50 protein-coding genes and 2 tRNA genes are annotated in these 52,242 nt (G+C 70.4%); 24 read left to right on the top strand and 28 right to left on the bottom strand.

All coding sequences use genetic code 11. The annotated features are described in order from the left end of the window. The 4 genes from ABD169_RS09220 to ABD169_RS09205 all read left to right on the top strand — a co-directional run. Positions 1-1,125, top strand: a 1,125-nt coding sequence (locus tag ABD169_RS09220; protein WP_344031596.1) for an ERAP1-like C-terminal domain-containing protein, incomplete at its 5' end; no start/stop codon positions are given. Then, positions 1,126-2,034 (top strand): mechanosensitive ion channel family protein, encoded by a 909-nt coding sequence (locus ABD169_RS09215; RefSeq protein ID WP_046455986.1) that lies wholly within the window; start codon positions 1,126-1,128, stop codon positions 2,032-2,034. It begins immediately after the preceding gene. Then, positions 2,031-2,492, top strand: coding sequence for a globin (locus tag ABD169_RS09210; RefSeq protein ID WP_344031594.1), 462 nt, complete (start codon positions 2,031-2,033; stop codon positions 2,490-2,492). The genes ABD169_RS09215 and ABD169_RS09210 overlap by 4 nt, the downstream gene beginning before the upstream one ends. Positions 2,493-2,738: 246 nt before the next feature. Beyond that, positions 2,739-3,227: a DUF1877 family protein gene (locus ABD169_RS09205; RefSeq protein WP_344031592.1), complete on the top strand. Its 489-nt coding sequence runs from the start codon at positions 2,739-2,741 to the stop codon at positions 3,225-3,227. 66 nt (positions 3,228-3,293) lie between these two features. Here ABD169_RS09205 and ABD169_RS09200 read toward each other — a convergent pair whose 3' ends face one another. The 5 genes from ABD169_RS09200 to ABD169_RS09180 form a co-directional block, all read right to left on the bottom strand. Then, positions 3,294-4,010, bottom strand: a complete 717-nt coding sequence (locus ABD169_RS09200; RefSeq protein WP_344031590.1) for a DNA alkylation repair protein — start codon at positions 4,008-4,010, stop codon at positions 3,294-3,296. Between the two features lie 16 nt (positions 4,011-4,026). Next, a complete protein-coding gene (locus ABD169_RS09195) occupies positions 4,027-5,205 on the bottom strand; it encodes a Cmx/CmrA family chloramphenicol efflux MFS transporter (protein ID WP_344031588.1) in 1,179 nt (392 codons plus the stop codon). A gap of 188 nt (positions 5,206-5,393) precedes the next feature. Further along, a complete protein-coding gene (locus ABD169_RS09190; protein WP_344031586.1) occupies positions 5,394-6,389 on the bottom strand; it encodes a proline dehydrogenase family protein in 996 nt (331 codons plus the stop codon). Between the two features lie 56 nt (positions 6,390-6,445). After that, complete coding sequence (locus ABD169_RS09185; RefSeq protein ID WP_344031584.1) at positions 6,446-7,258, bottom strand: helix-turn-helix transcriptional regulator; 813 nt, start codon at positions 7,256-7,258, stop codon at positions 6,446-6,448. After that, complete coding sequence (locus tag ABD169_RS09180; RefSeq protein ID WP_344031582.1) at positions 7,255-7,650, bottom strand: MarR family transcriptional regulator; 396 nt, start codon at positions 7,648-7,650, stop codon at positions 7,255-7,257. Before ABD169_RS09180 ends, ABD169_RS09185 begins: the two co-directional genes overlap by 4 nt. A gap of 200 nt (positions 7,651-7,850) precedes the next feature. Between ABD169_RS09180 and ABD169_RS09175 the strand changes: the two genes are divergently transcribed. Continuing rightward, complete coding sequence (locus tag ABD169_RS09175; protein WP_344031580.1) at positions 7,851-9,071, top strand: FAD-dependent oxidoreductase; 1,221 nt, start codon at positions 7,851-7,853, stop codon at positions 9,069-9,071. Between the two features lie 21 nt (positions 9,072-9,092). On the opposite strand, the gene ABD169_RS09170 is transcribed toward ABD169_RS09175, so the two are convergent. After that, entirely contained in the window at positions 9,093-10,190 is a 1,098-nt protein-coding gene (locus ABD169_RS09170; protein WP_344031578.1) for a serine hydrolase domain-containing protein, read from the bottom strand. Between the two features lie 63 nt (positions 10,191-10,253). Continuing rightward, positions 10,254-10,766 carry a methylated-DNA--[protein]-cysteine S-methyltransferase gene (locus ABD169_RS09165; protein WP_344031576.1) on the bottom strand — a complete coding sequence of 171 codons (513 nt, stop codon included), beginning with the start codon at positions 10,764-10,766 and terminating at the stop codon, positions 10,254-10,256. A 128-nt stretch (positions 10,767-10,894) separates the two neighbouring features. On the opposite strand from ABD169_RS09165, the gene ABD169_RS09160 reads away from it, so the two are divergent. From ABD169_RS09160 to ABD169_RS09145, 4 genes are read left to right on the top strand one after another with little or no spacing between them, the layout of a single operon-like run. Further along, positions 10,895-11,419, top strand: coding sequence for an RNA polymerase sigma factor (locus ABD169_RS09160; RefSeq protein WP_344031574.1), 525 nt, complete (start codon positions 10,895-10,897; stop codon positions 11,417-11,419). Continuing rightward, on the top strand, positions 11,416-12,030 hold the full coding sequence (locus tag ABD169_RS09155; RefSeq protein ID WP_344031572.1) for a methylated-DNA--[protein]-cysteine S-methyltransferase: 615 nt from the start codon (positions 11,416-11,418) through the stop codon (positions 12,028-12,030). Before ABD169_RS09160 ends, ABD169_RS09155 begins: the two co-directional genes overlap by 4 nt. Next, complete coding sequence (locus tag ABD169_RS09150) at positions 12,027-12,716, top strand: alpha-ketoglutarate-dependent dioxygenase AlkB family protein (protein WP_046455995.1); 690 nt, start codon at positions 12,027-12,029, stop codon at positions 12,714-12,716. Before ABD169_RS09155 ends, ABD169_RS09150 begins: the two co-directional genes overlap by 4 nt. Positions 12,717-12,731: 15 nt before the next feature. Beyond that, positions 12,732-13,346, top strand: a complete 615-nt coding sequence (locus ABD169_RS09145; protein ID WP_344031570.1) for a DNA-3-methyladenine glycosylase I — start codon at positions 12,732-12,734, stop codon at positions 13,344-13,346. On the opposite strand, the gene ABD169_RS09140 is transcribed toward ABD169_RS09145, so the two are convergent. The 7 genes from ABD169_RS09140 to ABD169_RS09110 all read right to left on the bottom strand — a co-directional run bounded on the left by ABD169_RS09140 (position 13,340) and on the right by ABD169_RS09110 (position 17,528). Further along, a complete protein-coding gene (locus tag ABD169_RS09140; RefSeq protein ID WP_344031568.1) occupies positions 13,340-13,585 on the bottom strand; it encodes a hypothetical protein in 246 nt (81 codons plus the stop codon). The genes ABD169_RS09145 and ABD169_RS09140 overlap by 7 nt on opposite strands. Beyond that, a complete protein-coding gene (locus ABD169_RS09135; protein WP_425560965.1) occupies positions 13,578-14,708 on the bottom strand; it encodes a fatty acid desaturase family protein in 1,131 nt (376 codons plus the stop codon). Before ABD169_RS09135 ends, ABD169_RS09140 begins: the two co-directional genes overlap by 8 nt. 133 nt (positions 14,709-14,841) lie before the next feature. Then, positions 14,842-15,882, bottom strand: a complete 1,041-nt coding sequence (locus ABD169_RS09130; RefSeq protein WP_344031566.1) for a S41 family peptidase — start codon at positions 15,880-15,882, stop codon at positions 14,842-14,844. Positions 15,883-15,902: 20 nt separating this feature from the next. Then, a complete protein-coding gene (locus ABD169_RS09125; RefSeq protein WP_344031564.1) occupies positions 15,903-16,502 on the bottom strand; it encodes a hypothetical protein in 600 nt (199 codons plus the stop codon). Between the two features lie 190 nt (positions 16,503-16,692). Beyond that, positions 16,693-16,768 (bottom strand) — tRNA-Arg (locus ABD169_RS09120). A 150-nt stretch (positions 16,769-16,918) separates the two neighbouring features. Next, the gene (locus tag ABD169_RS09115) at positions 16,919-17,122 is read right to left on the bottom strand and encodes a cold-shock protein (RefSeq protein ID WP_046456000.1); all 204 of its coding nucleotides are present in this window, start codon (positions 17,120-17,122) and stop codon (positions 16,919-16,921) included. Positions 17,123-17,246: 124 nt separating this feature from the next. After that, positions 17,247-17,528, bottom strand: a complete 282-nt coding sequence (locus ABD169_RS09110; RefSeq protein WP_099725163.1) for a DUF4031 domain-containing protein — start codon at positions 17,526-17,528, stop codon at positions 17,247-17,249. Positions 17,529-17,569: 41 nt separating this feature from the next. Between ABD169_RS09110 and ABD169_RS09105 the strand changes: the two genes are divergently transcribed. Next, positions 17,570-18,787: an MFS transporter gene (locus ABD169_RS09105; RefSeq protein ID WP_344031561.1), complete on the top strand. Its 1,218-nt coding sequence runs from the start codon at positions 17,570-17,572 to the stop codon at positions 18,785-18,787. 9 nt (positions 18,788-18,796) lie between these two features. Continuing rightward, complete coding sequence (locus ABD169_RS09100) at positions 18,797-19,684, top strand: SDR family NAD(P)-dependent oxidoreductase (RefSeq protein ID WP_344031559.1); 888 nt, start codon at positions 18,797-18,799, stop codon at positions 19,682-19,684. Here the strand turns inward: ABD169_RS09100 and def are convergent. Further along, positions 19,681-20,244, bottom strand: a complete 564-nt coding sequence (def, locus tag ABD169_RS09095) for a peptide deformylase (RefSeq protein ID WP_046456003.1) — start codon at positions 20,242-20,244, stop codon at positions 19,681-19,683. The two genes, ABD169_RS09100 and def, sit on opposite strands and share 4 nt — an antisense overlap. 96 nt (positions 20,245-20,340) lie before the next feature. On the opposite strand from def, the gene ABD169_RS09090 reads away from it, so the two are divergent. Genes ABD169_RS09090 through orn form a run of 5 tightly spaced genes read left to right on the top strand, consistent with a single transcriptional unit; the run spans position 20,341 to position 26,084 of the window. Beyond that, positions 20,341-21,996: an ABC transporter substrate-binding protein gene (locus tag ABD169_RS09090; RefSeq protein WP_344031557.1), complete on the top strand. Its 1,656-nt coding sequence runs from the start codon at positions 20,341-20,343 to the stop codon at positions 21,994-21,996. Between the two features lie 18 nt (positions 21,997-22,014). After that, complete coding sequence (locus ABD169_RS09085) at positions 22,015-22,995, top strand: ABC transporter permease (RefSeq protein WP_344031555.1); 981 nt, start codon at positions 22,015-22,017, stop codon at positions 22,993-22,995. Then, positions 22,988-23,818, top strand: a complete 831-nt coding sequence (locus ABD169_RS09080; protein WP_344031553.1) for an ABC transporter permease — start codon at positions 22,988-22,990, stop codon at positions 23,816-23,818. Before ABD169_RS09085 ends, ABD169_RS09080 begins: the two co-directional genes overlap by 8 nt. Then, entirely contained in the window at positions 23,815-25,386 is a 1,572-nt protein-coding gene (locus ABD169_RS09075; protein ID WP_344031551.1) for an ATP-binding cassette domain-containing protein, read from the top strand. The genes ABD169_RS09080 and ABD169_RS09075 overlap by 4 nt, the downstream gene beginning before the upstream one ends. Before the next feature lie 38 nt (positions 25,387-25,424). After that, a complete protein-coding gene (gene orn / locus ABD169_RS09070; protein WP_084820939.1) occupies positions 25,425-26,084 on the top strand; it encodes an oligoribonuclease in 660 nt (219 codons plus the stop codon). 18 nt (positions 26,085-26,102) lie between these two features. Here orn and fepB read toward each other — a convergent pair whose 3' ends face one another. The 4 genes from fepB to ABD169_RS09050 are packed head-to-tail and all read right to left on the bottom strand — an operon-like array spanning position 26,103 to position 30,109. Continuing rightward, positions 26,103-27,143 carry a Fe2+-enterobactin ABC transporter substrate-binding protein gene (fepB, locus tag ABD169_RS09065; protein ID WP_344031549.1) on the bottom strand — a complete coding sequence of 347 codons (1,041 nt, stop codon included), beginning with the start codon at positions 27,141-27,143 and terminating at the stop codon, positions 26,103-26,105. Between the two features lie 4 nt (positions 27,144-27,147). Further along, positions 27,148-28,011 (bottom strand): ABC transporter ATP-binding protein, encoded by an 864-nt coding sequence (locus ABD169_RS09060; RefSeq protein ID WP_344031547.1) that lies wholly within the window; start codon positions 28,009-28,011, stop codon positions 27,148-27,150. Continuing rightward, on the bottom strand, positions 28,008-29,060 hold the full coding sequence (locus tag ABD169_RS09055; RefSeq protein WP_344031545.1) for a FecCD family ABC transporter permease: 1,053 nt from the start codon (positions 29,058-29,060) through the stop codon (positions 28,008-28,010). The genes ABD169_RS09060 and ABD169_RS09055 overlap by 4 nt, the downstream gene beginning before the upstream one ends. After that, a complete protein-coding gene (locus ABD169_RS09050) occupies positions 29,057-30,109 on the bottom strand; it encodes a FecCD family ABC transporter permease (RefSeq protein ID WP_344031543.1) in 1,053 nt (350 codons plus the stop codon). The genes ABD169_RS09055 and ABD169_RS09050 overlap by 4 nt, the downstream gene beginning before the upstream one ends. A gap of 96 nt (positions 30,110-30,205) precedes the next feature. Between ABD169_RS09050 and ABD169_RS09045 the strand changes: the two genes are divergently transcribed. Beyond that, the gene (locus ABD169_RS09045; RefSeq protein WP_344031541.1) at positions 30,206-31,510 is read left to right on the top strand and encodes an alpha/beta hydrolase-fold protein; all 1,305 of its coding nucleotides are present in this window, start codon (positions 30,206-30,208) and stop codon (positions 31,508-31,510) included. 33 nt (positions 31,511-31,543) lie between these two features. Here the strand turns inward: ABD169_RS09045 and ABD169_RS09040 are convergent, their stop codons facing one another. The 3 genes from ABD169_RS09040 to ABD169_RS09030 form a co-directional block, all read right to left on the bottom strand. After that, on the bottom strand, positions 31,544-33,160 hold the full coding sequence (locus tag ABD169_RS09040; protein WP_344031539.1) for an ABC transporter permease: 1,617 nt from the start codon (positions 33,158-33,160) through the stop codon (positions 31,544-31,546). After that, complete coding sequence (locus ABD169_RS09035) at positions 33,160-34,140, bottom strand: ABC transporter ATP-binding protein (protein WP_344031537.1); 981 nt, start codon at positions 34,138-34,140, stop codon at positions 33,160-33,162. The genes ABD169_RS09040 and ABD169_RS09035 overlap by 1 nt, the downstream gene beginning before the upstream one ends. Positions 34,141-34,216: 76 nt before the next feature. Continuing rightward, positions 34,217-34,639: a DUF1801 domain-containing protein gene (locus ABD169_RS09030; RefSeq protein ID WP_344031535.1), complete on the bottom strand. Its 423-nt coding sequence runs from the start codon at positions 34,637-34,639 to the stop codon at positions 34,217-34,219. A 38-nt stretch (positions 34,640-34,677) separates the two neighbouring features. Between ABD169_RS09030 and ABD169_RS09025 the strand changes: the two genes are divergently transcribed. From ABD169_RS09025 to ABD169_RS09015, 3 genes are read left to right on the top strand one after another with little or no spacing between them, the layout of a single operon-like run. Continuing rightward, positions 34,678-36,285 (top strand): glycosyltransferase family 39 protein, encoded by a 1,608-nt coding sequence (locus tag ABD169_RS09025; protein WP_344031533.1) that lies wholly within the window; start codon positions 34,678-34,680, stop codon positions 36,283-36,285. Beyond that, complete coding sequence (locus ABD169_RS09020) at positions 36,282-37,043, top strand: polyprenol monophosphomannose synthase (protein WP_344031531.1); 762 nt, start codon at positions 36,282-36,284, stop codon at positions 37,041-37,043. Before ABD169_RS09025 ends, ABD169_RS09020 begins: the two co-directional genes overlap by 4 nt. Beyond that, positions 37,036-37,515, top strand: coding sequence for a GtrA family protein (locus ABD169_RS09015; RefSeq protein WP_344031529.1), 480 nt, complete (start codon positions 37,036-37,038; stop codon positions 37,513-37,515). Before ABD169_RS09020 ends, ABD169_RS09015 begins: the two co-directional genes overlap by 8 nt. Here the strand turns inward: ABD169_RS09015 and ABD169_RS09010 are convergent. Beyond that, positions 37,509-38,249 carry a response regulator transcription factor gene (locus tag ABD169_RS09010; protein ID WP_344031527.1) on the bottom strand — a complete coding sequence of 247 codons (741 nt, stop codon included), beginning with the start codon at positions 38,247-38,249 and terminating at the stop codon, positions 37,509-37,511. The genes ABD169_RS09015 and ABD169_RS09010 overlap by 7 nt on opposite strands. Next, positions 38,246-39,481, bottom strand: coding sequence for a sensor histidine kinase (locus ABD169_RS09005; RefSeq protein WP_344031525.1), 1,236 nt, complete (start codon positions 39,479-39,481; stop codon positions 38,246-38,248). Before ABD169_RS09005 ends, ABD169_RS09010 begins: the two co-directional genes overlap by 4 nt. A gap of 163 nt (positions 39,482-39,644) precedes the next feature. Between ABD169_RS09005 and ABD169_RS09000 the strand changes: the two genes are divergently transcribed. Beyond that, positions 39,645-40,142 (top strand): hypothetical protein, encoded by a 498-nt coding sequence (locus tag ABD169_RS09000; protein ID WP_344031523.1) that lies wholly within the window; start codon positions 39,645-39,647, stop codon positions 40,140-40,142. Between the two features lie 48 nt (positions 40,143-40,190). Further along, a tRNA-His gene (locus tag ABD169_RS08995) sits at positions 40,191-40,266 on the top strand. A 1,242-nt stretch (positions 40,267-41,508) separates the two neighbouring features. On the opposite strand, the gene ABD169_RS08990 is transcribed toward ABD169_RS08995, so the two are convergent. From ABD169_RS08990 to ABD169_RS08980, 3 genes are all read right to left on the bottom strand, one after another. Further along, the gene (locus ABD169_RS08990) at positions 41,509-44,295 is read right to left on the bottom strand and encodes an nSTAND1 domain-containing NTPase (protein ID WP_344031521.1); all 2,787 of its coding nucleotides are present in this window, start codon (positions 44,293-44,295) and stop codon (positions 41,509-41,511) included. 716 nt (positions 44,296-45,011) lie between these two features. After that, positions 45,012-46,115 (bottom strand): alcohol dehydrogenase catalytic domain-containing protein, encoded by a 1,104-nt coding sequence (locus ABD169_RS08985; protein ID WP_344031519.1) that lies wholly within the window; start codon positions 46,113-46,115, stop codon positions 45,012-45,014. Continuing rightward, a complete protein-coding gene (locus tag ABD169_RS08980) occupies positions 46,112-47,671 on the bottom strand; it encodes a purine-cytosine permease family protein (protein WP_344031517.1) in 1,560 nt (519 codons plus the stop codon). The genes ABD169_RS08985 and ABD169_RS08980 overlap by 4 nt, the downstream gene beginning before the upstream one ends. 250 nt (positions 47,672-47,921) lie before the next feature. On the opposite strand from ABD169_RS08980, the gene ABD169_RS08975 reads away from it, so the two are divergent. Beyond that, on the top strand, positions 47,922-48,833 hold the full coding sequence (locus ABD169_RS08975; protein WP_344031515.1) for an Lrp/AsnC family transcriptional regulator: 912 nt from the start codon (positions 47,922-47,924) through the stop codon (positions 48,831-48,833). Positions 48,834-48,857: 24 nt separating this feature from the next. Here the strand turns inward: ABD169_RS08975 and ABD169_RS08970 are convergent, their stop codons facing one another. Next, positions 48,858-50,414: a sigma-70 family RNA polymerase sigma factor gene (locus tag ABD169_RS08970; protein ID WP_344031514.1), complete on the bottom strand. Its 1,557-nt coding sequence runs from the start codon at positions 50,412-50,414 to the stop codon at positions 48,858-48,860. A gap of 364 nt (positions 50,415-50,778) precedes the next feature. Here ABD169_RS08970 and ABD169_RS08965 point away from each other — a divergent pair. Then, a partial coding sequence (locus ABD169_RS08965) for an SdrD B-like domain-containing protein (protein WP_344031512.1) occupies positions 50,779-52,242 on the top strand: 1,464 nt, incomplete at its 3' end.

Raw genomic sequence — 52,242 nt, 5'->3', positions numbered from 1 at the left:
CCGACGCTGCGCCCGCACCGCATCGCGGTCGGCCTGTACGACACGGTGGGCGAGGGTGCGCAGGCGGTGGTGCGGCGGGTGCGGCGTATCGAGATCGATATCGATGGCCCGCTGACCGAGGTCCCCGAGCTCGTCGGGGTGGCCCAGCCGGATCTGCTGCTGCTCAACGACGACGATCTGAGCTACGCGAAGATCCGTCTCGATGACCGTTCTCTCGCGACGGTCACGGAGCATCTGGGTGGGGTGGAGGATTCGTTGGCGCGGGCGCTGCTCTGGGGCAGTGTCTGGGACGCGACCCGGGATGCCGAGTTCCCGGCGTCCCGCTTCATCGACCTGGTACTCGCCCACATCGGCGCCGAAGACGCGTCGACGACGCTCCGCACCCTGCTGAACCAGCTGCTCCTGGCGTCCGAGAGCTACGTCTCCCCCGCCCGGCGCACCGCGACCCTGGAGCGGGTCGCCGACGCGCTCTGGCAGTTGGCGGCCGACGCGGACCCCGCTTCCGACCGGCAGTTCCAGTTCGTCCGCGCCTTCGCGCAGCTCGCCGCGACCCCCGATCAGCTCGATATCGTCCTCGCGCTGCTCGACGGCACCGCTCCGCTCGACGGACTCGACATCGACACCGACCTCGGCTGGGAGCTGCTCATCGCCCTCGCCGCGGGCGGCCGCGCGACCCGCGAGGAGATCGAGGCCGCGCTGGCCGACGACCGCACCGCCACCGGCGAGCAGTCTGCAGCGCACGCGCGAGCGGCGCTCCCCGCCCCCGACGACAAGGCCGCGGCCTGGGCTTCGGTGTTCGACGCGAGCACGGCGTCCAACCTCATCGTGCGCGCCACGGCGATCGGGTTCACCCGGGCCGCCGACCTCGCCCTGCTCGAGCCGTTCGTCACCCGGTACTTCGACTCGATCTCGGACATCTGGGGCTCGCGCAGCCACGCGATCGCCGAGGAGCTCGTCGAGGGCTTCTTCCCGTCGCCCCTCGCCGACGAGCGCCTGCGCGCGGCGACCGCCGCCTGGCTCGACGCCTCCCCCGATGCTCCGGCAGCCCTGCGCCGCCTCGTCTCCGAGCACCTGTCGGGCGTCGAGCGGGCGCTCGCGGCGCAGACCGCCGACGCGGAGGTGTAGATGCTGCAGACGGCCGAGAACACCGCGGGCGCGGCGATCCAGGACTTCCTGAAGACCTACGACGTGCCGCTCAACATCGTGCTGATCGTCGTCCTCGCGATCCTCGCGAACTGGATCCTGCGCAAGCTGCTCATGCGCGCAGTCAATCAGATCGTGCGCGGGGTCAAGAAGGCGCAGGACGTCGACACGACCTCGGAGATCCAGGCCGCGCCGTACGTGAACGCGCGGGCCGTGCAGCGCACGCGCACGCTCGGCACCGTCGGCCGAGTGGTCATCACCTGGGTGATCGTGCTGACCGCGGTGGTGCTGATCCTCAGCAGCTTGGGGGTCAACCTCACCGCGGTCCTCGCCTCGGCCGGCGTGATCGCGGCGGGCCTCGCCTTCGGCGCGCAGAACATCGTGAAGGACGTGCTCAACGGCATCTTCATGGTGTTCGAGGACCAGCTCGGCATCGGCGACGTGGTCACCATCGGCACGGTCAACGGCACCGTCGAGGACGTCGGGATCCGGGTCACCCGGGTTCGCGCCATGGACGGCACGCTCTGGTTTGTGCGCAACGGAGAGATCCTGACCCTCGGCAACGCCTCGCAGGGCTGGGGTCGGGCGCTCATCGACGTGACCGTCGCCGCCGACCAGGACCTCAGCCACGTCTCCGAGGTGACGCTCGAAGCCGCCCGTGCGCTGCTCCACTCCGAGAAGTTCGCCCGCAAGGTCACCGGCGAGCCCGAGATCCTCGGCCTCGAGAGCGTCTTCGGCGACCGCGCCACCCTGCGCCTCGCGGTGCGCACGCGCCCGGAGGCCCAGTGGGAGGTCCAGCGCGGCATCCGCGCCGAGATCCGCCGTCGCTTCGCTGCCGAGGGTATCCAGCTCTCCGATCAGCTCCCCAATCCCCCCGGAGGCGCCAAATGAGCGAACAACCGAGCCTCGCCGGACAGACCGATCCCCCGACGCCGCGCCTCACGCTTCGCTCCGCGGAGCAGGGCGCAGCGGTCACCGACACGGTCTGGGGTCAGATCGGCGGGAGCGAGACCTTCGAGCGCATCGTTCGCAGCTTCTACCGCGGGGTGCGAGAGGATCCGGTGCTCGCGCCCATGTACCCGCAGGACGACTGGGACGGCGCCATCCGCAGGCTCCAGCTCTTCCTGGAGCAGTACTGGGGCGGCCCGACCACATACTCCGAGGAGCGCGGACACCCGCGCCTGCGCATGCGGCACGCGCCGTTCCCCGTCACCCCCGATGCGCGCGACCGCTGGCTCGCGCACATGAACGCCGCGCTCGACGAGGCCGCGCTCCCTCCGCTGCACGATGCCGCACTGCGCGACTACGTCGAGCGGGCCGCGTTCGCAATGGTCAACCGCTTCGAGTAACCCGACGGAAGTCACGTTTCGGTCTCGTCTTTTGCGGTCCGCGCCGGTCGGAGGTAGCGTGGCACCCGTCTGGACACGCTCAACGGCGAGAGTGGCCAGACCTCTTCTCGGCCGAGCGGTCTCACGATCCGCTCCCTCACGATCCGCTTCCCTGCGATCGGAAACCGCCGTTCCTGCGTGTCCGACCTCCAACGGCGGATCCCCGGAGCCTACGATGCATGGACGACGACCTGAGGAGGCGCCATCATGCAGCTCGGACTCCACTTCCGTCTGAACGACGAGAAGGCGGCGCAAGTGCTCGAGGCCGCCGGAGACGATGCGGCGCTGCGCACCGTTCTCGCCGAGCTCGAGGAGAACGAGGCCGAGTTCTCGCGCGCCTGCGAGACTGACAAGGCGTGGGACCCGATCGCCTGCGCGATCGCGCCCGCGGGCGCCGACGACGCCTGGCCCGCGCGCGGCGTGATCGGCGGTGCCCGAGAACTGCAGGACGACGACGACGAGTCACTGATCACGCATCTGAACCCCGGCGAAGCCGCCGAGGTGGCCGACTATCTCGACGAACTGAGCGACGAGGAGTTCTCGGAGGCGTACCGCGCCATGCCCGAGGAGCTCCGCAACCCCGAGTACGGCGACGACGAGGAAGCGTACGCGCTCGGCTGGCTCGACGAGCTGCGCGCCTTCTTCGCCGCGGCCCGCGCCGAACGCCGGCACGTCATCTTCACCGTCTGGCACTGAACCCGCGGAGCCGCCGTGCGGCGGTGCGCGGTCGATGACACGGAGGCGTCATCGACCGCGCCACGGTCAGCGCGCGGCGAGCACCGCCTCGCGCTGCTCGGGAGACAAGCGCTTGACCGCTTCGCGAATCGTGAGGCCCGAAGCGCGGGACGCACGAGGCAGGATCCAGTCGAAGACCAGCTCCGGACGCTTCCGCGAGGTATCGCGCAGCACCCAGCCGATGGCCTTCCGGATGAAGAACTCGCGCTCCTCCAGCATGCCGTCCGCGTAGCGGCCGAAGCGGTCGAAGTCCCCGCCGCCGGCGCGCAGCGCTTCGAGGTGGGCGAGCAGCACCGAGCGGCGGATCCAGAAGTCCGGATCCGCCGCCCAGCGGTCGAGCGTTCCGACGAGGCCGGGATCGCGCTCGACGAGCGGGCCCAGCACGGATCCCGCGAGCACGTCCACGAGCGCCCAGGTGCGCGATTCCCGGATGAGTCGTTCCAGCAGCGGAACGTCCTCGCTGCCGAGCAGGCCGACCGAGGCGACCAGCACCTCGACCGCTGCGGCCCGGCGCTCGTACACCGGGACCGACCAGAGCTCGGCCACCAGCGCAGTCGCATCGCCGCGGTCCAACCCCGCCCCGCGCAGCGCCCGCTTGACGACCGAACGGACCATCGGCACCGGGACCCCGTAATGCTCCAGCTCGCTCTTCAGATAGGCGCGCTCCTGGTCCGCCCGGCCGGGAACGGATCGTTCGCGCAGTTCCGCGTCGATGCGCGCCGCCAGGTCCTTCGGATCGGTCATGAGGACATCCTATGGATCAGGAACGCCCGCGCCGCACCCCGCCGAGCACCACGGTCGCCAGCACGAACGCCGCACTGACGAGCGCCGGCCCGGCCGGTCCCGCGAAACTCAGTGCCGCTCCACCGGCTGCGGGACCGATCACCGCGCCGACGTTCAACGCCGCGGTCGCGAAGGAACCCCCGAGGCTCGGAGCGGCCTCGGCGGCTCCGACCACCCGGGCGACGAGCACGCTCCCCGCGCAGAATGAGAGCGCACCCAGCGGAAGCACCAGCGCCCAGACCGCGGGCGCGCTGTGCAGCGTCGTAGCGAGCACGACCCAACCGAGCAGCAGCCCCGGCACCGCGATTCGGATCAACGGTCCGCCAGAGCGGTCGCCGAGCCGACCGGCCAGGAGCACGCCGACGAGGGATCCCGCGCCGAACAGCGCGAGCACCGCAGGAACCGCACCGCGCGGCATCCCCGCTCCGTCGACGACGATGGGCGCGAGGTAGGTGAACGAGCAGAACGTCGCTCCGTTCACGAGCGCCGCGAGCAGGATGTATCGGCGCAGCTCGGGGCGACGCAGCGCCGCGAGCTCGTCGCGCAGTGCGGGCGCGGGACGCCGGGCGTCCGGCTTCGGGACGGCGGCCGGGCCGTGTGGTCCACCCGCGACCGCAGTGGGCACCGTGAGCAGGATCCCGATGAGCGCGGGAAGGCACAGCCCTGCCACGGCCCAGAGCGCGGAACGCCATCCGAACGCGTCGCCGATGACCGCACCCGCGGGAACGCCCGCGATGAGCGCGACCGTGGTACCGCCGAGGATGATCGCCAGCGCGCGGGTCCGCGAGTTCGGAGGAACCGCGCGTGCCACGGTCGAGAGCGTCACCGCGAGGAAGCCGGCGTTCGCGAGCGCCGCCAGCACCCGGGTCACGAACAGCGTCTCGAAGTCGCCCGCGCACGCACCGACGGCGTGCGCGGCGATGAACAGCAGGAGGAAACCGCTGAGCGTCCAGCGCGGTGGGAGTCGCCGCGCCAGCACGGCCATGGTGGGAGCGCCGACGACCATGCCGAGCGCGAATCCGGAGGTCAGGAGGCCGGCGGCCCCCACCGAGACGCCGAGATCGGTCGCGATCCCGGGCAGCAGACCCGAGAGCATGAATTCGGAGGTGCCCTGCGCGAAGACGGCGAGGGCGAGGAGATATACCAGGAACGGCATGTGAGTGAGTGTCTTTCCGAGAGGAGGCGAACGTGGGTTCGTTCGGCGCTCTCGGCAGCGCGAGACGGCTGCGCGCGCATTCCGCGCGGATCAGCGCGCGGAATGCGGGATGCGGTGTCGGAGGCTCGGGCTACCGGTGCGCCGGCAGCCCTGCTCTGTCCGATTCGGGAAGACTCATCTCGTTCAGCCTACGGCCACGGGCGCACTGCCGTCGCATCACCGTCCTCGCGCGGTGCCCGGGCGAGACCCAGGTCCGCGAGCGCGAGGATCGCTCGCCCGGGATGCTCAGCGATGCGGTTGAGTACGTACAGCCACCACTCGGGCCCGTACACCACGTATTCCCGGGTGACGAAGCCCTCCGCCGCCAGCCCGTCGAGCAGCTCGACGCCGAGTCCCTGCAACGCCTCGAACTCGACGTGCTCGCCGCGCAGCTCCGCACCGAGATCCGTGCGGAGCCCACTGACCAGATCCGCGTCGTGCGTCGCAATGCGCACGGGGTGCCCCGCGCGCACGAGCGCGGCGACAGCGGTCCGGTACGCCTGCAGCATCGGTGCCGAGTCGCGCGGGAACGCCACGCCCTCCGGTTCGAGGAACGCGCCCTTCACCACGCGGACCGGGCCCGGGCGACGCACGACGCGTGCGAGATCGCTGGGCGTTCGGTGCAGCCGCGCCTGGAGCGTGATGCCGGTCTCAGGGAAATCGTGCGACAGCCGTTCCCAGAGGTCGAGCACCAGGTCGGTCCGGTCGGATCCCTCGGCGGAGATCAGCACCGAGGTACCCGCCTCGCGTGCCGCCAGCGCGATACGGCTCGCGTTCTCCAGTCCGAGTCGGGCCGAGACCAGGGCTCCGATGTGCGAGAGGTCGAAGCAGATGGTTGCCGGTCGCTCTTCCGCGGCGAGACCCGCCGCCAGATCGACCAGACGCCGCGTCTCGCGCGCGGCCGTGCTGCGGCTCCGCACCGACTCCCCCACGAGCTCGACGCTGCCAAGGTGCCCACGTGCGGCATTGGCACCGAGCAGCGCGATCGCGTCCGCCGCGGTATCGCCGGCGATGTATCTGGCGGCGACGCGACGCAGGGCACGCGCAAGATCCGGTATGTCCAGCGCGCGCTGCTTGAGTCGCTCGTCCAACGCGAGCGATCGAAGGGTGTCGGAAGCGGACTGCAGCGTTTCGGGCGAGAGCATCACGAACCGATCCTCGACGAGCCGCGCGCCTCCGTCTTGAACGGGATTGCGCGGAGCTACGCCCGATAGCTCCCCGGTGTGCTCGCGACGTGGGAGCGGAAGACCCGGTGGAAGTGGCTCTGGTCCGCGAAGCCGAGCTCGGCGGCGACACCCGCGAGCGTGCCGCCTTCACGCAGCAGTCTTCGGGCGGCGTTGACCCGATGATCGTGACGCCAGGAGGTCGGCGTCAGTCCCGTGGTCCGCTTCATGGCACGGATCAGCTGGAATCGACTCATCCCTGCGAGTTCGGCGAGCTCGTCGAGCGTCGGCACCGTCTCGTCATCGCGGAGCCGCGCGATCACCGCCCGCAACCGCGTGCTCGTCTCCGGGTCGGAGACCGGCGCCTCCCGGTGCAGCGGTACGGCTCGCGCGCATCGGCGCAGACCGTTCCGCAGCTCGTCGCCGATGCGAGCCGGATCCGGGACTCCGCCCGCGAACAAGCGCTCGTTGAGCGCATCGAATCGCCGGTGCAGCCCGGGAACCCGGAACACCGAGATGGCTCCGAGCAGCCGCTCCGTCTCCCCTGCCTCCGGGCCGGCCGCGCCGAGCAGCCGCCGGATCCAGGTCTGGTCCGCGTGGATCATCTGGTACTCCCAGCGTCCGCCCTCGGGGTTGCAGGCGTGCACGTGCCCTGCGGGGATGCAGAGCACATCGCCCGACCGGAGCTCGACGGCCCGGCCGCTCGCACCGGTGAAGCTCGACTCGCCGGCGTCGATCAGGCCGATCGAGAAGCGGTCGTGCGTGTGCGGCCGGTAGCAGGCGACCTCGCGGCAGGACCGTCGCGATTCCAGCTGCGGAAGCGCGTCGCTGCGCCAGAACTCGGCGGTCATGAGGAACCCTCGATGCCTCCGAACGCGTCCCGCTCCCGCAGCGCGACCACATGGGCGCGCTGCACGCTCGTGATGGTCTCGAGGAACCGCCGGACCGCTTCGAGCTCTTCCGTTGCGAAGCTCTCGGCGACGACCGCCGTGGACTCCGCGATGTGCGGGCCGATGAGCTCCCAGATCCGCCGGCCCGCGGTCGGGGTGAGCCTGACGATCAGCCGCCGCCCGTCCTCCGGATGGCGGGATCGCGAGACGTACCCGGCGTGCGCCAACCGGTCGAGCATCGTCGTCACGCTCCCCGAGGTGAGCGCCAGGCGATCCGCGATCTCGCGAGGGGTCAGCCCGTCGTCCCCCGAGTCCGCGAGCGCCTCGAGGCAGCGCTGGTCGGTGCGGTTCACCCCGAGGAGCCGAGCGGTCTCGCGGTCGAAATCGTCGACGGTCGATTGATAGTGCTGGATGGCCGGACCGAGCGCCGCGAGAGATTCAGGGATATTCCTTGACAATCAAGATACCTCCGCTTCATGATTGCTTGAACATCAAGCTATCTCATCTGCGGCCCGGCGTCCACGCCGACGCCCGATTCATGGAGGACCCCATCATGCACGCGCTCATCATCGGCGGCGGCATCGCCGGCCCCGTCCTCGCGGTCGCCCTCAGCCGGGTCGGTATCGACTCGACCGTCTTCGAACGGGGAAGCCGCGACGACGATCGACGAGGCGCCTGGATCACCTTCCAGGCCAACGGCATGGATGCCCTGCGCGCCATCGGAATGGCGGAGTCCGTCGAAGCGCTCGGGTACCCCGTCGATCGCATCGGCTTCGTGAACGGATCCGGGCGCTCGCTGGGCGGCATGCCCATGGCCGCGCGGCGACTCGACGGGCAGGCATCGGTGGTGATGCCGCGTGCCGAGCTGTACCGGGCGCTCTCCGACCGGGCCGCGCAACAGGGCGTCCGAGTGGAATACGACCGGGAGTTCGTCGGAGCCGAGCGCACCGCGACGGGCGTACGTGCACGATTCGCCGACGGCACGACGGCCGAGGGCGACATCCTGATCGGCGCGGACGGGATCCACTCTCGAGTCCGGCAGACGATCGATCCGGCGGCCGCGCCTCCGCGCTACGTCCCCGTCCTCAACATCGGCGGCTTCATCCCGGGCCTCGCGGTCGATGCCCCCGACCAGGAATTCGTCATGCAGTTCGGCAGCCGCTGCTTCTTCGCCTGGATGCGGACGCCCGACGGCGGCACGATCTGGTTCGCGAATCCCCCGATGCGCCGTGAGCCGGCCCGGGGTGCGCTCTCCGCGATGAGCGACGCGGAATGGCGCGGGTGGCTGCGCGACCTCATGCGGGGCGACGCCGGACCGTCCGCCGAGATCCTCGAGGCAGCGCCCGCGCCGCTCACCGGATGGGCCACCTACGACATGCCCGTCGTGCGGAACTGGCACGACGGCGCCGGCCGCATGGTGCTGATCGGTGACGCAGCGCACGCGACCTCCCCCGCGGCGGGCCAAGGGGCGGCGATGTCGATCGAGGACGCCGTCGTACTCGCGCAGTGCCTGCGCGATTGCCCGGACACCGGCACCGCCTTCAGCCGTTTCGTCGAGCTGCGCCGAGCCCGCGTGGAACGGATCGTCGAGCACGGTCGCCGGAGCTCGGCGCGGAAGGCGGCGGGGCCGATCGGGCGGCTCGTGCGAGACACGATGATGCCGATGATCTTCCGTCGCGCGGCGCGCGACGGCGGGGAATCCATGATGTGGTTGCAGGGCCACCACATCGACTTCGACGCGCCGGTCTTCGACCCTTCGGCGGCCACGAAATGAGACCGTCGGACGGCCGACCGCTCACTGCAGTTCGGCGAAGAGCCGCATCACTTCCGGTCCCATCTCCAGCTGGGTGAGCACGACCCGGAACGAGCCGTCGGGATCCACGAAGAAGTCGGTGCCGAGCCCGCCCGACCAGCCGAAGCGACCGGCGTTCGGTCCCTCCGTCAGCACCGAGACCCCGAAACCCCATCCCGTGCCATCCCAGAACCCGGGGAAGAAGCTGTCGTCGGCTTTGCTGCGCTCGGGAACCTGATCCGTGCGCATACTGACGAGCATCTCGGGTGCGAGGAACGACCGCCCCTCGTGGCGGCCGCGGTCCGCGAGCATCCGCGCGAACGCCGCGAAATCGGCCGCCGTCGAGACGAGCTCGGAGTGGCTGAGATCGAAGGGAGCCGGAGCGGCCGAAAGCCCGCCGGCCGCCGGTTCGACCTCGACGAGCGAACCGTCGGCGACGCGCCGCACGGCCGCGGGCAGCCGATGCGCCTGCTCGCGCGGCACGCTGAATCCGGTGTCGACCATGCCGAGCGGTTCGAAGAGCTCGCGCCGCAGGTGCGCATCCAGGCCGCCGGTCGCCCGCGACAGGAGGATCCCGAGGATGCCGAAGGAGTGGTGGTACCGCCAGCCCTCCCCCGGGTGGAAGGCGAGCGGCAGCGACGCGATCGCGCGCAGCCAATCCTCCGCGCCGATGGCGAGCGGCTCCTGACCGGCTTCGACCCCCGCCTCCGCCATGGCCGCCCCCAACGGGCACGGCACCGTCATCACCCCGTACCCGGAGGTGTTCGTGAGCAGATGCCGGACCGTGATCGGACGCTCGGCGGGCACCGTGTCGTCGAGTTCCGCGTTCGGCTCGCGCAGCACCCGACGGTCGGCGAGCTCGGGCAGCCACCGCTCCACCGGGTCGTCGAGTCCCAGACGCCCCTGCTGCACCAACCGCAGCGTCGCGACCGCGAGCACGGACTTCGTCATCGACTGGATGCGCACGATCGCGTCGGCGGGCAGCGCCCCGACCGCCACCGTTTCGAGGGTGCCGTCGGCAGCACCGTCGACGCCGACGAGTCCGGGGAACACCCCCTCGGCCGCGTGCCGTTCCAATACCGATCGCAGCGATTCCGTCATGCGTCGATTCAAGCGGCAGCGGCAGCCGGTGTCCACCGATCCGGTGCGGTGCACCGGGGATCCTCAGAACAGTCGGCTCCCGCGGACCTCGTCCGGCTCCTCGAGCTCCAGCAGGATCTGCTTCCGTCGCAGCCCGCCGCCGAACCCGGTGAGCTTGCCCCCGGCGCCGACCACGCGATGGCACGGGATCATGATGCTGACGGGGTTGCGCCCCACGGCCTGCCCCACCAGCTGCGATAGCGAACGATCACCGAGGCCGATGGCGATGTCGCCGTAGGTGACCCGCTCGCCGTAGGGGATCTCGCGCAGCCGCGCCCAGATCTGCTCCTGCATCGCATCGCCCGCGGTCACCGCGGGAACTTCGAAGACGCGTCGTTCCCCGGCGAAGTACTCGGCGAGCTCCCGGGCCGCCTGCGCGAACACCGGATCGGATCCGGCACCGACCCGGGAACCCAGTCCGTCCAGCGACGGAGTGAAGCGGTACCCCTCGAAGTACAGGCCGGCCAGCGCATCGCCGTCCGCGATCAGGAGGAGCGAGTCCACCTTCGAATCGATCACCGTATGCCGAATACTCATGCGTCGACGCTCCTTCCGCTCGCGCGGGTCCATCTTCTCGCACTGCAGACGTACGGGAGGTGCGGAACGTGAGATCGACGGTGCAACGGACATCGTTGCGAGAGGATTGTCGACGTGAGTCTCACGAAATGTCCTCCCGCACCGTCTGCAGTGCGATGAACACGAAACAGCCGTTCGAAGCCGTGGTCGAGCTCCACAGCACCACCGTGCTGCGCGTCTGCCGGTCGCTGCTCGGGATCCACGACGCCGATGATGCCTGGTCGGAGACCTTTCTCGCGGCGATGCGGGCCTACCCGGACCTGCCCGAGACCGCGAACGTCGAGGCCTGGCTCGTCACCATCGCCCGCCGCAAGTCCATCGACGTGCATCGGGCGAGCAAACGGAATCCGTTGCCCGTCGAGGAACTCCCCGAAGCGCCGACGGGGCTCGGAGTGCCCGGCGCCGACGACACCGATCTGTGGCGGGCGGTCGGCGGGCTCCCGCCCAAGCAGCGCCAGGCGATCACCTTCCGATATCTGGTCGGGATGCCCTACGCCGAGATCGCCGCGATCCTCGGCGGAACCGTCGAAGCCGCACGCAGAGCGGCCGCCGACGGACTCAAGAACCTCAGAAGAACCTATCCGGGCACGAACACGGAAGGAGCACGATCATGAACGACATCCGAAACGATGACAGCATCACCGCCCTGACGGCACCCGTCACCCCCGACAAGCTCGCCGAGCTGCACCGGCGGCTGGAGGCCTCGGCACAGTCCGAGGGGCTCCTCGACGTCGCCTACCGCATCGTCGACAGCCCGCTCGGCAAGCTACTGCTCGCCTCCACCCCGCGGGGACTGGTCCGCGTCGCCTTCGCGACCGAGGACCACGACCGAGTGCTGGAGCATCTCGCCGCCAAGGTCAGTCCGCGCGTGCTGCGCGCACCGAAGCGGCTCGACACCGCGGCCCGCGAGCTCGACGAGTACTTCGAGCGCAGGCGGAGGACCTTCGACCTCGCACTCGACCTCTCGCTCTCCAAGGGATTCCGCCAGCTCGTGCAGCAGCACCTGCCCAAGATCGACTACGGGCAGACCCGCAGCTACAAGCAGATGGCCGAAATGGTCGGGAACCCGAAGGCGGTCCGCGCCGTCGGCACCGCCTGCGCCACCAACCCGCTGCCCGTCGTGGTCCCCTGCCACCGCGTGCTCCGCACCGACGGCACGCTCGGCGGCTATATCGGCGGGCTCGAGGCCAAAACCGCCCTGCTCGAGATGGAACGGTCGGCATGACCGAGCTCTTCGAGTTCCCCTCCGAGCCGGAGCGCCCGTCGGAACTCGCCGATGGCGCGATCCACGTGCCCGGCTGGCTGACGCTCGAACAGCAGGCGTGGATCGTCGGTCGGTTCCGCACCTGGACGGCGGGCCCGGTCCCGATCCGCGCTGCGAAAGTGCGCGGACACGAGATGTCGGTGCGCACCGTCTGCCTCGGCTGGCACTGGCAGCCCTACCGGTACACGCGCGAAGCCACCGACGTGAACGGGCAGCGCGTCCTCCCCTTCCCCGACTGGATGGTCCGGCTCGGGCGACGCGCGCTGCGCGAGGCCGGCTACCCCGACCACCAGGTCTCCGCGTACACCCCGGATACCGCGCTCGCGAACTTCTACGACGAGAGCGCACGGATGGGGATGCACCAGGATCGGGACGAGCAGACGCTCGCCCCCATCGTCTCGCTGTCGATCGGCGACGCCTGCACCTTCCGATTCGGCAACACCGAGCACCGCAACCGGCCCTACACCGACTTGCGGCTCCGTTCCGGCGACCTGTTCGTGTTCGGAGGAGCCTCTCGGCTGGCCTACCACGGCGTCACCCGAGTCCACCCGTTCACGGCACCGGACGGCTGCGGACTCGACGGCGCCGACGGACGGAGCGCCGGCCGGATCAACATCACCATGCGCATGACCGGCCTCGACGGCTGAGACGAACGGAGAGACATGATCGGAACGCACGAGGATCCCGGAGTCGTGATCGGTGACGACGGGCTCGCCCGACCCGCTTGGGCATCCGTCGATCCGCTGCTGCGCGAGTACTACGACACCGAGTGGGGCATGCCCGTCACCGACGAACGCGGCGTCTTCGAGCGCGTCTCGCTCGAGGGATTCCAGGCCGGTCTCTCCTGGGCGACGATCCTGCGCAAGCGTCCCGCGTTCCGCACCGCCTTCGACGGTTTCGATCCGGATCTGATCGCGGCGTACGGCGATCAGGACGTCGAACGCCTCCTCGCCGATGCGGGGATCGTGCGCAACCGGCAGAAGATCCTCGCCGCCATCGGCAACGCGCGCGCCACGATCGCGCTGCGGGAGGACGTGGGCCTGCCGGCGCTGATCTGGTCGTTCCAACCCGATGAGACCCCGCGGCCGCGGCGCTTCGAGGAGATCCCGACGACCTCGCCCGAGTCCGTCGCCCTCTCGAAGGAGCTCCGACGCCGCGGCTTCGCCTTCGTCGGGCCGACGACGATGTTCGCCCTCATGGAGGCGATCGGGATCATCGACACCCACCTGATCGGTTCGCACCGCCGAGGCAGCTCGGGGGTCTGGCCCGCTCAGTAGCGGCTGGACGCGGCGGTCAGCGCCTCGGCGAAGGAGCGATGCCTGGTCGAGCGATCGCCGTCCTGCAGACCGCTCACCTGCCAGTACTGCCCGGTGCGGACGACCTCGGCGATGCGGGTGCCCCGCATCGAGACGGCGATGTGCGACCTGAGCAGGCGAATCGCGAGGAAGGTCTCACCGCCCACCTCGAACTCGGCCCCGTTCGGAACGCCGAATCCGCCGGCGATCCGCTCAGGCACGCCGGTACTCGGCGGTGATCGGGCACTCGAACGGATCCCGCGCCGCGAGCCCGACCCGGTTGAGGTAGGCGATCACGATCGCGTAGGACCGCCAGAGCGAGGTCTCCGTGTACGGGACGCCCAGCGTACGGCAGTGCTCGCGGACGATGGTTCGCGCCCGTGCCAGGTGCGGGCGCGCCATGCTCGGGAACAGGTGGTGCTCCACCTGATAGTTGAGGCCGCCCATGAGCCAGGTCGCCCACCAGCCGCCCCGGATGTTGCGCGAGGTGCGCACCTGCTTCGTGAAGAAGTCGAGTTTCGCGTCGTGCGCGATCACCGGCATGCCCTTGTGATTGGGGGCAAACGAGGCGCCCATGTAGACGCCGAACACCGCGAGCTGCACCCCCATGAACGCGCAGGCCATGCCGAACGGGAGCAGGAGGAACACGGGCACGAGGATCAGCGCGAAGCGAGCGGCGATGATGCCGATCTCGATCCAGCGCCCCCGCACCGGTTCGCGGCTCGCGAGATGCCCGAAACTCTGCCGGTGCAGGTTCAGCCCCTCCAGGGTGAGCAGCGGGAAGAACAGCCAGCCCTGGCGCTTCGTCAGCATGCGGCGGAACCCGCGGGCCTCGACCGCGTCCTCCTCGAGGAAGGAGATCGTGTCGACCTCGATGTCGGGATCCTTGCCGACCCGATTGGGGTTCGAGTGGTGCCGCGAGTGCTTCGAATCCCACCACGAGTAGCTCATGCCGATCGCACCGGCGAGGATCCGGGCGAGCCGGTCGTTCGCCGGACCCGTCGCCAGGATCTGCCGGTGCGCCGCCTCGTGCGCGAGGAACGCGATCTGGGTGAAGATGATGCCGAGCGCGGCGGCGATGAGCAGCTGGTACCAGGTGTCGCCCAGCAGGATGAAGCCCGTGATCGCCCCGCCCAGAGCGAGCAGCAGCGCGGTTCCGACGGCCAGGTAGAACCACGGGGCGCGGCGCAGGAGCCCGGACTCGCGCACGACCTGGGAGACCCGGGTGTAGGCCTTCGCGATCGGCGGGAAGTCCCCGGCCTTCGCGCGCGTCGGCCGGAGCGGGCCGGGCCCGTCGAGTGTGCGGGGAGCAGTCGATGACACGATCGGCACCTGTCTCGTAATGAACTACCGGTCGCGGCAACTCAGGTGAAGCCACAGGCGGTCGCCGATCGCTTCCCTCACCGTAGCCGACGAACCATGCCGGCAGCTGTACATTGCGCAGAACCCTCCGCACCGGGCGGCGGTTCGGCGGTGGCTAGCCGACGGATCCGTTCGGGCACTGCTGCAGCACCCAGCTCCGGGCCGCGTCGAAAGCGGACCCGTCCTGGGGATCCGCCGGATGATCGGGTGGGATCGTCCCCTCGTGGAAGTTGCCGTCGCGATCGCCCATCAGCGCGAAGGACAACGTGACCTCGGCGCCATCGGGAAGCAGGAAGCCGCCGTTGACCGTCGTGTATCCGGCGCTCTCCGAGCCGAAGGTCGCGGTCCTCGTCTGCCCGGCGAAGGCGACCAGCACCATCTCGGCCGCGCTCGCAGACCGCGTCGACTGCACGATCGCGACCGGTCGCCCCGCCAGTTTGGTCGGCGCACCCGGGAGCGCCGGGGCGATCACGAGCCCGGGCAGGCCGAGCTGATCGAGCGCGCCGAACCGTCCCGCGAACACGGGCAGGCCGTCCCACCGCCGACCGTCCCAGCTCAGGGAGGTCCCGCTGACGCGGACCGCGCTCGCGCGGCCGTCGCGCGTGCGGAACTGCTCGACCGTGCCGTCGTCGAGCAGCGGGCTCGCCGCGAGGATCATGGCCCAGCCCAGGCCTCCGTCGTTCTGCCCCACGTCGACGACCCACCCGCACGCGGAGCGGGCCTGTGCGGAGTCGAAGATCTCGCTCGCCGCTCGGAGGTACCGATCCTGGTCATCCGCGTGGACGCTGGAGAAGCCCGGGATCGTCAGGATGCCGAGCCGCCCGTCGTACCGCACGGTCGGGGTCGTGCGGGACCACGGGACATCGGGCTGTGTCGCGGAGGTGGTCTGCACGGGCGTCGAGAAGTGGCTGTGGTGCCCGCCCGCGGCGCGACTCAGGCGGCTCAGTGCGGCGTAGGTATCGGAGGGAACTTCGGCCGCGCGCAGCACGGGGAGCTCCTCCGCGAGCGCCTCGTCCCATTCGGGGGTGCCGACGTAATAGCCGCCCTGCAGCCCGGCGAGCGCCCGGTCGACGTACGCGCGGACCCCGGAATCGCCGACCGGTGCGGCGGCGGCGATGCTCAGCAGCATCACGCCCCCGACGATCGCGGCCGTCATCGATCGCCGGGCCTTCCGTCTCATGCCGACGGCGCTCCGGTGAACTCGATGCTGGCGAGGATCCGTTCGCGCAGCTGCGTCGCTTCGGCATCGGCGAGGCTCACCGGGGTCTCGATCTGGACCGACCACTGCCGGTCGCCATGGATCCCGCCGACCCAGTAGGAGCGGAGCTCAGCGCCCACCGCCTCGGCCGCCCAAGCCTCGGCCCCGTCGATGGTCCGGTTCTCGAGACGGGTCGGCCGGGGGTCGTACGTCGACACTTCGATGGAGGCTCGCGCGTAGGCGTCGAGGTCGTTCTGCACCGACTGCAGTTCGCTCGCGGTGACGGTCGCCGGGTATCCGTCGTCGAGCACCGCCGTCGCGGACGCCGTCAACCGAGTCGAAACGGGGAGCCAGCGAAGGTCCTCGGTGACGCGCAGCGTCAGAACCGGGATCTCGACCGCCGCGCCGCGCGCCGGCTCGACGCTCGGCGCTTGCGACGTCGTCGGAGCCGACTCGCTCGGCGCCGTGCGCGTCGTGGACGGCTTCGGCGCATCCCCCGCATCGGTGCAGCCGGCGACTCCCCCGATCAGCAGGAGCGCGCTCAGCAGGATGCCGGTTCGGGTGTAAGGGTGTCGCACGGGAGCTCCCTCGCTGCGGTCGGCGGCTTTCGAAGGATTCTCTCACGTCCGACGAGACCAGTACGAGGGATCGTATGCGTCGTCATTCCTGACTCGGAGCTTCCGGCGCGCAACGCTGCGGCCGGAGCGCCAGCGAGGAAGGCCCGGGCGGAACCGACTTCCTGGTCGATCGGAACGCTCGGATCAGGTGTGGTGCCCCCGGCAGGATTCGAACCTGCGACCAACGGATTAGAAGGCCGTTGCTCTATCCACTGAGCTACGGAGGCGGGTACTTCGAGGGTACACGGCGAGACCTTGCGGGCTCGCGAGAAGACCGGACAGCCTCAGAGAGGCGGCCCGGTCTGCGTGCTCGGCCACCGGCCGATCACCCGCGAAGCATTCCGGGGACCGCGCCGTGCGCGGACCCCGGCACGTGCTTACAGCGCGCGGATGTTGGTGGCCTGCGGGCCCTTCTGACCCTGCTCGGTCTCGAACTCGACCTTCTGGTCCTCGACCAGGTCGCGACGGCCGCTGCCCTGGATCGCGCTGAAGTGCGCGAAGACGTCGGCGGAGCCGTCGTCGGGTGCGATGAAGCCGTAGCCCTTTTCGGAGTTGAACCATTTGACGGTGCCAGTGGCCATAACGTCTTTCCTTCGGTTGTTCTGGATCACTCGTGGTGATCCGTGTGACCGCCGCGACGGCGTCGCTGCGGAGCTTCTTATCTTTCCGGATTCTGCCCGGATGTGCCACCTCAAGCCGTACGGATTATCGGTGGGCGTTCTCCCGCCGTTGCCGTCCGGTGACCCGGAGGCCGGACGCGATGAGACGGCGCACGAGTTCGTGACCGCTCACGGAGACAGCGCCCGCGGCGATGAGCCGCGCGTGCGACTCCTCGGGTACATCGTAGTGGTCGAGGTCGAATCCGCGGGCAGGAATGCCGTTCGCCGCGGCGAAATCGTGCAGTTCCTCGACCGAGGCATCGCTCACGAGGTGGGACCAGAGCCGCCCGTGCGCCGGCCAGGCCGGGGGGTCGATCAGCACGGTCATACGTTCGATCCTACGCGCCTCGGAGCGACTAGGCTTGTGCGGTGCCCCGCGATTCGAAGACCCGACTCCCGTTCGAGGTCTGGGCCCTCGTCGCCGGCGGGTTCACGGTCGCGCTCGGCTACGGCGTGGTCGCTCCGACGATCCCGCAGTACGCGCACGCCTTCGGCGTGACGAACCTCGCTGCGTCCGCCATCGTCAGCGCGTTCGCGCTCATGCGCCTCGTCTCCGCACCGCTGGCGGGCTGGGTCGTGGGCCGCCTCGGCGAACGGCGCACCTATTCGACGGGCATCCTCATCGTCGCCCTCTCGACGGGTGCCTGCGCCCTCGCGAACAGCTATCCGCAGCTCCTGGTGCTGCGCGCCGCCGGCGGCATCGGATCGACGATGTTCACGGTCGCGGCGACCGCGCTGCTCATCAAGGTGAGCCCCGTGCAGGCCCGAGGGCGGGTCGCGAGCGTCAACGCCGCCGGGTTCCTGCTCGGCACGCTGCTGGGCCCCGTGCTCGGCGCGCTGGTCGCGGGCTTTGGTCTGCGCGCCCCCTTCGTCTTCTACTTCGCCACGCTCGTGATCGCCGCCGCCGTGGTCTGGTTCGCGCTCCGCCGATCCACGATCGTCGGGCGGCGCGACGGCGCCGACGCCGAGCCCCCGCTCCGCTTCGGCGAGGCCCTGCGGATCCCGAGCTACCGGACGCTCCTCGCCTCCGTGTTCGCGTTCGGCTGGTCGTCCTTCGGCGTGCGCGTCTCGGTGGTCCCGCTGCTCGTCGCAGCGACGTTCCCGGGGCAGCCCGCGCTCGCCGGCTGGGTGCTCGCGGCGTACGCGGCGGGCAACGCGATCCTGATCTTCCCCTCCGGCCGGTGGAACGACCGGTTCGGACGCCGCCCGCTGCTCATCACCGGCATGGCGGTCACCGCCCTCGGGTACGCGGCGCTGCCGGCCGCGCAGTCGATCTGGGTGACGCTCGGGATCATGCTGATCGCGGGCGCGGGATCCGCGCTCGTGAACCCTGGGCAGCAGGCCGTACTGGCCGATGTCGTCGGCAAGCGGCGCGGCGGCGGCGTGGTCGCCGGCTACTCGATGGCGAGCGACCTGGGCGGCGTCCTGGGCCCCCTCGTCGCGGGCGCGATCGTCGACGCGGCGGGCTTCGACTGGGCCTTCGCGGTCACCGCCGCGCTGCTCGCGCTCGCCGCCCTCGCCTGGTCCCTCACTCCCGTCGCCGGGAGTTCGGCCGCTCGTGACCGGAACGTCAGCAGCACCGGGTAGGCTGCGGCCATGCAGGCCTCCTCGACTCCCCCCGCTGCGCCCGTTCCCGCCGTCTCCGCCCTCGGCGACACCGACGGCGAACCACGCGTCGCCATCGTCTCGGGCGCCGGCTCCCCCGACGGCATCGGCTTCGCCGTCGCCCGCCGGCTCGTGCAGTCCGGGTACCGCGTCGTCGTCGGCGCCACCACCGACCGCATCGAGCAGCGCACGGCGGAGCTCCGGGCGCTGATCGCGCCCCGCCCGACCCCGCGACGCGCGCGTCAGACCGACCTCGGGCGCGCGAGCACCCCCGTCGCGATCGGCGTCGTGGCCGACCTCACCGAGGCCGAGGGCGCGCAGCGCATGGTCGACGCGGCGATCGAGACCTACGGCCGCATCGACGCGGTCGTCAACAACGCGGGCATGACCTCGGTCTCCGACCCTCAGGATCCCCAGTCGATCGACGGGCTCGACCTGGCCGGCTGGGAGCACGCGCTGACGCGCAACCTCACGACGGCCTACCTGCTCACCCGGGCCGCGATCCCGCACCTCGCGGCAGCGCCGCACGGGCGCATCGTCACCGTCTCATCGGTGTCGGGGCCGCTGCTCGCCTACCGCGGCGACGTCGGCTATCACGCGGCCAAGGCCGGCCTCGTCGGACTCACCCGCTCGCTCGCGGTCGACCTCGCCTCCAGCGGCACCACGTCGAACGCCGTTGCTCCGGGCTGGATCCGCACGGGCTCCGCGACGGAGCACGAGAACCGCATGGGCGATGCGACGCCGCTCGGCCGCTCGGGCACCCCCGACGAGGTCGCGGCCGTCGTCGAGTTCCTCGCGTCACCGGGCGCGTCGTACGTCACGGGCCAGGTGCTCGTCGTCGACGGCGGCAACGCCATTCAGGACGAGAAGGGGCTCTAGCCCTCGAGGTCGTCGATGCCCGGGGTCCAGCTGAGTCCCGGGCGACCCCAGCCGTTCTTGCGGAGCGCCTTCTGCGCACCCTTGCTCTCGGGGTGCAGCAGACGGTCGACGTAGAGCAGGCCGTTCAGGTGGTCGAACTCATGCTGCAGAATCCGCGCGAACCAGCCGCTGGCCTCGATCTCGAACGGCTTGCCGTCGATGTCCTGAGCGCGTAGCAGCGCGCGCGGCGATCGACGCAGCGCGAAGCGCTCCCCCGGGAACGACAGGCAGCCCTCGATCTCGTCGTCGCCGGGCAGTCCCGGCTCGAGCGGTGCGATCCACAGCTCGGGGTTGATCGCGACGCCCTGCTCGGGAGCCTCGTCCTGATCGTCGTACATCCAGACGAAGAGGCGCTTGCCGACTCCCACCTGGGGGCCCGCGAGGCCGACTCCCGGCGCGGCGACGGTGGTCTCGTACATGTCGTCGACCAGGGTGCGCAGCGACGCATCGAACTCGGTGATGGGCTCGGCGGGGCGGTGCAGCACGGGCTCGCCGCTGATCAGGATGGGAAGAACTGCCATGGATCCAAGCCTATCGACGCGCGCGCTCGGGACTGTGCGAGAATGGGCGTCGGTGTTTTTGCACCGCGTTCAACAACATTGACAGGATCCCCGCGCATGCGTCCCGCTCCCTCACGCCTCGTCACGACGGCCCTCGCCGCCATCGCCGTCACCGCACTGACCCTCCCGCTCGCAGCGTGCAGCGGATCCGGCACGGCCGCCGCGCCGCGCTCCGGCCCCGCCGACACGCTCGTCTACGCCACCGGCGACGCCGAGCCCACGTGCCTCGACCCGCACGTCGGCGGCAACTTCCCGCAGGCGCTGCTCGGTTCGCAGGTACTCGAATCGCTCGTCGGCCTCGACGAGAAGCGCGAGATCGTGCCCTGGCTCGCCGAGAAGTGGCAGCAGAGCTCCGACGGCCTCACCTGGGACTTCACGCTCAAGCCCGGACTGACCTTCACCGACGGCACACCGGTCGACGCCGCCGCCGTCAAGGCGAACATCGAGCACCTCCAGGATCCGAAGACCGCGTCGTCCACCGGCTACCTGGCCGTGCAGCAGGTGAAGCGCGTGGAGGTCGTCTCCCCCACGGTCGCGCGGTTCCACCTCGTACGCCCCGACGCCGCGCTCCTCGAGTCCCTCGCGCAGCCCTGGGTCGCGATCGAGTCGCCGAAGGGGATCGCGCGCGGCCAGGAGGCGAACTGCCTCGCCCCCGTGGGCACCGGTCCGTTCACCGTCGCCAAGTGGAGCAAGCAGGATCGAGTCGAGCTGACCCGCAACCCCGACTACCGCTCCGCCCCGCAGGGCACCGAACTGCCCCCGAAGGACGCGGTGCAGAAGGTCACCTGGCGCTTCATCCCCGACGCGACCTCGCGCTACGCGGCGCTGCAGAGCGGCGAGGTCGACGTGATCGACAACCCGCTCCCCGACCAGATCTCGCAGGTCGAGAAGGGCGGCGCCATCGCGCACCTGAACGCGCCGCGCCCCGGGGCCAGCAACCGTATCGAGCTGAACACCGGCCAGGCCCCCTTCGACGACGAACGCGTGCGCAAGGCGTTCATCGCGTCCGTGAACGTGAACGCCGCCGTCGAGTCCCTCTTCGACGGCACCGCCGAGCGCTCCGCCAGCGCGCTGTCGAGCGTCGAGCCCCTCGCCCTGCAGTCGAAGAGCGCGTATGTGTACAACCCCCGCGTCGCGAACGATCTGCTCGACGAGGCCGGCTGGACGAAGCGCGACGCCGACGGCGTGCGCACCAAGGACGGCAAGCGCCTCGAGGTCCGGTTCCCCGTCAGCACCGACCAGTCGGTGCCCGCCGAGCAGGCGCTGTTCCAGCAGCTGCAGGCCGGCGCGAAGGAGGCCGGCTTCGACGTCAAGATCTCGCTGCTCGACCTGTCGAGCTGGTACGGCGCGCTCGGCGCCCACGAGTACGAACTGGTCAGCGCGCCTTACACCAAGATCGGCCCCGACGTGCTGCGGTTCCTCTACCACAGCGACGCCACGGTGCCGGCTCCGAGCGGCTACTTCGCGAACCACGCGATGATCAAGGATCCGGAACTCGACCGCCAGCTCGACATCATCGGCACCGACAGCGATCCGACGCAGCGCGCGGCGGCGGCCAAGGCCGCGCAGGAGCGCATCGCGCAGCTCTCGATCATCCTGCCGCTCTACGACCAGCAGAACCACTTCCTCTACCGCTCCGACCTGCGCGGCTTCCGCGCTCTGCCGACGGTCAGCACCCCCGTGCTCGCCGACGCCGTCGTGGGCGCGAAGTAGCGGGGATACGATTCCCCGGTGAGCACGAGCGCGGCGCGACCGCCGCATCCGACCCTCCGCCGAGCCGCGATCGCGCTCGGCGGAGCGGTCGCCGTGCTCTTCACCGTCGCGACCCTCGCGTTCCTGGCGCTCCAGCTGCTGCCCGGCGACTCCGCCGAAGCCGCCGTAGGCGGCCCCGGCAGCCAGGCCAGCGCGGAGGCGCTGGCCGCCGCTCGCGCGCAGTACGGCCTGGATCGCCCGATCGTCGTCCAGTACCTGGACTTCCTCGGCCGCCTGCTCCGAGGCGACCTCGGCACGTCGTACGCGCAGAAGATCCCGGTGACCGATGTGCTGGCGCACGCGCTGCCCCCGACGCTCGCGCTGGCCGCGACGGCGCTCCTGGGCGCCTGGGTGCTCGCGTTCCTGAGCCTGCTCATCGCGAGCGGCCGGTCCCGCGTCGCGCGCGCCACCGCCTCCGCGCTCGATCTCGTCGCGGCGGCGATGCCGAACTTCTGGCTCGCGAGCCTGCTCGTGCTGCTCTTCGCCGGCACCCTCGGATGGCTCCCGGCGGTGAGCACGGGCGGCCCCTCCGGCCTCGTGCTCCCCGCGCTCGCGCTGGCGATCCCGACGGCTGGCTTCATCGCGCAGGTGTGCCGCAGCGGTATCGACGACGCCCGCTCGGCACCCTTCATCGACAGCGCCCGCGCCCGCGGCGAGACGCGGCTCGGCCTGCGCTTCCGCCACGTGCTCCGCCACGGGATCGTCCCCGGCCTCACGCTGACGGGATGGGCGCTCGGCTCGCTGCTCGGCGGGGCGGCGGTGATCGAGGTGATCTTCGCCCGGCCCGGGCTCGGACGCACCCTCGTCAGCGCGGTGCTCGCCCGCGACGTCCCGGTGGTCCTCGGCGGCGTGCTGGTCAGCGCGCTCGCCTACGTGGTCGTGACCCTGGTCACGGATCTGCTGGTCGCGCGCCTCGATCCGCGCACCGAGGGCCGGATCGAGGCGATGGCCCGTGTCTGAGTTCCGCCGTCCGCGCGCGAGCGCAGTCGAGATCGCGGCCTGGATCGTCGCCGCCGCGCTGCTCCTCGCCGTCGCGGTCCCCGATCTGCTCGCCCCGCACGATCCCCTCGCCATCGCACCTGATCAGGCGTTCCTCCCGCCCGGCGGCGTGCATCCCCTCGGCACCGACGAGTCCGGCCGCGACATCCTCAGTCGAGTGATCTTCGGAGCCCGGGACTCGCTGCTCATCGGTCTCGCCGCCACCGCGGCCGGCCTCGGCCTCGGCCTGGTGCTCGGCGGCCTCGCCGGGGGCAGCGCGAGGCGCGGCATGGCCCCGCTGCGCTTCGCCGCCGATCGGATCATCGAAGCGCTTTTCTCGTTCCCGGGACTGCTGCTCGCGCTCCTCATCATCGCGATCCGCGGCCCCGGAGTCTCCTCGGTCGTGATCGCGGTCGCCCTCGGCACCGCCCCCGGGTACGCGCGGATGGTCCGTGGCGGCATCCGCTCCGCCATCGGATCCGCCCCCGTCGAGGCGGCCCGGTCGCAGGGCGATCGCGCGCTGCGCGTCTGGTCGACGCTCATCCTCCCCGAGGCGATGCGTCCGGTCGTCGTGCTGGTGGCGCTCGGCATCGGCCACGCCGTGATCCTCTCGGCCGCGCTCGGCTTCCTGGGCCTCGGCAGCCCGCCGCCCGCGCCCGAGTGGGGCTCGATGCTCAACGCCGGGCGCCCCTATCTCGTGCGCGCCTGGTGGCTGACCGTGTTCCCCGGCGCCTGCATCATGCTCACCGGGCTCGCGGCGACCGTGCTCGGCCGCGCGCTCGACCGCCGCGGGGGGTTCCGATGACCGCTCGCGACGCCGAGGTCCTGGCCGCGATCACCGATCTCACCGTCCGCTTCCCCTCGCAGGATCGCGCCGCCGTCGACCGGGTCTCGCTCGAGGTCCGCTCCGGCGAGGTCGTCGCGCTCGTCGGCGAGTCCGGATCCGGCAAGTCGCTGACCGGCCGCGCACTGCTCGACCTGCTGCCGCCGCTCGCGCGGGCGTCCTGGAGCGCGCGCCGGATCGCGGGCACCGCGGGGCCCGCGGTCGCGGCTCCCGAACGCGATGCCAGCGCCTGGGCCCGCCTCCGCGGTTCGGCGGTGGCACTCGTGCCCCAGGACGCGCTCGGCGCGCTCGATCCGCTGCGCCGCATCGAGTACGAGACCGGGGATGCGCTGCGGCTGCACCGGGGCTCCGGCCGCGCGGAGCGCCGCGGGCCGGTCGTCGACGCGCTCGTCTCCGCGGGGATCCCGGACGCCGAGGAGCGGCTGCCGCAGCGCAGCGACGAACTCTCGGGCGGGCTCCGCCAGCGCGTGCTGCTGGCGTCCGCCACCATCGCCGACCCGCGCTTCGTCGTCGCGGACGAACCGACGACCGCCCTCGACGCCGCCTACCGGGACCGCGTGCTCACCGCGCTCCGCGCCCGGGCCGATGCGGGTGCCGGTGTGCTCCTGGTCACCCACGATCTCGGCAGCGTGCGCGCCGTCGCCGACCGGGTGCTCGTGATGCGCGACGGACGGGTGATCGAGTCGGGCACGCCCGAGGAGGTGCTCGGCACCCCGCGTCACGCGTTCACCCGCGAACTGCTCGATGCGTCCCCTGAGCGCGCACCGCGCGGCACCCGCCTGCTGGGGCGGAACAGGGACGCGTCCTCGGGGATCCGCGCGGCGGGGCCCGACGAGTCCCCGATCCTCGAGCTCGCCGAGGTCTCGGTCGCGCTCGGCCGGCGCTCGGTGCTGCACCGCGCCTCGCTCGCGGTCCGCGATGGCGAGACCGTCGGACTCGTGGGTCCCTCCGGCTCCGGCAAGACCACCCTGCTCCGTGTCGCGCTCGGGCTGCTGCGCCCGGACGCCGGCGCTGCGCGCGTCGACGGCGCGTCCTGGGCCGCCGCACGCCCGCGCGAACGGCGCGCGCTGCACCAGCGCCTCGCACTCGTCCCGCAGGATCCCCTGGCGTCGTTCCCCCTCGGAGCGGACGGGCTCGCGATCCTGCGCGATGCCCTGCGCGCCGCCGGCGTCGAGCGCGGGTTGCGCCGGGGGCGTGCCCTGGGCCTGGCCGACGAGGTGGGGCTCCCCGCATCCGCACTGGCGCGCCCCGCCGCCGATCTCTCGGGGGGCCAGCGGCAGCGCCTCGCCATCGCCCGGGCGCTCGCCCGCTCGCCCCGGATCCTGCTGCTCGACGAACCGGTCTCGGCGTTGGACCTCACCGTGCAGGCACGGGTGCTCGACCTCCTCGACGACGTGCAGGCGGAGCGCGGCACCGCGATGCTGTTCGTGTCGCACGACCGGGCCGTGATCGATCACATGAGCGATCGGATCCTGCGTGTGGAGCCCGACGGTTCCCTCGGCGGGGCCGCCGCGTCCGCCCGTCGGTAGACTTGGCTCGTCCGTCCGCAGAACCGAGGAGAGCTCCCGTGTCGAACACCCCCGCCGAACAGATCGTGTGGATCGACTGCGAGATGACGGGACTCGACGTCGAGCTCGACGGGCTGTGCGAGATCGCCGTGATCGTGACCGACTTCGACCTGAAGCCGCTGCACCCGGGCTTCGAACTCGTCATCAACCCGGGACCCGACGCGCTCGCCCACATGAACGACTTCGTGCGGAACATGCACGAGACCTCGGGCCTGCTCCCCCGCATCGAGGCCGGCGTCGACCTCGCGGAGGCCGACCGCCTCGTGCTCGAGTACGTCTCGCAGTGGGTGCTGCCGGGCCGCCGCCCCCTCGTCGCGGGCAACACGATCGGCATGGATCGGCGCTTCATCGCCCGCTACCTGCCGCAGCTCGAGGAGCGCCTGCACTACCGCAGCATCGACGTCTCCACGATCAAGGAGCTCTCGCGCCGCTGGTACCCGGCCACCTACTTCGCGGCTCCCGAGAAGCGCGGTGGCCACCGCGCCCTCGCCGACATCGCCGAGTCGATCCAGGAGCTCGCGTACTTCCGCGACGCCGTGCTCGTGGCGCAGCCCGGACCCGACAAGGCCGCCTCCGAGGGGTTCGCGAAGGCGGCCATGGAGCGCTTCGCCCCGCTCATCGACGGAGAGGACGCCCCCGCGGCACCGTCGGCCGGCTAGGGGCGTCCTGCTCCGCCGCTACTTGGCGTACGACTTCGCGAGCGAGTCGAGCATCATCCCCGCCGAGTAGTAGTCGAGGCGGAACGTCTCGCCCGGGGTGTACTGCACCTTGCCCGCCTCGACCGCGGGCGCGGTCGAGAACGCCGGGTTCTTGGCGACGGTGTCGTGCGCGAGCTTGTCGGCCGAGACGACGAGCCAGTTGTCGCCCGTCAGTCCCTTCTGGATGTTCTCCATCGACAGGTTCACGATGTCCTTGCGGTCGGCCCCCATCGAGGTGTCGCCCTTCACCGAGTCCGGGATCTGCGCCATGCGGAACCCGAGCTCCTGCAGGATCTGCACGTGCGGCGAGTCCTTCGTCAGCGCGGCCGCGCCCGATCCGTCCCCGAAGACCATGAGCGCGGAGGTCGTGCCCTGCGGCACCGCGATCCGCTTCTTGACGTCGGCGAGGTGCTGCTCGTAGTCCGAGATCACCTCCTTCGCCTGCGACTCGTGCCCGGTCGCCTCGGCGATCGTGCGCGTCACGTCCTGCCAGGACTCCCCGCTGTAGTCGATCACGAGCACGGGGGCGATCTTGCGCAGCTGCGCGACGCTGTCCATCTGCGAGTCGCCGCTGTTCTTCGAGACGAGGATCAGATCGGGCGCGTACTCGACGGCGTTCTCGATGTTCGGAGAGGCGTTCTCGTAGAGCTTCTTCACCTTCGCGGCCTTCGCCTCCTTCGACCACTGGTTGAAGAAGCCCTGGTCGTCGCTCAGGCCGTCGATGTTGGGGCTGGTCGAGGCGCTCGCGACGACCGGCGCACCGACGGCCAGCGCCGATCCGGTGAGCGTCGTCGAGGTCGAGACGATGACCTTCGGCTGCTCCTTGAGGGTCAGCTTCCCGTCCGAGGTCTGGATCGTGCGCGGCCACCCGCCGCTCGTCCCGCCCGATGCCTCGCCCGCGTCCCCCTGGCCGCCCGAGGCGCACGCCGAGAGCGTCGCGGCCACGAGGATCGCGCCCGCGATCGCTCCGAGCCGTCGCCGGGATCGGGTGTTCTGCTGGGCCGAATGCCGAATGCGCATCGCCTTACCTTTCTGCGGCCGCGGTGGCCGGTGCTGTCGGAATCTCGGGTTCTCCGTCGTGGACCGCGTCCCGAGGCGGTTCGTGCGGGATCACCAGCGGCGTTCCCGTCACGGGGTCTGGAATGACGAGGGCGGGCAGGCCGAAGATCTCGGCAACGGCGTCGCCCGTCACGACCTCGGCGGGCGGACCGCTCGCCCGGATCCGGCCGTCGCGCATCGCGACGAGGTGCGTCGCGTACCGCGCGGCCTGGTTGAGGTCGTGCAGCACGGCCACGATGGTGCGCCCCTCGTCGCGGTTGAGCCGTCGGCACAGCTCGAGCAGCTCGTACTGGTGCGCCAGATCGAGGAACGTGGTCGGTTCGTCGAGCAGGATCGTCTCCGTCTCCTGCGCGAGCACGAGCGCGATCCATACGCGCTGCCGCTGGCCGCCGGAGAGCGCGTCGACCGGGCGGTCCGCGAGCGGCGCGACCCCGGTGACGCGCATCGCCCGCTCGACCGCTTCGTGATCCGCGGCGCTCCACTGCCGGATCACGCCCTGGTGCGGGGACCGTCCCCGCGCGACGAGGTCGCGCACGCGCATCCCGTCGGGCGCGAGCGCCGACTGCGGCAGCAGACCGACCCGCCGCGCGACCTGCTTGGTGCCGAGCCGGTGGATGTCCTCGCCGTCGAGCAGCACGGTTCCCGCGCTCGGGCGGTGCAGCCGGGCGAGCGCGCGCAGCAGCGTCGACTTGCCGCAGGCGTTCGGCCCGACGATCACGGTGAACTCGCCCTCCGGAATGCCGATGTCGAGCCCGGCCGCGATGATCGTGGAATCGTAAGCGAGCGTCGCCTCCCGCGCGGCGAGGCGGGGCGAGGATTCGCGGGTCATGAGGTTCTCCGGTTCTCGAGGAGCAGCAGGGCCATGAAGTAGGTGCCTCCGACCGCGGCGGTGACGATGCCGACGGGCATGCTGTCGAGCGCGGCCTGGCTCAGCACGTCGGCGCCGAGCAGCAGCAGCGCGCCCGTGGCGGCCGAGGCGGGCAGGGAGGCGACGGAGTCGCGCGCCAGTCGGCGCGCGAGGTGGGGCGCGATGAGCGCGACGAACATGATCGGGCCGACCGCGGTCGTGGCGAGCGCGACGAGCACGGTGCCCGCGAGCACCATCAGCGCCCGCGTGCGTTCCACCCGCAGGCCGAGCGACGCCGCGAGATCGGGGCCGAGCTCCAGGTCCCGCATCGCCGGCGCGAGCGCGAGCGTCGCTCCGAGCACGACGAGCACGCAGATCGCGGTCGGGATCGCGACGCTCCAGTCGGAGGCCTCGAGCGTTCCGGTCACGGCGCGCAGCGCGCCGAACGCGGCGTCGCTGTCGGCGCGCACGAGCAGCCAGCGGTTGAACGCCCCGAGCATCGCGCTGATGGCGATGCCCGACAGGATCAGCACCAGGCCGCCGAACCCGCTGCGCAGCGACAGCGCGTAGATCACGGCGCCCACCGCGATGCCGCCGACGAGCGATGCGGCCGAGACCGAGGCGTACGACGCGCCGAACAGCAGCACCGCGACGAGGATCCCGGTCTGAGCGCCCATCGAGAAGCCGATCAGGTCGGGGCTGCCGAGCGGATTGCGGGTGACCGACTGGAACAGGGCGCCCGAGACGCCGAGCGCGGCGCCGACGACGAGGGCGAGCACGATGCGGGATCCGCGCCACTCGACGATCACGAGGTGCGCGCCGCGGTCCTCCTCGCCGAGCAGCAGACGCCAGGCATCCGCGTAGCCGTAGGAGGAGGCGCCGACGCCGATCGCGATCACCGCGAGCACGACGCAGGCCAGCAGGAGCAGCGCGGTGATCCGCACCGTGCGGCGCGGCAGCAGCAGCGAACGGTCGCCGCCGAGTCCGACCCAGCGCGTGCCGGAGGGATGCGGGGGTGCGAGACGGGTCATCGGCGGGCTCCGCTCAGCCGGAGCACCATGACGAGCAGCACCGGGGCGCCGACGAAGGCGATGAGCAGCCCCACCGCGAGCTCCCCCGGCCGCGCGACGACGCGGCCGACCACGTCGGCGCTCAGCACGAGGATCGGTCCGGCGACGGCGCACAGCGCGATGATCCACCCCCGGTGCGGGCCCATGATCCAGGCGCAGACGAGCGGGACGACGAGGCCGACGAACGAGATCGGGCCCGCCGCGGCCGTCGCCGCGGCGCACAGCAGCGTGAGCGCGATCAATGCCACGACCCGGGTTCGAGCGACCGGCGTGCCGAGCGCTGCCGCGACGTCGTCCCCGAGCGAGAGATCGGTGAGCCCGCGCGCGATCGTCAGCACCAGCAGGAGGCCGATCAGCACGGGGACGACGACCAGCGGCAGCGGCACGTCCATGCGGGTGAGGCTGCCGACGTCCCAGAACCGGAAGGCGTCGAACGCCCGCGGCTTCAGCAGCAGCACGGCCGAGATGACGCCTCCCGTGGCGGCCGAGAACGCGATGCCCGCCAGCACGAGACGCATCGGCGAGGCGCTCCCCGTGCCGCGCGTCCCGATGAGGAACACGACGGCGGCGGCGGTCAGCGATCCGACGGCGCACAGTGCGAACTGGGCCGAGGGGCTGGTCATCCCGAGGAAACCGGCGCCCAGCACGACCGCGAGCGACCCGCCGGAGGTGACGCCGAGCAGACCGGGATCCGCCAGGGGGTTGCGCGTCACGGCCTGCATCACGGCGCCGGCCACCGCGAGCGCGCAGCCGACGGCGAGTCCGATGATCACGCGCGTGAACCGCATGCCGCCGACGATGTAGCTCTCGTTGCTGCCGTCGGGGTGCTGCAGCAGGTGCCACACGCGATCGAGCGGGATGGTCGAGGAGCCGATGGCGAACGCTGCCGCGATGATGACCAGGAGCAGTGCCCCGGCGACCAGGAGCGCCGTCACGCGGACGACGGTGCGCGGCGTTCTCGGCGGCCGATCCGACGGCGCACGGGAGGGAACGGTTTCAGTGCGGGTCACGATCGGGGTCCTCGGGGTCACGGGCGGGAGCGGAATCCGAGCCGGAATCCGAAGCTTCGTCAAACATCGGACGAAGGTAAGGCTATCCTACATACGATGAATGCTTCGATCGCAACCCCGTCGTCCTCGCCGCCCTTCCTCCCCCCGATTCCGCGCAGATCATCGCCCACCCGCGTGGTCGACGCCCTCGCGCGCGGCGCGAGCGCCGAGGACGTCCTCGCCGAGGCCGCGCGCGTCGGCGGAGCCTGGATCGATCCCGACCCCGACGCCCCGGACCACCGCATCGTCACCGTGGTCCGCCGCCTCGAGCACGACGACGAGTCCGCGGTCCTGCTGATCGACACCGTCACCCACCTGCATCGATCCGACCTCGCCCCCTTCGTGCTCGACCGCGTCGAGCACGAAGGGAGCCGCCTGCACGCGGGCGCGTTCTCGCTGCCCGCGACGCTGCGCGCGACCGTCGCGCTGCTCGTCGAGCGCCCGCTCGATCCCGAGCTCGGCGCCACCCGCGAGCGCTGGCGTCCGGTCTACGACCGCACCGAGGCGCTGCCCGGAGACGGCGAGGTGTGCGTCACGGCCGGCGGCGGGCGCAGCAGCATCCTCTCGCTCCCCGACGCGCTGCCGGAGCGATTCGTGCGCGCGGACCCCTCCGAGGATCCCGTTCCCGCGGGGACGATCCACCGCGGGCGGATCGATTCGCGAATTCTCGGATTCCCGCTCGACGTCTGGTGCCACCTGCCCGCGAACGCGGCGGAGCGCGGCGTCTCGGGCGTCGCGCTTCTCAGCGACGGCGACCGGCTCACCTCCGAGGTCCCCATGCTCCCCGCGCTCGATCGGGCATCGGCGGCCGGTGCGCTCGTTCCGGCCGCGACAGTGCTCTACGCGACCGCGGACCCCGCAGATCGGCCGAGGGCACTCGGCATGAACCCCGCCCTCGCCGGCTTCCTGACGGACGAGCTGCTCCCCTGGGCCGGGTCCTTCGCGGCGCTGCCGACGGATCCCGAACGGCGCGTCGTGGGCGGTGCCTCCCTCGGCGGGCTCGCCGCAGCGGACCTCGTGCGTCGAGCACCGCACGTCGCGCGGAACGCCATCGTGCAATCGGGCTCGTTCTGGTGGCCGGACCCCGCGGACGGTGCCGCGCCGGGCGAGCAGCTGGAGCTGTGGCGCGGCGGCGGGTCCGCGGCCGGGATCCGCATCTTCCAGGAGGTCGGCGAGTTCGAGGGGCACTTGCTCGGGCTCAACCGGGAGTTCCGCGCGCTGGCGGAGGGTGCCGGGGCGGCCGTGCAGTACCGGGAGTACTGCGGCGGACACGACTTCGCGTGCTGGCGCGTCGGCCTCGTCGACGGACTCATCGCGCTGCTGGGCGGGGAGGCGAGCGGCGCGCCCGCACGGCGCGCCTGAACGCTCGGGCGAACGGCCCGGCCGAGGCCGCGCCTACCCGTCCGCCTCGAGCTCCCGGCGGCGCATCAGCGCGAACGCCGCTCCGCCGGCGAGCACCAGCACCAGCAGCAGCCAGACGAGGCCGCGCAGGTCCGCGCCGTTTCCCTCGGGAACCGGGGCCACCGCGAAGGGCGAGAGGTTCACGACCCAGTCCGGCGCCCCGAACAGCGGAGCGAACAGTCCGAGCATCAGGGTGACGAGCACCAGGCTCCAGCCGAGACCGATGGTGAGCCGCGGCAGGACCACGAACACGAGTGCGGTGACCGCCGCGAACACCGCGGCGGCTGCGGCCTGCCCCGCACCCGAGATCACGGCGTCGCCCAACAGCGAGCCGTCGCCGGCGCGCAGCGCGCCGAGGGCGGACCCCGCGACCGCGAGCGCGAGGATCACCACGACGCCGACGAGCGCGACCACGACGAAGGAGGCGAGCCAGACGACGCGGTCGACGGCCGCCGAGCGGACCAGCTCCGCCGTGCCGTGCGCCTCCTCCTGACGCGCCCGCGACACGGTCTGCACCGCGAAGCAGGCGGCGAGCACCCCGGCCACCAGATAGAAGATCACGATCATGCCCTGGTTCACGCTGCCGCCCTTGGCCAGCGCCTGCAGCAGCTGCTGCACCGCGGGCACCTTGCCGCCCATGTCAGTGACGACCGAGGCGAGTCCGGTCGCCAGCGCCCCCGTGAGCAGGGCACCGATCCCCCAGCCGAGCAGCGACCCCCGGGTCAGTCGCCAGGCGAGCGCCCAGACGGATCCCAGCGAGGCCGGGGCGAACGCCGGGCCCGGGCGTTCCGGCACCAGGCCGCCGTCGAGGTCGCGTGCGCCGTGCAGCGCGTAGGCGACGCCGACGAGCACGACGGCGAGACCGAGCGCCGCCGCCAGCGGCGCCCAGTTGTCGTCGGCGAACGGGCGGGTCTGCTCGATCCACCCGAACGGAGAGGTCCACGCGAGCCAGGAGCTCTCGATGCGCTGCAGGTCGGCGCTCGGCGTGCCCAGCGCGTTGCCGATGCCCGAAGCCAGGAACGTCGCGAGCAGGACCCACACCCCGAGGGCGTTCGCGCCCCGGCTCGTGCGCATCAACTGCGCCGCGCAGAGCCCGACGGCGAGGAACACCAGCCCGGCCACCGCGGTGCCCGCGCCGGCCACGAGCGACCCGCCCGGAGCGAGCCCGAGCGCGAGGGAGACCACCGCGACCAGCAGGCCCAGCAGGACCGACGCGCCGGCGCCCTCGATGAGCGTCGCGGTGAGCGGGGCCGAACGCCCCGCCCGCGTCGCGCCGATCAGCTCGGCGCGACCCGATTCCTCATCGCCCCGCGTGTGCCGCACCGCGAGGAACAGCGCCATGAACGCCGCCATCATCGCCAGCCAGGGCAGGATCAGGAACAGCATGAACGCCGCGTCGTCGGGGCCAGAGGGGAGACCACGGAACAGCAGGATGACGGGATTCGCCACGACGGTCTGCAGCAGCACCTTGCGCTCGGCGAGCGAGCCGTAGCTCGCGGACACCCCGCTCTGCGCCGAGTAGGCCAGCAGCACGGTCGCGATGATCCAGAGCAGCAGCTGCACCCGGTCGCGGCGGATCCGCAACCGCAGCAGCGGCATCAGGGCGGGCATCACGCACCTCCCGCTGCGTTCCGGGCGTGCCGTCGCCCCGCTCGGGTCGCGGGGTCGACGCCCGGCGAACCGCTCGCCAGGTCGTCGCCGTAGTGGTGCAGGAACAGGGTCTCGAGCGTCGGCGGCTCGATGCGGAGCCCGGTGACGCCTAGCCGCGCAAGCTCGGGCAGCAGTGCGGACACCCCGTCGCTCGGCGCCGTGAACCGCACGCGCCCGCCGCTCACCTCGAGGTCGACCGCGCCCGGTACGTCGAGCGCCTGACCGCCCGGGGGCTCGACGAAGGAGATCTCGGTGCTGGTCAGGTGCCGCAGCTCGGCCAGCGTGCCCGAGTCGACGATGCGTCCGGCGCGGATGATGCTGACGCGGTCGCAGAGCTGCTCGACCTCCGAGAGGATGTGGCTCGACAGCAGCACCGCGGCGCCCTGGAAGCGCACGCGCTCGACCTCCTCGCGGAACACGACCTCCATGAGGGGGTCGAGACCGCTCGTCGGTTCGTCGAGGATGTAGAGCTCGGCCGCGACCGAGAACGCGGCGATCAGCGCGACCTTCTGACGATTGCCCTTGGAGTAGGAGCGCCCCTTCTTGCGCGGGTCGAACTGGAACGCCTGCGCGAGCCGATCGCGCTCGGAGCGGTAGTCGGCGCTGCGCGTGTCGGCGCCGCGGAGGCGGGCGAGCAGGTCGATGATCTCGCCGCCCGTGAGGTTCGGCCACAGGCTGACGTCGCCGGGCACGGACGCGATCCGCCGGTGCAGCTTCGCCGCGTCGTTCCAGGGATCGCGGTCGAACACCTCGGCGCGGCCGCCGCTCGGGCGAGCGAGCCCCAGGAGGATCCGGATGGTGGTCGACTTGCCCGCGCCGTTGGGGCCGAGGAAGCCGTGGACCTCGCCCGCGGACACCGAGAGATCGAGGCCGTCCAGTGCTCTGACCCGACCGTAGTTCTTCTGCAGCCCGACCGTGCGGACCACCGCATCTTCGCTCATGGCGCTCACACTACGCCGCTCGGGGTGGGATGGTGCAACACCCGAATATCAGTCGGGGCGCTCCCACAGCGGCCGCTCAGGGTTCGGGATCGTCCTCGCGTTCCCACGCGATCCCGATGAGGCGCCGGAGCACTCCGAGGTCGATGTCGGAGAGCCGTTTCACATACACGCAGCCCGCCCCCTCGGTGTAGCGACCGAGCTCCGGCAGCAGCTCCGCGCCGGCGGGCAGGTCCTTCAGCCCGTAGATCGACAGTGCGGACTTCCGCGGCGAGAATCCGACCCTGGGCCAGGTGCCTCGAGTGCGCGGGTTGGCCGCCGAGATGTAGCGATAGGAGCCGTAGCCGACGATCGACGGGCCCCACATGACGGGCTCGACCCCCGTGGTCTCCGTGAAGATCCGGGCGAGCTCGATCCCGTCCGCCCGGCGCACCGCGGGGGTCGCGGCATCGAGGAACGCGTCGACATCGGCGTCGGTCGGGCCGGTTTTGACAGCTGACATAGGTCCATTGTGCACGCTCGGAGCGGCATACTGGACGGATGACCGTTTCCGCCGCGCGCACCCCGCCGCGTTGGGCCGCACCGGCGATCGGAGTGTTCGCCGCGCTGGTCGGTTTCTGGGGCTCCTGGATCCCCTCCTACTGGGGCGACGAGGCGGCCAGCCTGATGTCGGCCGTGCGGCCCCTGAGCTCGCTCCCCGCCGAGCTGCTGCACGTCGACGCGGTGCACGGCGCCTACTACCTGCTGCTGCACGCCTGGGTCGATCTGCTCGGCCCGAGCGAGGCGGCGACCCGATCCCTCAGCGCGATCGCGATCGGCATCGCGGCCGCGGGGATCGTGCTCCTCGGTGCCCGCTGGTGGAAGCCGAGCGTCGGCGTCGCGGCCGGCATCGTCTTCGCCCTGCTGCCGCGCACCACCGATCTCGCGGTCGAAGCGCGCAGCTACGCGCTGTCGATCGCGGCCGCGGTCTGGCTGACGCTCTGGATCTCGTCGATCATCCGCCGCGGCGGAGCCCGCCGGTGGGAGTGGGTCGGCTACGCGGTCGCCACGGCCGCATCGGGCGCCCTCTTCCTCTACCTGCTCTTCCTGCCCGCCGTGCACCTGGTGGCGGCGCTCACCGCGACCCGCGTCGGAGCGGATCCGGCCCCGGCCGCGATCGGGGCCGCGCGCACCCGCCTGCTGCGCGGCTGGCTCCGTGCGACCGTCGGGGCCGCGGTGCTGTCGCTGCCCTTCGTCGTCGTCACCCTCGCGCAGAAGGACCAGGTCGCGTTCCTCGCCAACCGCGGATACCTGACCCTGCAGAACGTCCTCGCGACCCAGTGGTTCAGCACCCCCGGCACTGCGATCGTGCTGTGGACCCCGATCCTGATCGGCGCCATCGCGTCGCTCTCGGTCGGCCGACGCGGCCCGCTCGGCCGACTGGCCGCGGGCCTCGGCGCCGCCGCGGGCACGCGCGAGTCGGATCCGCACGCGTCCCGCTCCGTACCCGCGTTCTGGCCGACGCTCGTCTGGCTGCTGCTGCCGACGCTCGCGCTCGTGCTGCTCGACGTCGCGATCGCACCGACCTACAACATGCGGTACACCGCCTACTCGCTGCCGGCCGCCGCCCTGCTCGCGGGGGCGGGCATCGCCGCCCTGTCCGGGTGGATCGCGCGCGGCCCGGGCGCTTCGGCGTCGCTGGTGGTCTGCGGGCTCCTCGCGGTCGCCGTCTCGGTGGCGCCGCACTACGCCTCCCAGCGCACCGAGTTCGCGAAGGACGGCGGCGCCGACTTCCGTGCGGCCGCCGACGTCATCGCCGCGGACGCGGAACCCGGCGACGCGCTGCTGTTCGGCGAATCGGTGCGCCCCTCGCGCAATCCTCGACTCGTGTACCGGCTCTACCAGGACCGCTTCACCGATATGGCCGATCCGCAGCTCCGAATCGCGTACGATCGCAAGGCCGGTCTGTGGGATACGCTCGCTCCGGTGTCGGAAGTCGCCTCGGAGCTCACCGCGCAGCGGATCTGGCTCATCGAACGCCCAGCCGCGGGGCATACGGCCGCCGATACGCTGACGCTCATGGATGCCGGCTACCGGCTGGTGCAGCGGACGACGCTGCCGCGCACGGAGGTGCTGCAGTTCGAGAAGACAACAGGAGGGAACCCGTGAACGGTCGCGCGGTCGTGGTGCTCCCGACCTACAACGAGGCGGAGAATCTGCCGCGCATGGTGTCCCGGATCCAGGCGGTGCTGCCCGAGGCCGCGATCCTCGTCGTCGACGACGCCTCCCCCGACGGCACCGGTCGCATCGCCGACCGCTACGCCTCCGCCGACCCGGCCTTCCACGTGCTGCACCGACCGGGCAAGGGCGGCCTCGGCCCCGCCTACATCGCCGGCTTCGCCCGCGCGCGCGAACTCGGCTACCGGGTCATCGTGCAGTCCGACGCCGACGGTTCGCACCGCCCCGAGGACCTGCCCGTGCTGCTCGCCGCGCTCGACACGGCCGACGTCGCCGTGGGGTCGCGCTGGGTGCCCGGCGGCGGCCTCGGCGGGCACTGGCCCTGGTACCGCAAGCGGATCTCCCGCGTCGGGAGCCGCTACGCCGGAACCCTGCTGAAGCTCCCCCAGAAGGACATCACCGGCGGGTTCCGCGCCTTCACCGCGGACGCGCTCGACGCGATCCGGCCCGGCCTCGTGACGAGCCGCGGCTACTGCTTCCAGATCGAGATGCTCGACCGGGCGGCGCGCTCGGGCTGCCGGATCGCCGAAGTACCGATCACCTTCGACGATCGCATGCACGGCGTCTCGAAGATGTCACCGCGCATCGTGTTCGAGGCCTTCCGGCGGGTGACCGCCTGGGGCCTCGCGCGCGCGTTCCGCCGCCCGAAGCCGCTCCCGCAGATCTCTCGGAGCGAAGCCCGTGCTTGATCACCCGCGCCGGCGCACGGACGGGCTGCGCACGCTCGTGCGCCAGCTCCTCCAGTTCGCCGTCGTCGGCGGTTTCGGGTTCGTGGTCGACGTCGGCCTCTTCAACCTGCTGCGCGCCCACCCGCCGACGGGGCTCGCCGACCAGTGGCCGATCATCGCGAAGTGCATCTCGGTGCTCGCCGCGATCGCGGTCAACTGGATGGGCAACCGCTGGTGGACCTTCCGGTCGTCCCGCCGGCGCAACACCGCGCGCGAGGCCGTCGAGTTCCTCATCGCGAGCCTCGTCGGCAGCGGTGTCTCGCTGCTCTGCCTCTGGGTCTCCCACTACGTGCTCGACCTGCGGTCGGTGCTCGCCGACAACATCTCGGCGAACTTCATCGGCCTGGCGCTCGGCTCGGCGGTCCGGTTCGCGGCCTACCGGTGGTGGGTGTTCGCCGAGCACCGCATCGCCGCCGAGGACCGCGTTCAGTAGCCGCGCAGGCGATCCCGAACGATCCCGACCGCTTCGGTACGGCTGCTCGCCCCGAGCTTCGCGAACAGCGCGTTGACGTGGCTCTTCACCGTCGCGATCGAGATGAAGAACGACGACGCGATCTCGGCGTTGCTCGCGCCCGAAGCGATCGCCGCGAGCACCTCGCGCTCGCGGGGCGTGAGCTCCGGGAACCCCGCTCGGAGCGCCGCGGCGTCGACGGGGGCGCTCTCGATCGAGGCCTCGACCGGGCTCCGCGGTCCGCCGTCGGATCCGGTCGCACCATCGGCGCCGCCCCCGCCGACGAACACGCGTACCAGCTGCCCGGCCGCGGACTCCGAGAAGACGGTCCCGCCCCGGGCCACGGAACGGATCGCGTCCACGAGCTGCACCCGGCCGGCGTCCTTGGTGAGAAAGCCTCGCGCACCGGCGGCCAGGGCGGAGCGCAGCGAGTCGCCGTCGTCGAAGGTCGTGAGCACCAGCACGGCGACCCCGGGCTGCTCGGCCCGCAACCGCCGCGTCGCCTCGACGCCGCCGATGCCGGGCATCCGCAGGTCCATGAGCACGACATCGGGCCGGGTCTCGCCCGCGAGCTCGACCGCGCGCTCGCCCGTCGCCGCCTCGCCGACCACCGCGAGCTCGGGGCTGAGGTCGAGGATCGTGACCAGGCCGTCGCGCACGATGTCCTGATCGTCGGCGACGAGCACCCGGATGGGCGCGGGCGCGGGGCCGGTCACGCGTCGACCCCGAGGAACGGCACCGTCACCGACAGCACGAACCGCCGAATGCGCGGGCCGGACTCGTCATCGACCGTGTGTTCACGGGCCTCCATCGCGGCGGGCGGGCCGAGCGAGAGCACCCGCTCGCGAAGGCCGCGCAGACCGAAGCCGCCGCCGGGGATCTCGTTCACGTGGCCTCCCTGGGCGAGCGCGTTCTCGACGCGCAGGCGCACGTCGTCGCTACCGGGTTCGAGCAGCAGGCGCGTCGCGCCGCCCCCGTGCTTCCGCGCGTTCGCGAGCCCCTCCTGGGCGGCGCGCTCGATCGCCATCGCCGCGGACGCGGACAACGCGCGCGCCCGCTGATCTGCGCCTTCGGGCAGCACGACTTCCAGATCGCCGCCCACGGCGTTCGCGATCGAGCCGATCCGATCCCGCAGGATCGGCCACGGCACCGGCTCCTCATCGTTCCCCTCGCGCAACGCGTGCACCGCCGCGCGCGCCTCCCGGAGCCCCTCGACCGCGAGCTCCCGGGCCGCGGCGACCCGCGCTCCGGCAGCCTCGATCCGCCCGGCCTCGATCTGCAGCGCGACGGCGTCGAGCTGCACGACCAGACCTCCGAGGCTGTGCGCGAGCACGTCGTGCAGATCACGTGCGAGCGAGCGCTTGCGCGCCTCATCGCGAAGTGCGAGCTCGCGCTCCGCTGCGCGCGCCCGGTCACGGGCGGTGGCGGCCCGCTGCCGCCAGCTCAGTCCGGCCGCGATGCCGATCCCGAGACCGAAGAGCGTGTTCACCAGCTGCGAGATGGACGCGCCGGCGAAGCTGGCGCTGAGGCAGTGCAGCAGGATCGCGGCACCGCAGACGGCGAGGGCCGCACCGATCGGGACGGCGATCTCCGAGAGGAAGATCGCCGCGGCCACCGCCGCGGGGAACGTGCCGATCCCGTTCGTCGCCCCGGAGCTCGCGCTCGCCAGCAGCGCCGCGACACCGGCAGCGGCCGCCATCAGCACCTCCCGTCGTCGCAGGCGCGGATCCGGCGCGCCCGTCGCGAGCGAACTCGATCCGGTCGTGGGGATCGCGATGAGCGCGATGAGCCGCACCGCCAGGAGGGCGAGCGAGAGCGAGAGCAGGACCGTCGCCCAGAGCGGGGACGGTTGCAGCGCGAGGAGCCAGACGCTCAGGCCGATCACCGTGGCCTGGAGCACGATCGTGCTCCAGGGCCGGCCCAGCACGAGCACCAGTGGAATCTGCATGCCCTCATTCTGCCGTCGGCATCGCCCGTTCGGCACCCGCGCGCGCTGATCCCCACCCGCCCGACCCGATCTCCACCCGGATCTCCACCCGCGGGTGCATGCCCCCGGACCGGCGCCGCGCGAAGCTGGGAGCATCCCGTTCCCGACCGACCAGGAGCACCCCGTGTCCTACACCTCCTACATCCCCGCACTCATCGCCGTGGTCTGGCTGCTCGTGCGCCAGCTCTCCGTGCGACCGCTCAAGGATCGCCCCACGCTCGCGCTGATCCTGCTCGTGATCGGTGCCGCTCAGACCGCGCAGTTCGCGCAGGACACCCGCATCGACGGCCTCGATGTCGCGCTCGGTCTCGCCAGCCTCGTCGTCGGCGCGGGACTCGCCGCGGTGCGCGCCCACACCGTGCGGCTGTGGCGCGACGGTGATGCGGTGCTCACCCAGGGCACCGTCTGGACCCTGCTGCTCTGGATCGTCGGCATCGGGCAGCACCTCGTCTTCGAGTTCTTCACGCACACGCACGGTTTCGGCACCGCGACCCTCCTCGTCTACTTCGGTGTCGTGCTGCTCGTGCAGCGTCTGCTCCTGAGCCGCCGGGCCCGCCTGCTGCACCTCGCGGCCCCCGCGGACTCTCGGCGTGGCGCATTTGGCGACGAAGCCCGTGCATAGGCTATGCTTGCAGGGTTGCCTCGTGAGCTTGCTCGCAGGGCACGCATGGTGGCTATAGCTCAGTCGGTAGAGCACCGGCTTGTGGTGCCGGTGGTCGCGGGTTCAAGTCCCGTTAGCCACCCCAAGTCCGGCCCCAGCATTTCCATGCTGGGGCCGGTTTTAGTTTTCATATTTTCCTTGGTCAGGGCTTGTTTCCGGTGCGGTGCGTAATGGTGAGCGCCGTGCCCGACCTGGGGTCGGTATGATCTGCGGTCTTGCCGGAGTGGTGCGCAACGGTGGTCTCGGTGCCTCATTACGACGCGCCAGCTCTCGGGCGACCGCCGCGAGTGCGACGCCAAGTTCGCGGACAACCTCTCTGGCACTGGCTCCGTCGTACATGGCCGTACGAGCCGTTCGTAGGTTCTTGTCGATCATGACGCGAAGGCGGGCGCGGGTGTCGATGCCGGCCTCGACGAGTCGCTTTCGGACGGCATGAACGTGGAGCCCGTGTTTCTTCGCGATCTGGACTTGAGCCAGACCGACTGCATAGTCGGCCACAATCGGCGGAAGAGAGCGCTTTAGGTCTGCACCTCACCAACCGTCACTCTGGACTGGTCGCGCCGTCCCCTCGTTGCCGGTTTCCATCCTCACGATGATGCTCGTGCTCCTCCCCGGAGATCAGAAGATCTCCGGACTCTCGACCACATTGCGAAAGCTCGACCATCTGCACCAGTGCAAGCGAAGGATGAGTAAGGTCCTCGAGCAACTTCCAGACTCTTACGAGATCGACCGTTGCCCGGTAGATCATCCACTCGATCGTTCATCTCCCCGTTCTTCCGGCGTACTGCGTACCCGTCGAGCCCGGGTGTATGTCAGACCCTCTGGCTAGCGCCTGAGTCATGAAGGTCGGCGTCCACACCGACGGGTACAACCTGTAACTACGGCAGTCGCGGCTTGTGTGGCCGATCAAGGCCTGGATAGCGTTGGCTCGTTCTGAAGCGGGCTCTTGCCTCCGGACTGATCGCCACACACTCCCGCTGGCAAAACCCGATCATCGAGACGCTCCCCTACTGCACCGCACGCTTGATCGGAGCCAGCGACCCCGTCGGCGAACGCGAGCAGGACCTCTACCTGCATGCTCTAGAACGGTTCGGCTCAGCCGCTCAAATCAGTTACGGCAACTATGTCGCCCGGGTTGTTAAGGCACCGCTCGCTACCGCTGACCGGAACGGCAAGCCGGTCATCAGCCATCCCCAGTAGCCGCTGATGGTGCCGGACGGAGCCGAGCAAGACGTTCTCGATGCTCGGTTCATAACCCCCGTTGTCCTCCGAGAAGAGAAGGTTTCGGACGTCAACGGAAAGACTCAGGTGGAAGGACCCGATACAACTAGCTGGTCGGGCTTTTGCTGAACCGCTCGGTCTGGCCGGACGACGGCGCCGACTTTCCCACGGCTTGACCTGATCTGCGCGGCGGCGTCTCCACCTTCAACCCGGCAAGCTTTGCCCAGGCACGGAAGTGTCCGCCGATGCCGTGGGTAGTGCTTTCCGTCCATGTCGCCCCGCTCGCAGCTGCAATTGCGCTGCCGACCTTGAGTGGGCCCATGCTCGGATCGCTTTCCAACGCTTCGATGCCTGCCTGTCCGCCGGGCACTCCAAGAAAGAGCCTCTTGAGCGTTTCGGAGTCGATATCGCCGCTAGCCGCGACCAGTCCAGCGGACTTCAGAGTCATGATCTTGTCTGTCTTGATGTTGATCGCACCCAGGGCATGGAGGGCGACCGCGGCTTCACGGTCCTTCGCGGTCGTCGGAAGGGGCACCTCCCCGGCGGCATGTATGGCCTGCAGGATGCCGATTGCTCGGCGAGGCGCAATCTGCGGGACCCCGGGGCGAGACTTCACCGGAGAGCGAGCGTCGAGGAGACGAATGGTGCTCGTAGAGCTTGTATCTCCCGCAAGCGAGTAGCTCCCACCCCGACGAACAATGAGACCTGCATACTCCAGCCATGCAAGGAACGCGCGAGCGTACGAATTCCACACAATGTCTGCCACTGCGACGGCAGGGAAAGCGTTGGGCAGGTCCCTTCTGTAGGCCTCCGCCGCAATGGAGCCCCCAAATCGCTCAGTCAGGTCTCGGAATGACGAGAAGGCTCGGTGGCGCCTCAGGGCGCTGGACACGCGACGCCTGATCTCCAATTCAAGATCCCCAGCTTGCAGGACCTCATCGATGATCCGCACCCGGTTTGGCTCGTGCGCCGTGACTCCGAGTAGTCGGAGCTCCCGAGACAGGTTGAAGATGAAGCGATCGGACGTGTCCAACTCGTCGCAAAGGTCCTTGACACTGGCGTCGCCACCGAGTTCCAGGACGGTTGCAAGCAATCGCCCAACGCTGTTAGGCGTTTGCCGAAGGATCCACGACTCCTGGACGGGAACGTTCCCCGTGTTCAGGAAGTCTCTAAAGGTATCCCAATACGTGTCGAGTCGGTCGCCGACTTGAACCACCAATCGACGATCGACCAGCGACTGCACAGACTCCGGCCCGAAGCGCTCCGTCACCTCGACTGCGGCAGTGGGCGCGAACTTCGCAATGTGTCGAAGCACCCCTTGCTCCATGGGATTCAGCTCGGCCAGGTCTGCTTCGAACAGGCCGACGACATTCAAGGACTCCGCGAGGAGAGCCTCCTGGGTCTGCCCTGCATTGAGCTCGCGGAGAACATGGTCCGCGAGCTTCTTCAAGAGCCATGGCAGCCCTTGACTGTACTGGCGAAGGCGAGCTCGGAGGTCGGGAACGAGAGGAACAGTTGCCTGTTTCGCCAACCGTCTGAGGATCGTGTCAACTTCACCCGGACCAAACGGTTCGATCACGATGACAGATCCGGCACCTCGAATGTCGTCTCGAAGCTGAAATGGGTGGCCCTCGGTCCAACCAACAAGATCAGTCTTCCAAGCGAATCCCAGGATGAATGGCCCCTCAACGTCGCGGATGCCCAAAGCGAGATCCCGGAAGACTCTCGTGAGTTCAGCGCTTCGGAAGACATTCTCGAACTGGTCGAAGAAGACTAAAACTGGCTGTTCATGAGACAGCCATCGAAGGCTACGGAGCGTGGCAAGCGAACTCTCGAGGGAAGCCCAACTGGCTGCGTCTGGCAGCGCCACGATCCCAGCTTGCTCGGCATAGAGCGTGACCTGCCTCAGCGCTTCAACTACGTACCGCTGGTCGTTTGCGGTCCGGGCGTCATAGACCGAGCCAATTCCCTCTGCACGGTTGATGAGATCCAGGAACTTCAGTGCGAGGCTGGACTTACCCCATCCAGACTGAGCGTTAAGGACCAAGACCGACCCGCGGGAAGCCTCGGACAGTTGCTCGAGCCGCTCAATGACAGGACGTCGTCCGACGAAGAACTTGGGGGATGCGGGCAACTGGTATTCGAAGTCTGAACCGCTCCCGACTACTCGCGTCAGAAGAGGGGCTGGCGCAGGGACAGTAGAAGGGATCGATCCGTCGGACTTAGCTCCCGCGTCGTAGACTGCATTTCCGAGAGCGTAGTCAGAATCCGACAAGAGCCCGATCACGACAGATGGCACAGGCTCTCCAGCAGTGCCCCAAACTGCAACTCTCTTTGGCGTTCTTTCTGCCGCATCGAGTTCGATGCAAGCCGCGAAGACCCCATGTTCAGTAATGAGAATCGCGTGATCGCTGGCATCCACCACCGAAGCCGGCAAACCTGCTACGACGCCGTCGCGTTGCAAAGAAGCCCCAATGTCATTAGCAGACAGATACTTGAAAGCACTGTCCTTCGCCTCGATCTCTCGCGCTTTCTCCTCACCATCGGCAGTTAGGCGAGGGAGTACAACCATCAAGCCAAATGCGTTGGCATCCTCGAAGCGCTCGATCGTCAGCTTGCCGTAGAAGGCCGTGAGCTCGGCCGCCTTCACGTTGCGGTTATACGCCTTGCACTCGGCAATCGCCTGGCCGCCAGTCAGCTTGTGTCGCGCGGTAACATCAAGCTCGATCCCCTCCGACGTCACGTTGAGATTCGAGGACGTGGATCTTTGGAACCCATACTGCCCGGCCAAATGACGTGCGATAAATCGCTCGAAGAGGCCTCCCTTGCCACCCTTCGAGTCGAGGTCGGGGAGGACCAGGACCTGAACATCTTGAACTGCCATTGAACGCATACAGAGAGCCTATTAGCGCGAGCTCGTTCTGCGCACAGTTCTCGCCCAATCGAACACCAGCACCATGGGCGAGAATGCCGCGCGCCTAGTGAGCGGTTCGACGTGACAATGGATGGCGACACAAGCTGAGATAGAACTGGTGACTGCGAGCCGAGGCCCACGAGGAGCCAACTTCAGCTCCGGACCTTCGCTTCAATCAAGGCGGCCCGGACATCTCCGCGACCCAGCCCCATGCTGCGCGCGAGCGAGCGGATCGAAACACCAACCAGCTGCAGCCTTACGGCGTCAGCCGCTTCATCTACTCCCAGCCACGGACGACGACGCCCGAGGTGGCGCCGAGTGAGGTGCGCCGACACGGTGGCGCGACGAACGCCGCACTTGTCTGCCAGCTCGTTGACCGCCGTACCGTCGAGACTGTCGTCAACGAGGCGGTCAACCTCAGCGGCGGTGAGAAAGGTCTGAAGACCCTCAATCCTCCAAACCACGGCGCCACGAAAAGTCCTCCATCGGGGCAGTTTCCGGGCGCCGGGACACCCGATAGACGCCCGCTTCCAGCGTGAGGCCAGGATATTCGTACGCGGGGCAAAGTTTGCCAACGTACTACGCAGGGACCCCAAGTCAAACAGCCCCCGACTTCCGAGTCGGGGGCTGTTTTGTTTTCTCCAGCCTGGTGCTGCAGAGAATGCGCCCGGGCCCCAATGGCCCGGGCGCACGGCTCAGTCGAACAGCACCACGCTCCGCGCTTCCGCGCCCGCGCGCATCGCGGCAAACGCGCCGTTGGCCTCCTCGAGCGGGATCCGGTTCGAGATCAGCAGGTCGAGCGGGAGCCGCCCCGCGAGGTACAGCGCCGCGTAGCGCGGGAAGTCGCGCGCGGGCACGCTGCCCCCGTAGTTCGAGGCGATGATCGTGATGCCGCGGTAGCAGAGGTCGAGCACGTCGAACGGGATCATCGAGCCCTCCGGCGGCATGCCCACGAGGACCGCCCGTCCGCCCACGCGGACGTGGGACGGCAGCTCGGGGATCGTGCGCGAGTTGCCGATCGCTTCGAAGGCGACGTCGGCGCCTCCCCCGGTGATCCGCTGGATCTCATCCGCGGTGGCGTCGTCCGCGAGCAGCGCGTGCGTGGCGCCCGCCCGAAGCGCGAGCTCGAGCTTCCCAGGGTTGCGGTCCACCGCGATGATCGGGTGCGCACCGGCGAGCCGCAGGCCCATCAGGATCGACAGTCCGACTCCGCCGCAGCCGACGACCACGGCGGATTCCCCCGAGGTCACCCGGGCATTGTTCAGCACCGCGCCGATGCCCGTGTTCACCGAGCAGCCGATCAGCGCGGCGATATCGAACGGGAGCTCCTCGGGCATGCGGATCGCAGCGCTCGCAGGCACGACCGCGTACTCGCTCATCGATCCGACGGCGAGGTAGGGGAAGACGTCCTCGCCGGATCTCGACAGGCGGGTGGTGCCGTCCGGCATCACGCACTCGTTCGAGCGCAGATCGGTGCAGGCCCAGGGTGTACCCGACTGGCAGTTCACGCAGCCGCCGCAGGCCTGGTTCCAGACGAGCGCCACGTGGTCGCCCACGGCGAGCCCCGTCACGCCCTCGCCTAGCTCCTCGACGATGCCGGCACCCTCGTGCCCCATCACCGTCGGCGAGGGGACGTTCCACTCGCCGTCGAGCACGTGCCGGTCGGATCCGCAGATCCCCGATGCCCGCATGCGCACGAGCACCTCGCCGCGGCGCGGTGCCGCCACTTCGATCCGGTCGATCTCCACCTCGTCCCCGGTGCCCGAGTAGATGGCTGCGGCGCTCGTGCGAGCGGTCATGCGGATGCTCCTTCGATGATGGGCGCGGATGCGCCCCGGTGGACGATCGGCGACGCCTGCGCGCCCGATCGGGACGGGACCCCGCGCGGCCCCTCGGGGCCGAACACGTAGTCGGGGTCGGGGTTGAGACGCAGCAGGCCCCAGTAGAGGAGGCTCGAGAGCAGCAGCGCCACGGGCAGGCTCACGTCGGCGCCTCCGGCGAGACCACCCCAGACGCCCACGAACTGGCCGGGGAGGTTGACGAACATCACGCCGGCGACCGCGCCGACGGCCCAGGCGATGACCGCGTTGGTGTTCCAGCCGTGCTGGAACCAGTAGATCCCGCCGGTCTCGCGGCGGCTGAACACCAGCAGCGGTTCGACGTCGTACCAGCCGCGCCGAACGACGTAGCCGATCAGCATGATCGCGATCCACGGCACCGTGCAGACGACCAGCAGCACCGAGAGCGTAGTGACGCTCTGCACCATGTCGAACACGAACTTGCCGACCAGGACGAACACGACGGTGATCGCGCCGATGAGGGCGGTCGAGGCGACGCGCCCCATGACCACGACGATGCTCGAGAAGTCGAGCCCGGTCCCGTAGAGCAGGCTCGTGCCCGTGGTCACGCCGCCGAGCACGCCGATGATGGCGAGCGGCACGAAGAACCACGTGGGCGCGCTCGCGACGAGGCCTCCCACGTAGTCGCCTCCGGCGATCAGCTCGGGCGAACCGATCGAGATGACCGACGCCGTGACGTGGCCGAAGAGGAAAGCTCCCAGGCAGGCGAGCTGCGCGAGCACGACCGCGACGATGAGGGACCTGCGGGGCACGGAGCGCGCGACGTAGCGCGAGTAGTCGCCGAGGAAAGGGCCGTACGAGATGGGGCAGGACATAGCGACGAGCACCGAGCCGAAGAAGCCCGCGATGTACACGGGATCGCTCCACCGGTCGGCGACCCGGTGCGCGAGCACCGCGGCGAAGTCGGCCTGGCTCGCGTAGACCACGATCCCGACAACGAAGAGCACCCCGACGAGAATCGGCACGAAGCGGTTCAGGACCACGAGCATCCGGTAGCCGTAGACGCAGATCACGATCAGCAACAGGGCCATCAGCGCGTACACGAGTCCCGAGAGCAGACCGGTCTGCTCGAAGCCGAAGAGCCGCGCGACGGACGCGAGCAGCGCATCGCCCGACGCCCAGACCGCGAGGGCGAGGAACGTGAAGGCGCCCAGGAGCGCCAGTAGGGATCCGATCAGACGCCCGTGCGCACCGAAGTGGGCGGACGAGGAGACCGCGTTGTTCGTGCCGTTCTTCGGCCCGAAGAGCACCATGGGCGAGAGGATGAGCGATCCGACGAGCACGCCGATCACGATCGCGAGCACCCCGTCCCAGAATGTGAGCCCGAAGACCACCGGGAAGGTTCCGAGCACGGCGGTCGAGACGCTGTTCGCGCCGCCGAAGATGAGCCCGAAGATGTCCCGCGGTTTCGCCCACCGCTCCGATTCCGGGATCGGGTCGATCCCGTGCGCTTCGACGGCGAAGGTCGCCGCCTGCTCTGCTGTCTGCTCCGACATGGAGTGCTCCTCTTCGAGTTCCGGGTCGTACGGTTCCAGGAACGTTCCCGGATCCGAACCGACTCGGGCAACTGTAGAAGCCCGCGGGCACGGTCGCCACCGAAAACACAGGGCGATTCGCCTCAGACTGATCATACGTTTCAGAAATGCCCCGAATGAGCACGTAAACTACGCCCAGGCATCGAGGATCGATATTTTCGCGCAGGCAGATCGCGCGACTTTCGAACGATCCGAACCGAACGGGGGCGCAGTGACGACGAACGAGGAGCTCGCACGACGGGTCCTGCAGGAGGTGCGCCAGGACGGCCGGGCCAGCTACACCGGCATCGCGCACCGTCTCGGCGTGCCTCGGCAGCTCGTCGCGACGATCGTCGAGGACGCCGTGCGCGAGCATCGGATCCGGCTGACCGCGACCGTCAGCCCCGACCTGCTCGGCATCACCCGCTATTCCTACCTCCTCATCCAGTCCTCCGGCCCGAGCGGGCCGATCCTCGGCGCCCTGAACGCGATGCCGGAGACCTGCTTCGTCTCGGCCCTCGCGGGCACCGCGGGCGTCGACGCCGAGGTGCGGGTCGGCTCGGACGCGGACCACCAGCGGGTGCTCGGCGAGATCCGCTCGATCCCCGGCGTGAGCGGCATCTCCTGCAACGTCTACGAGCGGATCTTCGTCAACATCGATTCCCCGCTCCCCGACCGGGCGGCCGCGTCGCTGCGCATCGATCAGGTGGATCACGGGATCATCGCGGCGCTCGAGCGCAACGGACGCGCGACGTTCCGGGAGCTCGGCGCAGCCGGCGGCGTCTCCCCCGCGAGCGCCAGGAACCGCCTGCACCGCCTGCTCCAGAACCGGGCGGTCAAGGTCGTCGGCCTGCCCGTCCGCGACCATCAGGTGGGCCCGCCGCCGCTCGGTCTCGGGATCCGGATCCGCGGAGCGCTGACGGCGGACCTCATCGATCGCGTCTGCACGGTCGCTCCGGAGTTCCTCGCCTCGTCGAGCGGTTCGTACGATCTCATCTCGACGATCTCGGCCGAGACCCCGGAGGGCCAGCTCGCCAAGCTCGATGCGCTGCGCAGCATCGAGCAGGTCGTGCTCGTCGATGCCTGGTCCCACCTGCGCATCACCAAGGAGCTCTACGGCCTGTCCGCCCTCGTGATCGGGTGAGAACGGTCTCCTCCGGGTTCCGACTCAGGAGCAGTCGGCGAGGTTGATCCGCACGGTGGTCGTCTCACGCGTGGTCCCGTCACCGACCCCGAACGTCTCGAATTCCAGCTGCAACTGGTCGCGCGCTACGCCGCTCGGGAGCGCGAGCACCGGGGTCGTCCATGCGTGATTCGCGCCGGAGGGGCTGACCGAGTCGGCGATGTCGTACGAGCCGTTGACCAGCGTGTAGTAGTTGAACAGGTCGCCGGAGCTCGCGTGCCCGCTGGCCTGCACGGTGGGACCCGCGGGGTTGTACGTGCAGCTCTCGAAACCCGCCGACGGCGCGGCGGCGGCGACGGATGGCCGCGGAGTCGCGGGGGGCTTCGGTCGCGCCGTGGGCGGGGCGGACGGCGAGACGGGCACCTTCTGCATCGATCCTCCCCCGGCTGCGGCGGACCCCGAGTTCGACGGCGTCTTCGTCCGCTTCGGGGTCGCGGCGGGCGAGCTCGAGGACGAACTCGGAGATGGTGTCGACGTCGGAAGCTCGTCGCGGGTTTCGGCGGCCCGCGGAGCGGCGCTGGTCACCGCGGGCGGATCCGAGGGCGTGAGGACGACGGCCCCCGAGATTCCGCCGACGACCACCGCGCTCACCGCGACCGTGAGCGCGACCGGGCTGGCCAGCCCCCCGAAGAACCCTCCGCCCACCGCAGCACCTGCACCGGCCGCACCCGCGGCTCCCGCAGCCCCGCCGGTTCCCGCGGCAACCGCGCCGCCGAACGCGCTCGTTCCCGCCGCGACCGCGGCCGCACTGCCGACCGCGACCCCGGTGTGGCCCAGCACTCCGAGCAGCGCCCCGCCGCCACCGATGCCGAGCACGGCGACGGCGGCGCCCCGCGCGATATGGAGGTCGAGCACCCGCAGCTCGGCCGCCGCGCTCGCGCAGGATCGGCAGTCCTCGAGGTGAGCTTCGACCATCCGGCGCTTCCCCGCGGTCAGCCGGTGCGTGACGTAGCGCTGCAATCCTTTGCGCACTTCTCCGCACGTCTCGGTGCTCCCGACGAGGTCGATGTGCGCGTCCAGCCAGGCGGTCCGCAGGGCCTTCCGCGCGCGGATCGCCAGAGCGGAGACCCCGTTCGGCGACACGCCGAGGATCGAGGCGATCTCCCGCGGGGGCAATCCCTCGACCTCCGTGTACCAGAGCACCGACTGCCAGCGCTCGCCGAGCGCCGCGAAGGCCCGAGCGACGGTGTCGTGGTCGAACCGCTCGTCGGCACCGGGCGTCGCCGATTCCGGTGTCGGAACCGATTCCGCTTCGAAGTCGTCCTCGAGCGGGATCGCCCCGCGTCCGGTGTCGGCCGCCGAGGTCTGGATCACCCGGTAGAGATAGGGACGGAATCCCCAGGTCGGACCCTTGCCCTCGCGCAGCAGCACGAGGATCTTCAGATAGGCCTCCGACACGAGATCGTCGGAATCCAGGTTCGGGGCGAAACGCCTCGCGGCGAAACGCCCCGCACCGGAGTGGCGATTCCAGAGCTCTCCGAACGCGGAGTCGTCTCCGGCCCTGGTCGCGTCGAGCAGTTCGGCGTCGCTTCGCTGGGTCATCGGTGTGATCTTCGGCATGGCAGCAGTCCCCCTTGTGCATCGCTGCTCGGCCCCGACGATCGACTCGCCGTGGCCCTCTCCCCATGCCAACGGTGAACCGGAAACCGGATGCACCGCCGCCTTGTGGCAGATAGTACTCGCGCCCCGCCGAAAAAAGAATTTCGAAAGTCGCGTCACGATCGCTCGGTATTTCCGTATCTGCAGGTGAGAACGATCTCCGGCGGCTTTCCATCCCCCATGCAGGGTCGCCGGGGATCGGTCTCAGCAATCGGTTCCGTCGCCCTCCGTTCGGAGAACGGCGGGGACCGAACGCGACGGGCGACGAAGACGTCGCACGCGAATCCGACCGGTTTCGAGGAAATCCATGGCCGATACCGCATCCGCTCCCGCGGCGGGCTCCCGCCGCTCCCGACGGAGATGGCTCTCGGGGGCTCTCGCAGCCGTGCTGCTGGCGCTCGGCATCACGGCGAGCGTCCCACCGCAACCCGCGCAGGCATCGATCGTGACCGGTGACGCCAGCCAGGACTGCAACGGCGTGGTGACCTTCAGCGGATCGCTCGTCGGCCTCTCGCTCGGCTACACGCTCAGCGCGTACGCGGGCCGCACCGATGCGGAGCTGTCCTCGGGCGTCTATCTGATGGGGCGCAGCAAGCCGCAGGGCATCTTCGATCTCATCACGGCGTCCGTCTCGGGCACCTGGCAGAGTCCGTGGCCGGGCCAGGACATCGAGGTCGCGTTCGTGCCCGATTCCTTCCCGTGGGGATCGTTCGCGCTCAACACCGCAACGCGCATCAAGGTGCCCGCCCCGAAGAACTGCCCGGTCTCCGTCGGCGACTTCGTCTGGTCGGACACCAACCGGAACGGGGTGCAGGACGCCGGTGAGGCGGGGATCCCGAACGTCACCGTGAGGCTGTTGAACGCCTCGGGCACCCAGATCGCGACCCGGGTCACCGACGCGAACGGCTTCTACTCCTTCACCGGTCTGACCGCGGGATCGAGCTACTCCGTGCAGTTCGTGACTCCCGCCGGGTACGCGGTCACCCGCGCACTGGCCGGCTCCGACCGTGCGAAGGACTCCAACCCGAATGCGAGCGGAATCGCGAGCTTCACAGCCCCGAGCGGCGGACGGAACTCGGCGACGAGCCCGGACGATCCCACCATCGACGCCGGCCTGGTGCCGCCGATCGACCTCGCGCTGAGCAAGACGCTGACTTCGGCGGCCCCGTTCCGTCCCGGCGGAACCGTCACCTACACGCTGACCCCGAGGAACAACGGTCCGAGCGACGCGCTCGGCGGATGGTCGGTGACCGAGGTGCCGCCGCCGGGACTCTCCGCGGTCTCGATGAGCGGCTCGGGCTACGCGTGCTCGGGCAACGTCTGCACGAACGCCGCGCCGCTCGCCGCCGGCACAAGTGCCGCACCGATCACGGTCACCGCCACCATCGCTTCGAACGCCGACGGCGTGCTGCGCAACGTGGCCTACGTCTCGCCCGCTCCCGGAGACGTGGCGGAATCGAACCCGCTCGGCGTCCCGCCCGCGCCCTCGACCGACACCTCGAAGACTCCCACCAACAACGATGCGGACGCGCCCCTGACCGTGGTACCGCTCACCTCCATCGGCGACACGGTCTGGGTCGATACGAACCGCAACGGCGTGCAGGACCCGAACGAGCCCGGCATGCCGGGTGCGACGGTACGGCTGCTCGATGCGGGGGGCGCGATCGTAGCGACGACCACGACCGACGCGAAGGGGTTCTACGTCTTCGCGAACCTGCCGCGGAGCACCCAGTACACGGTGCGGTTCACCGCCCCGACCGGATACGCATTC

The sequence above is a fragment of the Leucobacter iarius genome, from assembly GCF_039530105.1.
GTDB classification, from domain to species: Bacteria; Actinomycetota; Actinomycetes; order Actinomycetales; family Microbacteriaceae; genus Leucobacter; species Leucobacter iarius.
Note: the sequence above shows the minus strand (reverse complement) of the source record. Positions and strands in the feature narration are given on the sequence as shown.

Coding starts and splice junctions, on each gene's coding strand:
- ABD169_RS09215 (WP_046455986.1), top strand. CDS start 1,126: ATGCTGCAGACGGCCGAGAACACCGCGGGCGCGGCGATCCAGGACTTC.
- ABD169_RS09210 (WP_344031594.1), top strand. CDS start 2,031: ATGAGCGAACAACCGAGCCTCGCCGGACAGACCGATCCCCCGACGCCG.
- ABD169_RS09205 (WP_344031592.1), top strand. CDS start 2,739: ATGCAGCTCGGACTCCACTTCCGTCTGAACGACGAGAAGGCGGCGCAA.
- ABD169_RS09200 (WP_344031590.1), bottom strand. CDS start 4,010: ATGACCGATCCGAAGGACCTGGCGGCGCGCATCGACGCGGAACTGCGC.
- ABD169_RS09195 (WP_344031588.1), bottom strand. CDS start 5,205: ATGCCGTTCCTGGTATATCTCCTCGCCCTCGCCGTCTTCGCGCAGGGC.
- ABD169_RS09190 (WP_344031586.1), bottom strand. CDS start 6,389: ATGCTCTCGCCCGAAACGCTGCAGTCCGCTTCCGACACCCTTCGATCG.
- ABD169_RS09185 (WP_344031584.1), bottom strand. CDS start 7,258: ATGACCGCCGAGTTCTGGCGCAGCGACGCGCTTCCGCAGCTGGAATCG.
- ABD169_RS09175 (WP_344031580.1), top strand. CDS start 7,851: ATGCACGCGCTCATCATCGGCGGCGGCATCGCCGGCCCCGTCCTCGCG.
- ABD169_RS09170 (WP_344031578.1), bottom strand. CDS start 10,190: ATGACGGAATCGCTGCGATCGGTATTGGAACGGCACGCGGCCGAGGGG.
- ABD169_RS09165 (WP_344031576.1), bottom strand. CDS start 10,766: ATGAGTATTCGGCATACGGTGATCGATTCGAAGGTGGACTCGCTCCTC.
- ABD169_RS09160 (WP_344031574.1), top strand. CDS start 10,895: ATGTCCTCCCGCACCGTCTGCAGTGCGATGAACACGAAACAGCCGTTC.
- ABD169_RS09155 (WP_344031572.1), top strand. CDS start 11,416: ATGAACGACATCCGAAACGATGACAGCATCACCGCCCTGACGGCACCC.
- ABD169_RS09150 (WP_046455995.1), top strand. CDS start 12,027: ATGACCGAGCTCTTCGAGTTCCCCTCCGAGCCGGAGCGCCCGTCGGAA.
- ABD169_RS09145 (WP_344031570.1), top strand. CDS start 12,732: ATGATCGGAACGCACGAGGATCCCGGAGTCGTGATCGGTGACGACGGG.
- ABD169_RS09130 (WP_344031566.1), bottom strand. CDS start 15,882: ATGACGGCCGCGATCGTCGGGGGCGTGATGCTGCTGAGCATCGCCGCC.
- ABD169_RS09115 (WP_046456000.1), bottom strand. CDS start 17,122: ATGGCCACTGGCACCGTCAAATGGTTCAACTCCGAAAAGGGCTACGGC.
- ABD169_RS09110 (WP_099725163.1), bottom strand. CDS start 17,528: ATGACCGTGCTGATCGACCCCCCGGCCTGGCCGGCGCACGGGCGGCTC.
- ABD169_RS09100 (WP_344031559.1), top strand. CDS start 18,797: ATGCAGGCCTCCTCGACTCCCCCCGCTGCGCCCGTTCCCGCCGTCTCC.
- def (WP_046456003.1), bottom strand. CDS start 20,244: ATGGCAGTTCTTCCCATCCTGATCAGCGGCGAGCCCGTGCTGCACCGC.
- ABD169_RS09090 (WP_344031557.1), top strand. CDS start 20,341: ATGCGTCCCGCTCCCTCACGCCTCGTCACGACGGCCCTCGCCGCCATC.
- ABD169_RS09075 (WP_344031551.1), top strand. CDS start 23,815: ATGACCGCTCGCGACGCCGAGGTCCTGGCCGCGATCACCGATCTCACC.
- fepB (WP_344031549.1), bottom strand. CDS start 27,143: ATGCGCATTCGGCATTCGGCCCAGCAGAACACCCGATCCCGGCGACGG.
- ABD169_RS09060 (WP_344031547.1), bottom strand. CDS start 28,011: ATGACCCGCGAATCCTCGCCCCGCCTCGCCGCGCGGGAGGCGACGCTC.
- ABD169_RS09055 (WP_344031545.1), bottom strand. CDS start 29,060: ATGACCCGTCTCGCACCCCCGCATCCCTCCGGCACGCGCTGGGTCGGA.
- ABD169_RS09045 (WP_344031541.1), top strand. CDS start 30,206: ATGAATGCTTCGATCGCAACCCCGTCGTCCTCGCCGCCCTTCCTCCCC.
- ABD169_RS09040 (WP_344031539.1), bottom strand. CDS start 33,160: ATGCCCGCCCTGATGCCGCTGCTGCGGTTGCGGATCCGCCGCGACCGG.
- ABD169_RS09035 (WP_344031537.1), bottom strand. CDS start 34,140: ATGAGCGAAGATGCGGTGGTCCGCACGGTCGGGCTGCAGAAGAACTAC.
- ABD169_RS09030 (WP_344031535.1), bottom strand. CDS start 34,639: ATGTCAGCTGTCAAAACCGGCCCGACCGACGCCGATGTCGACGCGTTC.
- ABD169_RS09025 (WP_344031533.1), top strand. CDS start 34,678: ATGACCGTTTCCGCCGCGCGCACCCCGCCGCGTTGGGCCGCACCGGCG.
- ABD169_RS09005 (WP_344031525.1), bottom strand. CDS start 39,481: ATGCAGATTCCACTGGTGCTCGTGCTGGGCCGGCCCTGGAGCACGATC.
- ABD169_RS08990 (WP_344031521.1), bottom strand. CDS start 44,295: ATGCGTTCAATGGCAGTTCAAGATGTTCAGGTCCTGGTCCTCCCCGAC.
- ABD169_RS08985 (WP_344031519.1), bottom strand. CDS start 46,115: ATGACCGCTCGCACGAGCGCCGCAGCCATCTACTCGGGCACCGGGGAC.
- ABD169_RS08980 (WP_344031517.1), bottom strand. CDS start 47,671: ATGTCGGAGCAGACAGCAGAGCAGGCGGCGACCTTCGCCGTCGAAGCG.
- ABD169_RS08970 (WP_344031514.1), bottom strand. CDS start 50,414: ATGACCCAGCGAAGCGACGCCGAACTGCTCGACGCGACCAGGGCCGGA.